This window comes from Halorubrum alkaliphilum, assembly GCF_017873815.1.
GTDB classification, from domain to species: Archaea; Halobacteriota; Halobacteria; order Halobacteriales; family Haloferacaceae; genus Halorubrum; species Halorubrum alkaliphilum.
Genome location: NZ_JAGGKQ010000020.1, coordinates 1 through 49,989, shown reverse-complemented (window position 1 = coordinate 49,989; position 49,989 = coordinate 1). Strand labels below are relative to the sequence as shown.

Annotated in this window: 52 protein-coding genes and 1 pseudogene; 26 read left to right on the top strand and 27 right to left on the bottom strand. The window is 68.5% G+C overall.

From position 1 onward, the window contains the following. Positions 1-152: 152 nt before the first annotated feature. From J2751_RS11890 to J2751_RS11840, 11 genes are all read right to left on the bottom strand, one after another. A complete protein-coding gene (locus tag J2751_RS11890; RefSeq protein ID WP_209486299.1) occupies positions 153-869 on the bottom strand; it encodes a DUF6498-containing protein in 717 nt (238 codons plus the stop codon). A gap of 13 nt (positions 870-882) precedes the next feature. After that, positions 883-2,640, bottom strand: a complete 1,758-nt coding sequence (locus J2751_RS11885) for a hydantoinase B/oxoprolinase family protein (RefSeq protein ID WP_209486297.1) — start codon at positions 2,638-2,640, stop codon at positions 883-885. Then, complete coding sequence (locus J2751_RS11880; protein WP_209486295.1) at positions 2,637-4,772, bottom strand: hydantoinase/oxoprolinase family protein; 2,136 nt, start codon at positions 4,770-4,772, stop codon at positions 2,637-2,639. Before J2751_RS11880 ends, J2751_RS11885 begins: the two co-directional genes overlap by 4 nt. Positions 4,773-4,778: 6 nt before the next feature. Further along, positions 4,779-5,438: an imidazole glycerol phosphate synthase subunit HisH gene (gene hisH / locus J2751_RS11875; protein ID WP_209486293.1), complete on the bottom strand. Its 660-nt coding sequence runs from the start codon at positions 5,436-5,438 to the stop codon at positions 4,779-4,781. A 105-nt stretch (positions 5,439-5,543) separates the two neighbouring features. Next, complete coding sequence (gene phnE, locus J2751_RS11870) at positions 5,544-6,629, bottom strand: phosphonate ABC transporter, permease protein PhnE (protein WP_209486291.1); 1,086 nt, start codon at positions 6,627-6,629, stop codon at positions 5,544-5,546. Positions 6,630-6,651: 22 nt separating this feature from the next. Next, a complete protein-coding gene (locus J2751_RS11865) occupies positions 6,652-7,437 on the bottom strand; it encodes a phosphonate ABC transporter ATP-binding protein (RefSeq protein ID WP_209486290.1) in 786 nt (261 codons plus the stop codon). A 27-nt stretch (positions 7,438-7,464) separates the two neighbouring features. Further along, positions 7,465-8,538, bottom strand: coding sequence for a substrate-binding domain-containing protein (locus tag J2751_RS11860; RefSeq protein WP_209486288.1), 1,074 nt, complete (start codon positions 8,536-8,538; stop codon positions 7,465-7,467). A gap of 108 nt (positions 8,539-8,646) precedes the next feature. Next, positions 8,647-9,258 carry a uracil-DNA glycosylase gene (locus tag J2751_RS11855; protein WP_209486286.1) on the bottom strand — a complete coding sequence of 204 codons (612 nt, stop codon included), beginning with the start codon at positions 9,256-9,258 and terminating at the stop codon, positions 8,647-8,649. 59 nt (positions 9,259-9,317) lie between these two features. Then, a complete protein-coding gene (locus J2751_RS11850) occupies positions 9,318-10,769 on the bottom strand; it encodes a glycerate kinase type-2 family protein (RefSeq protein WP_209486285.1) in 1,452 nt (483 codons plus the stop codon). 36 nt (positions 10,770-10,805) lie between these two features. Next, complete coding sequence (locus J2751_RS11845) at positions 10,806-11,420, bottom strand: endonuclease dU (protein ID WP_209486284.1); 615 nt, start codon at positions 11,418-11,420, stop codon at positions 10,806-10,808. Continuing rightward, complete coding sequence (locus J2751_RS11840) at positions 11,421-11,603, bottom strand: DUF5786 family protein (protein ID WP_122103902.1); 183 nt, start codon at positions 11,601-11,603, stop codon at positions 11,421-11,423. A gap of 133 nt (positions 11,604-11,736) precedes the next feature. Here J2751_RS11840 and J2751_RS11835 point away from each other — a divergent pair, with 133 nt between their 5' ends. The 4 genes from J2751_RS11835 (at position 11,737) to J2751_RS11820 (ending at position 15,242) form a co-directional block, all read left to right on the top strand. Continuing rightward, positions 11,737-12,378 carry an MBL fold metallo-hydrolase gene (locus J2751_RS11835; RefSeq protein ID WP_209486283.1) on the top strand — a complete coding sequence of 214 codons (642 nt, stop codon included), beginning with the start codon at positions 11,737-11,739 and terminating at the stop codon, positions 12,376-12,378. Between the two features lie 64 nt (positions 12,379-12,442). Further along, the gene (locus J2751_RS11830; RefSeq protein WP_209486282.1) at positions 12,443-13,951 is read left to right on the top strand and encodes a stage II sporulation protein M; all 1,509 of its coding nucleotides are present in this window, start codon (positions 12,443-12,445) and stop codon (positions 13,949-13,951) included. Between the two features lie 292 nt (positions 13,952-14,243). After that, on the top strand, positions 14,244-14,729 hold the full coding sequence (locus J2751_RS11825; RefSeq protein ID WP_209486281.1) for an Hsp20/alpha crystallin family protein: 486 nt from the start codon (positions 14,244-14,246) through the stop codon (positions 14,727-14,729). 84 nt (positions 14,730-14,813) lie between these two features. Further along, on the top strand, positions 14,814-15,242 hold the full coding sequence (locus J2751_RS11820; protein WP_209486280.1) for an Hsp20/alpha crystallin family protein: 429 nt from the start codon (positions 14,814-14,816) through the stop codon (positions 15,240-15,242). 49 nt (positions 15,243-15,291) lie between these two features. Here J2751_RS11820 and J2751_RS11815 read toward each other — a convergent pair whose 3' ends face one another. Continuing rightward, the gene (locus J2751_RS11815) at positions 15,292-16,569 is read right to left on the bottom strand and encodes an RNA-guided endonuclease InsQ/TnpB family protein (RefSeq protein WP_209486278.1); all 1,278 of its coding nucleotides are present in this window, start codon (positions 16,567-16,569) and stop codon (positions 15,292-15,294) included. A 53-nt stretch (positions 16,570-16,622) separates the two neighbouring features. On the opposite strand from J2751_RS11815, the gene J2751_RS11810 reads away from it, so the two are divergent. The 3 genes from J2751_RS11810 (at position 16,623) to J2751_RS11800 (ending at position 18,373) form a co-directional block, all read left to right on the top strand. Beyond that, a complete protein-coding gene (locus tag J2751_RS11810; RefSeq protein ID WP_013440500.1) occupies positions 16,623-16,760 on the top strand; it encodes a hypothetical protein in 138 nt (45 codons plus the stop codon). 222 nt (positions 16,761-16,982) lie between these two features. Further along, positions 16,983-17,636 carry a protein-L-isoaspartate O-methyltransferase gene (pcm, locus tag J2751_RS11805; protein WP_209486276.1) on the top strand — a complete coding sequence of 218 codons (654 nt, stop codon included), beginning with the start codon at positions 16,983-16,985 and terminating at the stop codon, positions 17,634-17,636. A gap of 59 nt (positions 17,637-17,695) precedes the next feature. Beyond that, positions 17,696-18,373 carry a hypothetical protein gene (locus J2751_RS11800; RefSeq protein ID WP_209486274.1) on the top strand — a complete coding sequence of 226 codons (678 nt, stop codon included), beginning with the start codon at positions 17,696-17,698 and terminating at the stop codon, positions 18,371-18,373. Positions 18,374-18,482: 109 nt separating this feature from the next. Here J2751_RS11800 and dpsA read toward each other — a convergent pair whose 3' ends face one another. Together dpsA and J2751_RS11790 are read right to left on the bottom strand one after the other, a co-directional pair. Then, on the bottom strand, positions 18,483-19,031 hold the full coding sequence (dpsA, locus tag J2751_RS11795) for a DNA starvation/stationary phase protection protein DpsA (protein ID WP_209486272.1): 549 nt from the start codon (positions 19,029-19,031) through the stop codon (positions 18,483-18,485). 79 nt (positions 19,032-19,110) lie between these two features. After that, positions 19,111-19,917 carry a nitrilase-related carbon-nitrogen hydrolase gene (locus tag J2751_RS11790; protein ID WP_209486270.1) on the bottom strand — a complete coding sequence of 269 codons (807 nt, stop codon included), beginning with the start codon at positions 19,915-19,917 and terminating at the stop codon, positions 19,111-19,113. A gap of 88 nt (positions 19,918-20,005) precedes the next feature. On the opposite strand from J2751_RS11790, the gene J2751_RS11785 reads away from it, so the two are divergent. Beyond that, entirely contained in the window at positions 20,006-20,221 is a 216-nt protein-coding gene (locus J2751_RS11785; protein ID WP_209486268.1) for a hypothetical protein, read from the top strand. A 99-nt stretch (positions 20,222-20,320) separates the two neighbouring features. Continuing rightward, on the top strand, positions 20,321-21,682 hold the full coding sequence (locus tag J2751_RS11780; protein WP_209486267.1) for a HEAT repeat domain-containing protein: 1,362 nt from the start codon (positions 20,321-20,323) through the stop codon (positions 21,680-21,682). A 55-nt stretch (positions 21,683-21,737) separates the two neighbouring features. On the opposite strand, the gene J2751_RS11775 is transcribed toward J2751_RS11780, so the two are convergent. After that, positions 21,738-22,187, bottom strand: coding sequence for a UPF0179 family protein (locus J2751_RS11775; RefSeq protein WP_209486265.1), 450 nt, complete (start codon positions 22,185-22,187; stop codon positions 21,738-21,740). 82 nt (positions 22,188-22,269) lie between these two features. Here J2751_RS11775 and tmcA point away from each other — a divergent pair, with 82 nt between their 5' ends. Beyond that, positions 22,270-24,678, top strand: a complete 2,409-nt coding sequence (tmcA, locus tag J2751_RS11770; protein ID WP_209486263.1) for a tRNA(Met) cytidine acetyltransferase TmcA — start codon at positions 22,270-22,272, stop codon at positions 24,676-24,678. A 13-nt stretch (positions 24,679-24,691) separates the two neighbouring features. Here the strand turns inward: tmcA and J2751_RS11765 are convergent, their stop codons facing one another. Next, entirely contained in the window at positions 24,692-25,018 is a 327-nt protein-coding gene (locus J2751_RS11765; RefSeq protein ID WP_394357393.1) for a hypothetical protein, read from the bottom strand. A gap of 83 nt (positions 25,019-25,101) precedes the next feature. Here J2751_RS11765 and J2751_RS11760 point away from each other — a divergent pair, with 83 nt between their 5' ends. From J2751_RS11760 to J2751_RS11740, 5 genes are read left to right on the top strand one after another with little or no spacing between them, the layout of a single operon-like run. Then, positions 25,102-26,301, top strand: coding sequence for a M48 family metallopeptidase (locus tag J2751_RS11760; protein WP_209486259.1), 1,200 nt, complete (start codon positions 25,102-25,104; stop codon positions 26,299-26,301). Next, positions 26,298-28,100 carry a DUF4129 domain-containing protein gene (locus J2751_RS15785; protein WP_209486257.1) on the top strand — a complete coding sequence of 601 codons (1,803 nt, stop codon included), beginning with the start codon at positions 26,298-26,300 and terminating at the stop codon, positions 28,098-28,100. The genes J2751_RS11760 and J2751_RS15785 overlap by 4 nt, the downstream gene beginning before the upstream one ends. Then, entirely contained in the window at positions 28,097-28,813 is a 717-nt protein-coding gene (locus J2751_RS11750; protein WP_209486255.1) for a DUF7269 family protein, read from the top strand. Before J2751_RS15785 ends, J2751_RS11750 begins: the two co-directional genes overlap by 4 nt. Then, positions 28,810-30,171: a DUF58 domain-containing protein gene (locus J2751_RS11745; RefSeq protein WP_209486253.1), complete on the top strand. Its 1,362-nt coding sequence runs from the start codon at positions 28,810-28,812 to the stop codon at positions 30,169-30,171. Before J2751_RS11750 ends, J2751_RS11745 begins: the two co-directional genes overlap by 4 nt. Beyond that, positions 30,168-31,601: a hypothetical protein gene (locus tag J2751_RS11740; RefSeq protein ID WP_209486251.1), complete on the top strand. Its 1,434-nt coding sequence runs from the start codon at positions 30,168-30,170 to the stop codon at positions 31,599-31,601. Before J2751_RS11745 ends, J2751_RS11740 begins: the two co-directional genes overlap by 4 nt. 26 nt (positions 31,602-31,627) lie before the next feature. On the opposite strand, the gene J2751_RS11735 is transcribed toward J2751_RS11740, so the two are convergent. Next, positions 31,628-32,590: an AAA family ATPase gene (locus tag J2751_RS11735; RefSeq protein ID WP_209486249.1), complete on the bottom strand. Its 963-nt coding sequence runs from the start codon at positions 32,588-32,590 to the stop codon at positions 31,628-31,630. A 675-nt stretch (positions 32,591-33,265) separates the two neighbouring features. Next, positions 33,266-33,490, bottom strand: coding sequence for a hypothetical protein (locus J2751_RS11730; protein WP_209486247.1), 225 nt, complete (start codon positions 33,488-33,490; stop codon positions 33,266-33,268). Between the two features lie 297 nt (positions 33,491-33,787). On the opposite strand from J2751_RS11730, the gene trxA reads away from it, so the two are divergent. From trxA to J2751_RS11700, 6 genes are all read left to right on the top strand, one after another. Further along, positions 33,788-34,132, top strand: coding sequence for a thioredoxin (trxA, locus tag J2751_RS11725; protein ID WP_209486245.1), 345 nt, complete (start codon positions 33,788-33,790; stop codon positions 34,130-34,132). A 41-nt stretch (positions 34,133-34,173) separates the two neighbouring features. Next, positions 34,174-35,286 carry an aminotransferase class V-fold PLP-dependent enzyme gene (locus J2751_RS11720; RefSeq protein ID WP_209486243.1) on the top strand — a complete coding sequence of 371 codons (1,113 nt, stop codon included), beginning with the start codon at positions 34,174-34,176 and terminating at the stop codon, positions 35,284-35,286. A 49-nt stretch (positions 35,287-35,335) separates the two neighbouring features. Further along, positions 35,336-35,893 (top strand): class I SAM-dependent methyltransferase, encoded by a 558-nt coding sequence (locus J2751_RS11715; protein ID WP_209486241.1) that lies wholly within the window; start codon positions 35,336-35,338, stop codon positions 35,891-35,893. Between the two features lie 105 nt (positions 35,894-35,998). Beyond that, positions 35,999-36,430, top strand: coding sequence for a universal stress protein (locus tag J2751_RS11710; RefSeq protein ID WP_209486239.1), 432 nt, complete (start codon positions 35,999-36,001; stop codon positions 36,428-36,430). Positions 36,431-36,562: 132 nt separating this feature from the next. Then, on the top strand, positions 36,563-38,170 hold the full coding sequence (locus J2751_RS11705; protein ID WP_209486237.1) for an FAD-binding domain-containing protein: 1,608 nt from the start codon (positions 36,563-36,565) through the stop codon (positions 38,168-38,170). Positions 38,171-38,251: 81 nt separating this feature from the next. Next, positions 38,252-38,485, top strand: coding sequence for a YgaP family membrane protein (locus J2751_RS11700; RefSeq protein WP_209486235.1), 234 nt, complete (start codon positions 38,252-38,254; stop codon positions 38,483-38,485). A gap of 6 nt (positions 38,486-38,491) precedes the next feature. On the opposite strand, the gene J2751_RS11695 is transcribed toward J2751_RS11700, so the two are convergent. After that, on the bottom strand, positions 38,492-39,394 hold the full coding sequence (locus tag J2751_RS11695; RefSeq protein ID WP_209486233.1) for a hypothetical protein: 903 nt from the start codon (positions 39,392-39,394) through the stop codon (positions 38,492-38,494). A 120-nt stretch (positions 39,395-39,514) separates the two neighbouring features. Between J2751_RS11695 and J2751_RS11690 the strand changes: the two genes are divergently transcribed. Further along, positions 39,515-40,357: a PIG-L deacetylase family protein gene (locus J2751_RS11690; protein WP_209486231.1), complete on the top strand. Its 843-nt coding sequence runs from the start codon at positions 39,515-39,517 to the stop codon at positions 40,355-40,357. A 127-nt stretch (positions 40,358-40,484) separates the two neighbouring features. Here J2751_RS11690 and J2751_RS11685 read toward each other — a convergent pair whose 3' ends face one another. After that, positions 40,485-41,468 carry a nucleoside recognition protein gene (locus tag J2751_RS11685; RefSeq protein WP_209486230.1) on the bottom strand — a complete coding sequence of 328 codons (984 nt, stop codon included), beginning with the start codon at positions 41,466-41,468 and terminating at the stop codon, positions 40,485-40,487. An 84-nt stretch (positions 41,469-41,552) separates the two neighbouring features. On the opposite strand from J2751_RS11685, the gene J2751_RS11680 reads away from it, so the two are divergent. Beyond that, on the top strand, positions 41,553-42,452 hold the full coding sequence (locus J2751_RS11680; protein ID WP_209486229.1) for an HVO_0234 family beta-propeller protein: 900 nt from the start codon (positions 41,553-41,555) through the stop codon (positions 42,450-42,452). Between the two features lie 317 nt (positions 42,453-42,769). On the opposite strand, the gene J2751_RS11675 is transcribed toward J2751_RS11680, so the two are convergent. After that, on the bottom strand, positions 42,770-43,720 hold the full coding sequence (locus tag J2751_RS11675; RefSeq protein ID WP_209486228.1) for an aminopeptidase: 951 nt from the start codon (positions 43,718-43,720) through the stop codon (positions 42,770-42,772). A gap of 221 nt (positions 43,721-43,941) precedes the next feature. Here J2751_RS11675 and J2751_RS11670 point away from each other — a divergent pair, with 221 nt between their 5' ends. Further along, complete coding sequence (locus J2751_RS11670) at positions 43,942-45,009, top strand: type II glyceraldehyde-3-phosphate dehydrogenase (protein ID WP_209486227.1); 1,068 nt, start codon at positions 43,942-43,944, stop codon at positions 45,007-45,009. 34 nt (positions 45,010-45,043) lie between these two features. Here the strand turns inward: J2751_RS11670 and J2751_RS11665 are convergent, their stop codons facing one another. The 3 genes from J2751_RS11665 to J2751_RS11655 all read right to left on the bottom strand — a co-directional run bounded on the left by J2751_RS11665 (position 45,044) and on the right by J2751_RS11655 (position 46,832). Beyond that, a complete protein-coding gene (locus J2751_RS11665) occupies positions 45,044-45,223 on the bottom strand; it encodes a hypothetical protein (RefSeq protein WP_209486226.1) in 180 nt (59 codons plus the stop codon). 189 nt (positions 45,224-45,412) lie between these two features. Next, positions 45,413-45,712: a hypothetical protein gene (locus J2751_RS11660; protein WP_209486225.1), complete on the bottom strand. Its 300-nt coding sequence runs from the start codon at positions 45,710-45,712 to the stop codon at positions 45,413-45,415. Between the two features lie 100 nt (positions 45,713-45,812). After that, a complete protein-coding gene (locus tag J2751_RS11655) occupies positions 45,813-46,832 on the bottom strand; it encodes a hypothetical protein (RefSeq protein ID WP_209486224.1) in 1,020 nt (339 codons plus the stop codon). A 94-nt stretch (positions 46,833-46,926) separates the two neighbouring features. Here J2751_RS11655 and J2751_RS11650 point away from each other — a divergent pair, with 94 nt between their 5' ends. After that, complete coding sequence (locus tag J2751_RS11650) at positions 46,927-47,289, top strand: DUF5518 domain-containing protein (RefSeq protein WP_209486223.1); 363 nt, start codon at positions 46,927-46,929, stop codon at positions 47,287-47,289. Between the two features lie 32 nt (positions 47,290-47,321). Here the strand turns inward: J2751_RS11650 and J2751_RS11645 are convergent, their stop codons facing one another. Together J2751_RS11645 and J2751_RS11640 are read right to left on the bottom strand one after the other, a co-directional pair. Then, complete coding sequence (locus J2751_RS11645; RefSeq protein ID WP_209486222.1) at positions 47,322-47,795, bottom strand: redoxin domain-containing protein; 474 nt, start codon at positions 47,793-47,795, stop codon at positions 47,322-47,324. 102 nt (positions 47,796-47,897) lie between these two features. Further along, positions 47,898-48,401 carry a DUF367 family protein gene (locus J2751_RS11640; protein ID WP_209486221.1) on the bottom strand — a complete coding sequence of 168 codons (504 nt, stop codon included), beginning with the start codon at positions 48,399-48,401 and terminating at the stop codon, positions 47,898-47,900. A gap of 180 nt (positions 48,402-48,581) precedes the next feature. On the opposite strand from J2751_RS11640, the gene J2751_RS11635 reads away from it, so the two are divergent. Continuing rightward, the gene (locus J2751_RS11635; protein WP_209486220.1) at positions 48,582-49,463 is read left to right on the top strand and encodes a DUF3267 domain-containing protein; all 882 of its coding nucleotides are present in this window, start codon (positions 48,582-48,584) and stop codon (positions 49,461-49,463) included. A gap of 310 nt (positions 49,464-49,773) precedes the next feature. Here the strand turns inward: J2751_RS11635 and J2751_RS15560 are convergent. After that, positions 49,774-49,989, bottom strand: a pseudogene (locus tag J2751_RS15560) (IS110 family transposase); the annotation flags it as partial.

The window sequence follows — 49,989 nt, the reverse complement described above, 5'->3', positions numbered from 1 at the left end:
CCTGAACAGCTCCAGTCAATTCTGGGTGGGAGAGAACTTCGGTAAGGACGAGAGGCATCACTGTGCGGTGTATCTTTGTCTTGCTATCCAACTACCTCCCGAGATCACTCGACACGGCGGTAGTACCACCGCTGGTGGACCGGACGTGCGGCTCACCCCTCGTGTCGAAGGGTGACGGTCAATCCACCGTTCTGCAGCCACGTTCTTGCGATCCCGATCGGAACCACGTACGCGATCAACACGAGGGTCAGTGACTCAATGTCACCCACCGCGAACGCGGCGGCAACGAGGATGAACGTGACGGGGACGACCACGAACAACAGGACAATAATGAGTTCATACACCGGGCGGAGGCCGATCCTAATCGCGTCTGCCGGCGACTGTGACCGATACGACTGTCCGACGAAGATCCGCCGCCGGGCCCGTGCCAACTGCGCGAGACAGACGGCGAGTATCGCGAGCAGAACCGTCGGCGAGAGCAGCGATCGGAGGCCGCCCTCCGCGAACTGCGCGACCGCATAGAACAGCGGGAGCAGATACATACCACCGAGAATGAGATAATGGCGGACCGGCTGAACGTTTCGGCGGTACACCGGTGGGAGCAGCGACCCGATCCGAATGGTCTCCGGTTCGCGCTGCCGCTCGTCCAGGTTATCGCTGTCCATCGGCTGTGCCGCAAACAGCGCGACGGTCACGAAAACTAGGTGAACGACCGCGACCTCGACCAAGTAGAGAAACAGCAACTCCGCGACGCTCCACCCGAAAAACACGACCCCGACGAGGAGGAGGGTGTGGGTTGCGATCGGTGGGAGATACTCCTGAACGGCGTCTCCTTGTTCGGACCGTCTCCCCCCAATTTCGGCTGGCATATATCCATACCGCTCACTCGTCGCCTGTCACATCTGCCGGGGATTCGTCGTCGCGCTCCCCGGACCCGTCGCCGCTCTCTCCGGACCCGTCGCCGCGCTCCCCGGACCCGTCGCCGCTCTCTCCGGACCCGTCGCCGCGCTCCCCGGACCCGTCGCCGCTCTCTCCGGACCCGTCGGTCTTCCCGTCCGCTCGGTCCGCCCGGATCCGGTCCGGATCCCTGTCGGCCGGGTCGCCGTAGCCGCCCCCGCCCGGCGTCCGAACCGTCACGCGCGTTCCAGCCGATACATCTACTGTCGTTTTCGCCGGCACCGGCTCGCCGTCGATCAGATTTTCGCCGGTTGCCCCGGGTTCACCGCCTGCCAGCCCGTTCGGCGCGTATCGCCGGCGCTCCGTCAGGAGCGAGACGGTCGCGTCGATATCGGTTCGAATCACCCGTTCGAGTCCGAGCCCACCCCGGTAACGGCCGTCACCGCCGCTCCCCGGTCGGAACGCGTATCGCTCGACTTCGAGCGGGTACGCCGCCTCCAGCGTTTCGACCGGCGTGTTGAGCGTGTTTGTCATCCCGACCTGTACCCCGTCCATTCCGTCGGCGTCCGGGCGACCGCCGAACCCGCCGCCGATCGTCTCGTAGTAGGTGAACGGCTCCGTGCCCCCGCGGCTCCCGATCGTGAGGTTGTTCATCGTGCCCTGACTTCCGGCGGGGACGCGGTCCGGAGCTGCCGTCGCAAATGCGGCGAGCACAACGTCTGTGACGCGCTGGCTCGTCTCGACGTTCCCCCCGACGACCGCGGCGGGCGGGTTGGGGTTCAACAGCGACCCCTCGGGAGCCCGGATCGACACCGGTTCGTAACACCCGTGATTCGGCGGTATCTCGGGATCGGTCACGCAGCGAACGACGAAGTACACCGCGCTCTTCGCCACCGCCAACGGCGCGTTGAGGTTGCCGTCGACGTGGTCCGCCGTCCCGGAAAAGTCGACGTCGATCGATCCGCCGTTGACGGTCACGCTCGCACGGATCGGCACGTCCTCGTCGGTCACGCCGTCCCCTTCGAGCGCGTCCTCTGCCTCGTAGGTCCCGTCGGGGAGGTCGTCGATGGCCACGGCCATCCGCTCGCGGGAGTAGTCGATCACCGCCTCGAATCCCCGCTCGATGTGGTCGCGACCGTGATCGTCGATCAGTTCGGCAATGCGGCGCTCCGCGCACTCGGTGGCGGCGAGCTGGGCCGCGAGATCCGCGCGGCGCTCGGCGGGGTTACGCACGTTCGCGAACAGCAGCTCAAAGACGTCCGTCTGCCGCTCGCCGCCCGCGACGAGCCGCATCGGCGGGATCCGGAGTCCTTCCTGATATATCTCGCGTGCCCCGGCGGGCATGCTGCCCGGCGTCATCCCGCCGATGTCGGCGTGGTGCGCGCGGGAGACCGCGTAGCCGATGGTGTTCCCGTCCGGCGCGATCGGCGAGACCAGCGTGACGTCCGGGAGGTGGGTGCCGCCGGTGAACGGGTCGTTGAGGACGAACACGTCGCCCGGGTCCGGATCGCGCTCGCGGACCGCCGCCACCGCCGCGGGCATCGCCCCGAGGTGGACCGGGATGTGCTCCGCCTGCGCGACCATCCGCCCGTCGGCGTCGAAGATCGCGGTCGAGCAGTCCTGCCGCTCCGTGACGTTCGGCGAGTACGCGCCGCGGATCAGGACGCTACCCATCTCCTCGGCGACGCCCTCGAAGGCGTGGCGCAACACCTCCAACGTGACCGGATCGAGGGCGTCGGTCACGATCCACTCACCTCCGTCGTGAGCACGACCGTCCCGTCTGCCCGCACGCGACCCGCCCACTCCGGCGGAACGACCGTCGTGCTCTCCGCGCCCGCGAGCACCGCCGGCCCGGCCAGTTCCCGCCCGACGGCCAGCGCGTCGCGGTCGAGGACTCCCGCCTCCACGGTTCCCGTCTCCGGGAACGTCACCGCTCTCGTCTCTCGGTCCGTCGCTCCCGCGTCCGTCGCTCCCGCGTGAGCGATCGGCGGCGGGTCGTTCCCGACCGTCGCCGAGACGCGAAGCGTCACGGCCTCCACGTCGGCGTTGAGCCGGTAGCCGTAGGCCCGCTCGTGTGCGTCCACGAACCGCTCCGTGACCGCCTCGGGGTCGAACTCGGGGTCCGTCCCCTCGCCGGCCGGAACCGTCAGCTCGAAGCGTTGTCCGGCGTACCGACAGTCTACGCTCCGCTCGACGGTCGCGGCGGCGGGATCGGAGACGTCCGCGAGAACCCGCTCCGTCAGGTCCCTAAAGCTCTCCTCGGCCGTGCTCACCGCATCCACCGCGTCGCCGTTCGAGCCGTCCACGCCGTCGTCGGTGAGTGGGACTCGGACGGTTCGGACCGCGTCGTGGGTCTCGTCGGCCGCGAGCAGCCCGTACGCCGAGAGCACGCCCGCGGGACCGGGGACGAGCACCCGCGAGATCCCGAGTCGGTCCGCGAGCGCGGCCGCGTGCATCGGTCCCGCACCGCCGAAGGCGACGAGCGCGAACCCGCGCGGGTCGTGGCCGCGCTCGACCGTTACCGACCGGATCGCCCGCGCCATCGTCGCGTTGGCGACGCGGTACACTCCCTTCGCGGCAGCCGTCGCGTCCGCGAGTCCGGCCGCGTCGGAGAGCGCCGCGAGCGACTCCCTCGCGGCCTCGACGTCGAGTGAGAGGTCTCCCCCGAGCGCCGCGTCGGGCCCGATGTAGCCGAGCACGACCGCCGCGTCGGTGACCGTCGGCTCCGTTCCGCCGCGGCCGTAACAGGCCGGTCCCGGATCCGCCCCGGCCGACTCGGGCCCGACGCGGAGCGCGCCCCCGGCGTCGGTCCACGCGATCGATCCCCCGCCCGCGCCGACCGTCTCGATGTCGACCGCGGGCGTCCGGACCGGAACGCCGCCGATCTCGAGGCTGTCGGTTCGCTCGGCGGTCCCGTCCCGAACGAGGCTCACGTCACTCGACGTGCCGCCCATGTCGAACGTGACGACGCCATCGGCGGCCCCCGCCTCGCGTTCGTCCGATCCGGGCGGGCAGTTTCCGGGCCCGCCCAGCGTCCCGCCGCTCGCGACCGCCGCCGCGCCGACGACGCCCGCGGCCGGCCCGGAGAGGACCGTTGTGACCGCGCTCGATCGAACGGTCTCCACGTCGGCAACTCCGCCGTTCGACCGCATCACGCGGGGGTCGGGAAGTCCGGCCTCGCGAGCCTCCGCGAGCAGACGGCTGAGATACCCGTCGATCCCCGGCGTCACGTACGCGTCGGCGACGGTCGTGGCGGTGCGCTCGAACTCCCGGAACTCTTGGCGCACCTCGTGGGAGGCGGAGACGGGAACGTCGAGCGCATCGCGGAGCCCCTCGGCGACCCGCGCCTCGTTTCCGGGATGGGCGTAGGCGTGGAGCAGCGAGACGGCGACGCTCTCGACGTCGTCTCCCGCATCGATCCGCTCCGCGAGCTCGCGGATCTCTTCCTCGTCGACCGGATCGCGGATCCCGTCGACGGTCGCCCGCTCGTCGACCTCGAAGCGCCGTCGACGCGGAACCAGCGGCTCCGGCTTCTCCGCACCGAGATCGTACAGCGACGGCCGGTCCTGTCGTCCGATCTCGAGTACGTCACGGAAACCGGCCGTCGTCACGAGCGCGGTCCGCGCGCCGTCGCGTTCGAGCAGCGCGTTCACGGAGACGGTCATCGCGTGTGCGAAGGCGTCGACGTCGGCGGGCGCGATCCCGGCGTCCGCACACGCCTCCCGGATCCCCTCGATAACGCCGTCGCTCTGCGGCTCCGTGGTGGGAACCTTCGCCGTGGTGAGCGCGTCGTCGACGAGCAGCGCCACGTCGGTGAACGTCCCCCCGACGTCGACGCCGAGGCGGACCGCGGGTGTCGTCGCGTCTCCGTTCATCGTTGCCTATCGCTCCGCGCAGTACTCGACGAAGTTCCGGAGGATCCGGAGTCCCGTCTCCCCGCTCTTCTCGGGGTGGAACTGCGTGCCGAACACGTTGCCCGCGTCGTTGGCGACGACCGCCGGGAAGTCGACGCCGTAGTCCGCGGTGGCGACGACCGCGTCCGAGTCGTTTGGCTCGGCGTAGTACGAGTGGACGAAATACGCGTACTCCCCTTCCACCCCGTCGACGAGCGGGTGGTCGCGTGCGACTTCCAACTCGTTCCAGCCCATGTGTGGGACCTTACGGTCGACCTCGAACCGGACGTTGGTCCCCGGGATCAGGTCGAGTCCCGTCACCTCGCCTTCCCCCTCGTGGTCCGCCTCCTCGCTCGTGGTGAGAAGCATCTGCATGCCGAGACAGATCCCGAAGAGGGGGCGGCCGGCGTCGGCGTGGTCGGTCAACGCCTCGCGAAGCGGGCCGGCGTTCTCCATCCCCTCCCGGAACGCGCCGACGCCCGGAAGGACGACGCCGTCCGCGGCGGCGAACGCCTCGGGATCGTCGGTGATCTCGACTGCCGCGCCCGCTCGTTCGAGGCCGCGAGTCGCGGATCTGAGATTTCCGAGCCCGTAGTCGACGAGAACGACGTCCGCCAGCGTCTCCGCGGGCGGTTTGAAGGTGCTCATACTATCATTCGGTGGCCGACCGAAAAGTCGGTTTCCCTTGTGGCAGGTCGATCGAGGACCGTCCAGTGAGCGAGTAGTGAAAAAGCGGCGACGCCAGGCGACCCGTTACTTCAGCGCGGAGTCAGCCATCCGCCGCGGGAAACCGGTGATCAGCTCCCAGATCCCCATCTCGACGTCGTCGGAGCGTAGTCGCGCCCGAAGGCGCTGACTGAACAGCTCGACGGAGATGATGAGGAGGAAGATGGAGATGAGCGTCGCCATCATGTTCGTGAACTGGAGCAGGTTCTGCTGAGAGGTCACGACGAATCCGAGTCCGCCCGCGCCGATGACTCCGACCGTGACGGCGATCCGGACGTTGATCTCGAGCACGTACAACGTCCACGCGATGAACGCGGTCCGAACCTGACTCAACATCCCGAAGAACACGATCTGCGGCTTGTTGGCTCCAGTCGTCCGCATCGCCTCGACCGGCCCCTCCTCGATCTCCTCGAGTTCGTCGACGAACAGCCGACCGAGGTTTCCGATCGTATCGAACGCGATCGCCAGCGCCGCGGAGGCGGGACCGAGTCCGAGGAACGGGATGAAGATGAGCGTCCAGACGATCGCCGGAACCGCCCGGATAAACGACATCGTCCCGCGGAAGATGAAGTTGAACGGGAACGGCGTGACGCGTCCGGAACCGAGCGTCCCGAACATCAGCGCGAAGGGGAACCCGACGACCGTCCCGACGAACCCCATCGCGAGCGTGATCCCGGCCTCACCGAAGATCTGGAAGATCCCGAGCTCTTGGAAGAAGAAGACGTACGCGTCGGTCGCGCTGGGCGGCCACTGGAACAGCAGTCCACCGATCTCGGGGTCGTACAGCAGGTTCGCGTCGCGGATGAACGAGACGTACTGTCCGAAATCGAGGAACGGGATCACGTCGAAGTAGTAGGTGATCGGGAAGAACTCGTTCAGCGAGTCGACGAACGTCCCGAGCCGGGCGTCGGGATTGAGAAGTTCGGTTGCGGCGAACGCCTGAATGGTTGCGAACACGATGAACGCGAGGAGGCCGAACCAGCCGATAGCCCGCCGTCGCCGCGTTCGCTTGATGCTCTCGAACTGTTCGATGATCCGATCCGGGGCGTCCGTCTCCGCTGCGGCCGACTCGGGACCGTGTGTTTCGTCGGAGTCAGTCGTATCAGTTGTCACGTGTAGATCAGCTCTGTTCGTATCACGTCGTCGCCACGTCGTCCGCCACGTTCTCGGCGTCGTTCTCACGGCTCACGAACATCCCTTCGGTGTCGATGTCGCCGTAGAGGTCGTCGATCACGTCGATCGTCAGATCGTCCCGGTAGCCGTCGAACACCTTCTTTCCGTCTCTGAGGCCGATGAACCGGTGGCCGAACTTCCGTGCGATGTTCACCTGATGGAGGCTACAGAACGTCGTCAGATCCCGCTCTTCGGAGGCGCTTCGAAGATATCCCATCACGTCTTGGGCGCTTCCCGGGTCCAGGCTCGCGACGGGCTCGTCGGCGAGAAGCACGTTCGGACGCTGGACCAGCGCTCGGGCGATCCCCACGCGCTGTTGTTGGCCGCCGCTCATCCGCCGAGCCTTCTGTTCGGACTCGCCGAGGAGGCCGACCGTGTCCAGCGCGTCGAGCGCGCGGTGTTTCTCCGACTCGTCCTGTAGCTGGAGGACGCTGGAAAAGAACCCGAACTGGTTGATACCGCCGGAGAGCGCGTTCGCGTAGGCGGACATGTCACCGATGATGTTGTGCTGCTGGAAGATCATCGCGACTTCGGGTCGAGGTGCCAGCATCGGCTCTCCGTCGATGCGGATCTCTCCGTCCGTCGGCGAGAGCAGCCCGCTCATCGTCCGAAGGAGGGTCGATTTTCCGGAGCCAGACACGCCGAGGACGATGACGAACTCGCCGGCAGGGACCTCGAACGACACGTCGTCGAGCGCCACGACGTCGCCGAATCGTTTCGTAACTCCGTCTACTTCGATATAGGTCATAAAGGGAAAGGAGGTGATCCGGACCGCTTAGAGTTCGCCCCAGTCGAGCCCGAGCGACTGGCCGAGCTCGACGACGGGGTCGTAGTCCTCGTGGGTCGCCTCGACGATGCCGCTGAACCAGAGTTCGTGGTCCTCGACGAGGTTGACGTCGTCCTGCTCGCTCTCGGAGAGCTCGTCTTCGTCCATGTCGAGCAGTTCGGGGTCGATGTTGAGCGCCTCCGCGATGTCCGCGTCGGACTCGTGTGCGAACGCGTCGTCCGGCGCGTTGAGCATTGCTTCCCGAATGTCGGTTTTGAGCGACTCGTCCCACGCCGCGTTGCTCACGATCGGGGCGCGCGGGATCGGGTCGGAAACGGCGAGCAGCTGGAGCTCGGGGTCGCGTGAGCCGGCTCCGTCGTATTCGGCGGAGATGTCGACGTACTCCTGTGACATCTCATCGAACTGTTCGGCCGGAACGTGCGGTCCGGTCGAGAACGCGCCGGTCGCCGCCGCGGCGATCGAGTCGTCCGCGATCATCTGTTCGCGCGCAGTCGTGTGATCCGACGTCCGGAGTTCGAAGTCCTCCGGGCTGGTGCCGGGCGCGCCGCCGATGTCGAGTCCCGCGTTGCTGAGCATCAGGAGCGGGAACAGCGTCCCCGAGACGGAGGTCGGCGCGCCGGACGCGACGATCTCGTCCTCGAGGTCCGCAAGCTCGTCTATCTCGCTATCTGTCGTCGTCGTGATGAGCGAAAAGTACTGTTCGGCACCGAACGCGACCCGCATCCCCGTGACATCGATCTCGTCACCGATCTGTGCGACCGCACCGGGCGAGGTGTCCGCGAAGACACGATCGCCCTCCTCGGCGCGTTGGAGCTCCGCGACGGTCGCGGAGTAGTCCGCCGTCGGCTGTCCGTCGATCTCCACGTCGACCTCGGACTCGATGTACTCGAAGAGGGGCCCGTACTGTACCTGAATGTCGATCTCCTCTTCGGCCGGGTTCATCACCCAGGTGACGGACCCGTCGTCCTCGCCCGCACACCCTGCGAGCCCAACCGCTGCCGCGCTCGCACCCGCTGTTTTTAGAAACGTTCTCCGGTTCGCCGACCACCTGTTGTCGGACATACACAGGGTAACTTTGCTCGGGTGACTAATGGTTTTCTATGTTTTCTATAGAGATCTCCCCTGATGGCGACTCACACGTGCCAATGTGTCCAAAACGTCGGCTGGGCGTCAGAAATCGCCGAGTCGAGACTGTCCGTCACCACCCTCCGCGGCCCCGGCGAGGTCGGCGCTTCGGGCGATCGTCTCGAAAAACCCCTCGCGCTGGCTCCGGTCGTACAGCGTCGCCGCCGGGTGGACCGACAGCAACACGCGCCGCCCCGAGCCGGCGATCCGAGCGTCGACGACGTCGCCCGACTCGGACGTGATCGCGACCGACCGGTCGAGCAGGTGTTCGCTCGGCACCTTCCCGAGCGTGACGATCAGTTTCGGGTCGAGCCGGTCGATCTCCGTTTCGAGGTGGCCGCGGCAGTTCGCCAACTCCTCGCTTCGCGGGTCGCGGTTGTCCGGCGGGCGACACCGGACACAGTTGGTGATTCGCACGTCCGCGCGGGCGAGCCCCGCGTCCCGTAACGCCTCGTCGAGCACGTCGCCGGACCGTCCGACGAACGGCTCCCCCTGCTCGTCCTCGTTCGCGCCCGGGCCCTCGCCCACGAACAGCAGGTCGGCGTCGGTCGGGCCGACGCCGTCGACGATCCGGCTCCGCGACTCCACTAGCGCCGGGCACCGCTCGCACGACGAGAGCCGAAGGTCGTCGTCGAGGGTCGCCGCGTCCTCGCTCATGCGATCGGATCCGGGCGGGGGAACCATAAGCCCGTCCGGTCTCGTCGCCTCCCGCCGTCTCATTCCCGTTCGGCTCGCTCCCCGTCGACGACCAGCACCCGAAGGTCGTTCACGTTCGTGCCGGTCGAGCCAGTCCGCAGGAGCGCGTCGGCCTCGTCGAGGAGCGGAGCGATGTCGTGGCGGTCGAGCGCGTCGCGGGCGGCGTCGGTGTCGAGCGTCGCCGAGCCGTTCGGCGTCGTCGCGCCGTCGAACGTCGTCGCGTCGACGATCCCGCCGGCGGCACCGCTCGCCCCGTCGACGCCGTCCGTGTCGACGCTCGCGACGACGACGCGCGCGGACGGGTCGGCGTCTCCTTCCGCGAGCGCGACCCCGGCGCTCGCCGCGAACTCGGTGTTCGGACCGCCTCGACCCGGGTCGTCACCGAGCGTCACCGTCGTCTCACCGCCCGAGAGCAGGACGCAGGGGGGTGACGCTGGCGACCCCGACTCTCCGCACTCCTCGGCGATAGCGACGTGCGTCAGCGCGGCCTCCCGGGCCTCTCCGCGGACGCCCGCGGCGAGAACGGTCGGGTCGTACCCGCGGTCGGCCGCCGCCGATGCCGCCGCGTCGAGGGCGGTCCGGCCGTTGCCGACGACGAGCGTTCGGGTCCGGTCGAAGGCGGGCTCCGACGCGGTCGGGGTCTCCGGACGGTCGCCGGCGACGCCCGCACGGAGATGCTCGCGAACCGCCGTCGGGAGGTCGAGATCGTAGCGCTCACACACGCCGAGCGCGTCGGCGTACGTCGACGGGTCGGGCGCGGTCGGGCCGCTGGCGATCACGCCGAGGTCGTCGCCGACCACGTCGCTGACGGCGAGAGTGACCACCGTCGCCGGGGCGGCGATCCGGGCGAGCCGGCCGCCCTTGACCGCGGAGCAGTGTTTCCTGACCGCGTTGATCTCGTCGATCGACGCGCCGGAGGCAAGCAGCTCGTCGGTGAGCGTGCGGAGATTCTCGACCGAGAGCGGGTCGGCCGGCGCGGCGAGGAGGGCGCTCCCGCCGCCCGTGATGACGGCGACGACGAGGTCGTCTGTGCTCGCGCTCTCGGCGACCTCGATGACCCGTCGCGTCGAGGCGACCCTGCGGTCGCTCGGGAGCGGGTGGTCGCCGGGCAGCGTTTCGAACGGACGCGACGCGTCGGTCCGTGCCGCGCCGTCACCGCCGTCGGGATCGGTCGTGACGACCGTCCCGCCGTCCAACCGGTCCCCGAGGGCGTCCGCGACGGCACGACCGGCACCGCCCGCCGCCTTCCCCGCGCCGACGAGGCGTACCGTGTCGTACGCGCCGAGGTCGTGTTCGGTCTCTCCCCCGTCGACGGCAGTAACCCGAACGGTTCCGTCGTCGACCGACAGCCGTTCCTCGACTATCCGTTCGGGGAGCGCGGCGGCGACGCCCGCGGCGAGACAGTCGAGCGCGACGTCGTGTGTGGTGGTGCGAGCGATCCGTTCCCTCCGCTCGACGGTGATCTCGGCCATACACGGATGTCGGCGTGGACGGGTATATATCCGGCTTCAGTCGGCGTCCGGGAGCGCCTCGCGATGGGCGTTCGCCGCGATCGAGGCGATCCGGAGCGGCTCCGGACGGCGGAACCCGTCGCGGACGAGCGCGCTCGTGGCGGCCGCAGCCTCGGCGACGTCGAGACCGACCGCACGGACGAACAAGGGGGTACCGTCGCCGGCATCGGACGACTCCTCGGCGGCCCTCTCGACGGTCTCTCCAGCTACCTCCGTGACTCGATGACGCCGCGGGAGCGACTGATACGTCGCCAGCCGTTCCTCGAGCGGGTCGCCGTCGAACGCCTCGCGGAGCGCGGGCTCCAGTCCGGGACTCGCCTCGTAGCTCACCGAGTACACCGGTCGCTCGACGGCGGCGTGGAGTCGATCGAGATCGAGAAGATTGAACCAGGCGGGGGCGATGCCGGCCAGACAGACGTGTCGGACGTCCTCCCGGTCGAGGTCGGCGACGAGGTCGCCGACTGCGGCAGTCGCATCGGTTCCGCCGACCGAACACGACCCGAAGCGTAGGCCGTCGAGAGCCGAGTCGCGGCGGACGACCGCGCCAGCGACGCGGCTCACGCGGTCGCCGTCGGAAAAGGCGACGCCGAGCGTCCGACCCGGCGGCTCCACTTACGTCTCCTCTGATTTGATCTCCTTGAGGCGGTCGAGCAGCTCGTCGTTCGACGCGCCGGGCTCGTACTCGACGGACCCGTCGTGGGTCTCCTGGGCGGCTTGGACGCCGTCGTCGTCGTCGAAGTCCGCATCCAGGTCCTGGTTCTCCTGTTCGGATTCGTCGTAGCTTCCGAAGCCCATATGTATCTAAGCATAGTAGATCGCGAGGTATAAACCCCGGGGCGAATAACATGTGTGGCCGCATGATCGGACTACCAACGCCGCGGCAGTCTGACCCGCGTACGTTTTGTTCGTGCCGGGGCATGTCTCGGACATGGACCCGATCAACGTCACTGCCGACGCGACGGAGTTCACCTGTAACGCGTACTTCGTGCCGGGGGACACGCCCACGCTCGTCGATGCCGGGACGATGCCGGGCGTCGACGACGCCATCGCCGACGCGATCGCGGAGGCCGGGGTCGACGGGCTCGACCGGCTCGTCCTTACACATCAACACGGCGACCACGTGGGCGAACTCGACGCCGTGCTCGACCGGTTCGACGCGGACCTGTTCGCGTACGGCGACCACCCGCGACGGGACGTCGCGCTCGCCGATGGCGACGAGATCCTGGTCGGCGACGAGGCCTGCGAGGTCGTCTACACGCCCGGCCATGCCGACGATCACGTCTCGCTCGTCGGCGAGACACGGCTGTACTCCGGCGACGTCGTCGTGTACAACGACGGCGCGTTCGACGACGGCTCGTTCGGTCGCACGGACATGACGGGCCAGTCGCGGGAGACACTGATCGAGAGCCTCCACACCCTCTTAGATCGGATTCCGGAGACGACGGCGTCGATGTACCCGGGCCACGGGAACGTTTATAAGGAGGGAGCCGGGTCCGATACGGTCCGCGACGTTATCGAGCGCGCCACCGAACGCGCGGAGCGTCGCGAGCCGAAGTACCCCGAGACGTAGGGCTCCGTCGCGCCACCCGTCGGTGGACTCGGGGTTCTTAAGTTCCGCACGACGAATGGGGGGTATGGACCTGTCAACCGCCGTCACCGCCACGGTTTCGACCCTCCGGCGGCGACCCGCGGACCTGCTGCCGTTCTACCTGCTCGGAACGGCGGTCCCCGTCATCGCACGGCTCGGCCTCCTCGTCGCGCTTGGCGGGGTGTACCTCCACTTCGAGCTGTCCGGTCGCCTCGGCGAGGTTCGCGACACGCTCGCGGGCGTCGACCTGACGCCGCCCGACGCCGAGAATCCCGAGGCGATCGAGCAGTGGGCTGAGGGACTGCTCCCGGCCTTCGAACCGCTCTTCTCGCTCACTGCCGGACTCCTGCTCGTCACCGGCGTGATCGCGACCGTGTTGTTGGCGATACTCGCGTACGCGGCCATCTCCGCCGGACAAATGAGTGCCGTGGTCGCCCGACTCCGTGACGAGCGCGGGCTGACGGCGGGCATCGCCGGAACCCGCGACCGCTGGCTCACGTTCCTCGGGTTGTATCTCGCCGAGTTCCTGTTGTGGGTCGGCGTGCTGCTGCTCGCGAGTCTCGTCGTCGGCGTCGCGTTCGTGGTCAACCCGTTCCTCGGCGCGATCGTCGCGCTCGGCGCGTTCCTCCTCGGCGCGGTCGTTCTGGTAGCGGTCCGGATCGTCTTCGCGTTCGCGCCGGCCGCGATCGTCGTCGACGATGCCGGCGTGCTCGGCGCGGTGGACGGCGCGGGCGGCTTCATCAGGTCGAACCCGGCCGACGCCGCCGCGTACCTCGTCGTCGCCGTCGGCGTCGTCGTCGCGATCGCCTCGGCGGCCTCCGCCCTCGCGTTCCTCGGCGGCGGCGCGGTCGTCGCGCTCGTCAGTGCGGTCGTCGTCGCGCCCGCGCTCGACCTCCTAAAGACCGTCCTCTACGGCGACTACCGCGGGACGGTCGACCCGGTCGGCCCGCCCGAGGCCTCCCTCCGAGGCCAGTTCACCGGTGGGATCCGTCGCGGATGGCGGGCGATGGTCGGCTTCGTGTTCCGGACGCCGGGCACGCACCTGTTCGTCGTCGCGCTCGGTGTCGGTTCGGGTGCCCTCGGCTGGATGCTCGCGGAACCGTTCGTCGGCGCGGTGCCGACGTCGATCGAGGCGCGTCTGGCGGACCACATCGCTCCCGTTGCGACGCTGGAGTTCTTCGGCAACAACTGGAGCGTCGCCATCTCCACCGCGTTCGGCGGCGTCGCGCTCGTGATCCCGGCGCTGTCCGCGATCGTGTTCAACGGGGTCGTGCTCGGCGGGGTCGCTGCCCTCGAGGTGAACCTCCCCGCGCTCGTCGCGTTCGTGGTACCCCACGGTATCTTCGAGATCCCTGCGATCTTCATCGCCGGCGCGCTCGGCGTCCACCTCGGGCGCGTCTCGTGGCGAACGTTCCGGGGACGACTGAGTCGCGAGGGGTTCGCCGACGTCCTCGAGAACGCGTTCTGGGTGGCGATGGGTCTCGGAATCCTGCTCGCGATCGCCGCGGTCATCGAGGGGTTCATCAGCCCGTACTACTGGCAACCGTTCCTCTGAGGCTCTCCGGACCCGTTCGGTGCTCTCGGTGGCCGATACCGGCAGTAGATCGCTCGGATCGAGAACGACGAGACAGTACGTAAAAAGACCGTGAGCGACGGTAACGACCTCTTATAAACTGCCGGCAGCGACACTACTCGTTCACTGATAAACTTCCACGCCAGCCTACTGCGGGACGTACTCTCGACGTCACTCATCGAACACCCGCCGTCGTCGACCCGTCACTCCACGTCATGCTTGCGATCTGATGGTTCAACAGAGCCAAGTCGCTCCGGAACGAATCCTGACCCGTATGACCCGACGCGATCCCTTCAGCGAGATAGAGGACCTGTTTGAGCGGATGGACCGCGAACTCGAGAAGATCGGCCCGGCGTTCGACGGCTCCCGATCCCCCGGCGTCGCCGTCGACGTCGTCGAGACCGACGACGAGGTGGTCGTCACCGCGGACCTCCCCGGGTTCGATGCCGACAGCATCGATGTCGAACTCCACGAGGACGCCCTGACCATCGCGGCGACTCGGGAGAACGAGCACGACGGAGCGGCGGACACCGACACGGAGGCGAGCCCGGACGCGGACGACGGACCCGGGGCCACGGAACCCGCCGAGCCGCGATACCACCGTCACGAGCGTCGACACGGCTCCGCGTCCCGCCGGATCCCGATCCCCGTCGCCGTTGACCCCGACGGGACGAGCGCCACGTACGACGACGGCGTGTTGACCGTCACCCTCCCGAAGCGATCGTCGGACTCGGACGGCCACCGGATCGACGTCCAGTAGCCCGACGACGGTCTCACACACCGCGAGACAGCACGTGTCAAGCGGTGTTTAATACCTCGGCGGCCTTTTATAAGGACGATACCCATGAACCGATCGAACCCCTTCGACGAGATAGAGCAGTTCTTCGGGCGAACCCCCTTCGCCGGTGCCGGACGCGACCTCCGAAGCGCGGATGTCGACGTCGCGGAGTACGACGACGAGGTCGTCGTGATGGCCGACCTCCCCGGCTTCGACCGCGAGGACATCGACGTCCGAGCCGACGACGGCCGGATCACGATCCGCGCCGAGCGCGACGCCGAGCGTGCCGACGACTCCACTCCGGATACGGTCGAGAACGGGCGATACCTCCGGCGCGAACGCCGGCACGAGTCCGTCACCCGGTCCGTCGACCTCCGACACGACCTCGTGGAGGCGGACGCGACGGCGACCTACCACAACGGCGTCCTCACGGTCACGCTCCCGAAGCGAACCCCGGAGGACGGCGACGACTCCCACCGTATCGACGTCGAATGACATCCTCCCCGCCGTGAACGGCGGGGTTTCCTCGCGCTGGGGGTATCGACTACCGGCCCACGGAGGCAACTTGCGGGTTCGTATGCTCCTCGTTGGGACGGGGAGAGCGTGATGACTCCAACCATTCGTGGTTGTCCCACTTGAGGCATACAGGCCGTGCCATCGACCGTGTTACCGTTGTCTGCCGCCGAAGGAACGTCTCTGACGCCACGAGGTCGGCGTGCCCCTCGAAGCCACACGGACACGTCAGGGTGTCTCTGTGACGTGTCGTGTCCTCTGTCGAACCGCAGTTCGGACACCCCTGACTCGTCCACGCCTCAGACCGTACTTCCACCGAGATACCGTATTCTTCAGCGGTACACGCCAGTCGCTTGACGAACGCTCTAAACGCCCAGAAGTTGTGCGTCTTGGCGTTCGTCTCAACTGACCAGTGTGTGTCGAGTACGTCAGTTAACGCCCCGACGTACACTGTTGAAACACCTTCGTCGTACAGACGTTTGATGAGGTCACGCGCGAGTGCGTCTTGAGCGTGGTCACGTCGCTTGGTGCGCCGGTCGTACAGGCGTCGGATTCGGTGACTGCTGTATCGACCGTCCTCCAAGAGTGATTGGAGGCGGGCGATTTCTCGCGTCGTCTCGCGGAATCGTTTGAACAGGTCACGTCCTTCGTACAGGTATTGCTGGCCGGTTGTGGTTGTGCAGGCGACGAGGTTGTTCGCACCAATATCCAGAGCGGCTTCTTCCGAAGCCAGTGGTTGTGCCAGTCGAGAATCGTCGACAGTGACTGGCTGAAAGGCCCTGAATGTCTGTGCTTGCTCGTCGTAGAACAACTCCAACCGACCTTGCTTCTCGTACTCCTTCCAATTGGGGTCGCCTCGAACTTCAAGGCGGAGACGTTCGCGGTGTCCCAACCCGTATTCGTCTTTCAGGTCTTGACCGACGAGAATTTCGAGGCGGGAGTATTCGCCCCACTCGACGGAGTACGACGTGTTCCGGATGTACGTGCGGAGTTCTCGACCTTCGTCTGCGTTACCCCAGAATCCGGGTTTGCCGTTGGCTTCGCCTTTCTTCTTGAGGCTGAAGAACGACTTCCACGCTTCGCGGTTCTTGCGTTCGATTTGCTGAACCGTGGACGCGCCGAGAACACCGCCATAGCGACCGCGATACTCGGTGATGTCCCACACGTCTCCGTCTGGGTCAGCATAGTTCTCGCGGCGCTCATAGTTGATTTCGTTCCAGAGGGCGGCAGAAGCGTCCAACAAGCGTCGAAGCAACTCCTCGTCCTCGTCGGACTGCGGAATCACCTCGAACGTGTTGGCTCGCTTCATCGACTACTGTTTGTACCGGAACGCACATAAAGATGTGGTTTGTGTGCTACTGTATGGTCGAAGTCCGTATCGAGTTCGATGACGATGAACAGTATGAGCGGTTGAAGGAACTGAAGAAGCACCGTGGGTTAACGTGGAAGGGATTGCTCCTTGAGGGTGAAAAGAAAGTCCGAGAGGATACCCCGGAGTAATCGTCGAGCGTGGATTGTAAAGTGGAGTGTCGGATTCACGCCCGCCCTAAAGGGCGGGACTCTCTCCTTGAGTCAGGTAGCTCCGTTCTCCCTTTTAAAGCCCGCTTCCCCGTTTGAATCCCGCGTCCTCCTTTTGATGCCCGCTTTACCCTTCGAACCACTATTCCGTCCGCACGATCGGCCGCCAGTTTCTCAATCGTGGTCGTGGTATCATATCACACGATGAATGACGACGGCACCGCCGCCGACACCGACGACTACGCGGCCGCACGACGCGACCTCGTCGACCGGCTTCGGGAGCGCCTCGACCTCACGGAGCGAACGCTGTCGGCGCTCGAAGCCGTTCCGCGCCACGAGTTCGTTCCGGACCGCCTTCGGCCGCGGGCCTACGACGATCGGCCCCTCCCGATCGGCCACGATCAGACCATCAGCGCGCCGCACATGGTCGCGGTAATGGTCGATCTGCTCGACCTCCACGAGGGTGATCGGGTGTTCGAGGTCGGCACGGGCTGTGGCTACCACGCCGCCGTCGTCGCCGAGATCGTCGGCTCGGGAACCGTCTACAGCGTCGAGTACGTTCCGGCGCTTGCCGAGTCCGCCCGTGAGCGGCTGGACCGGCTCGGCTACCCGGTGACGGTCCGGTCCGGGGACGGCCGGGACGCCTTCGCGGACGAGGCTCCGTTCGACGCCGCGTATCTCACCTGTGCGGCTCCGGACGGCGTTCCGGACGCGATCGTCGATCGGGTCGCCGCCGGCGGGTACGTGATCGCCCCCGTCGCCGACGGCGGCAGTCAACGACTCGTTCGTCTGATCGTTCGGGACGACACCGTCGACCGCGAGGACCACGGCGCGGTCCGGTTCGTGCCGATGCAGTGACCCGGCCGACCCCGGGATCGCCGAAACGGTTATTCCGAACGCGTCGAGTTGAGTGAGCGATGCCCTCCGCCGACAGCTCCGCCGGCAGTGCCACCGAGCCCGCCGAACCCGCCGACACGACCGATCCCGGTCCGCCGGCTACCGATCGGGGACGGCTCCGCGCCGTCCTCCGAACCAGTCTCGTTCCCTTCTTCGCCGTGCTCTTCACGGCCGTCCACTATCTCGGTCGGAACCTTTCGAGCGGGACGCTGTACCCGCCCGTGGACCCGACGCCGACCGCGTACGCGCTCGGAGGGCTTGCGGCGCTCGGCGTCTCGCTGGCCGTCGGGCTCGCGTGCGGACTGCTCCTCCATCGCGTCGTCGTCGAGCCGTTGGACGAGGATCGGGGGGTGACCGCCCATCCGGACGACTCGCTGCTCTGGCGTGTGTTGCTGTCGGACGCCCGGACGGTTCGCGTCTACCTCGCGTTCATCGGCGTCATCGGCGCTTGGGCGGTCGTGAGCGTTGCCGGCCTCGGTCCCGAGTCGCTTGCCACGGTCCTCTCCGTTGCCGTCGTTCCCTTCGCCCTGCCGCTCCTCCTTCTCGCGCCCGTGGCGATCGTCTCCCACGTCGGCGTCGTCGTCGGATACGGCGCATGTGCGCTCTGGACCGCGCTGTTGGCGCGGCTGTTCGTCGAACGGGTGGCCGACCGTGACGGGACGGGAACCGCTTCCGGTCGAGCGACTGACGGTGCTTGAGACGGGGAGAACGGCGGACCGACGCGGTCGCTGGCGACGGTAGCGTTCGAAAAATCGAGATCGTCGGACCGGCTACCGGACCCGTGGGGTGGACCCCTCGGTCACCGAACTACGCGAGCGTTTCCTGGGTGACGAGGGTGTCGTCCTCCAGGTAGTGCTCGAGGTGGTGGCCGTGTTCCTCGACATCTTCGAGGATATCCCGGAGTAGCTCCTCGGTAGCGTAGTCACCGAGGTTGTTGGCGAGCTGGATGTGCTCACGAAGCATCTCCGTGATGTCGCCGAACATCTCGAGGTCGTGTTCCAGGGAGGTCCGGATGTCGTAGGCGTCGGCGTCTTCCGGGCTCACGGGAGCGTGCTCCTCGTAGTTCGCGCCGCCCGACAGGGGGACGCCGCCGAGTGCTTGCGCGCGCTCCGCCAGCTTGTCGGCACCCTCTTCGAGGTCGCCGGCGACCTCGCCGAGATACTCGTGAATGCCGAGGAACTCCGCGCCCTCGACGAGCCAGTGGTGCTTTTTCACCTGGTGATACAGCACGTACGTCGCCGCGAGGTCGGTGTTGAGGGCGTCGACGAGCTGTTCGGCTTTGTCCTCGGGGATCCGGAGCGCCTCGCTCTCGTGGACGTCGCCGTACCGCTGACGGGCCTGCTTTTGCGTGCTCATAACGATCCAATATAGACTCGCCACCCACTTAACTGCTTCCACTAACAAAACGAGAGTTTCAATATCGGAAAGATATATTTCAGAATTTCGTATCCGTGGACACCGATCCGACGAGTTCACGCTGGCGTTCGAGCAGCGATCGATCGAGCGTGGCGACCAGATCACGCTCCTCGTGGCCGAGCGCGGCGGCGACCCGGCCGTCGGGACGGACGACGAGGGAGGTACCGGCGTACTCGGTCTCCCCGCCGTCGCGGCCCGGATCAGCTTCGTCTCCCGAACGTCCCGTCCGCCCCGCACCGACCACCCACCGCACCCCGTCGAGCGCTCGCGCCCGGAGAAGGAGCCGCCAGTTCGCCGCGTGTGCCGCGGGCCACGCGCCGGGGACGAACAGTGCGTCAACCGCGCGCTCCGTGAACCACGCGCTCTCCGCGACGAAGTTCAGGTCGTAGCAGGTCAACAGTCCGGCCGGTCCCGCGGGCGTCTCGACCACGACCCGCTCGTTTCCCGGCGTCAACCGCTCCCGCTCACCGCCCCAGAGGTGCTGCTTGCGGTAGACGGCGGTATCGTCCGCGTTCGACGGTACGTACGCGGTCGCGTTGTACAGGCCCCCGTCGCCGCCGTCCTCGACGTACCCGGCGACGAGGTCGGCGTTCGCCTCGCTCGCGATCGCCGCCAGCCGGTCGAGCGCGTCGGATCGCGGGAGCGCGATGTCCCCGAGACGGTCGTCGTCGAGGAATCCCGTCAACGCGTGTTCCGGACACACCGCGACGTCGACACGGTCCGGGAGGCCGACCACGCGCTCCCGAAGCCGGTCGACGTTGCGCTCGACCGCGAGGTCGTCGATCGCCATCTGGACGGCAGCGACGGTCGGGTGGGAGTCGGCCATACGTCCCGGTCGTCGCGGCGACCCGAAAACGCACCGGCGGATTCAACCGGATCGCTCCCCTTCACCGACGTATGTCCAAGGTGACGCCGTGACCGTCGATCCGCCGTCCACGGACGGCCTGTTCTCCGACCCGGCGAGCGCCGACGACCTCGACGTCGATCCGGCCGAGATCGACCGAGAGTGGCTCGTCGGGGAGGCCGCCGCCGTCTTCGGGCTCACCCGCGAGGAGGCGGACGAGTGGGTCGTCGAGGACGGGATACTTGCCGTGTACGCCCGGATACAGGAGCACTGGGGCACGATCTGAGTCGACCGACCGGAACGATGCCGTCGAACCGGTGGATGGCGACTGCTAGCGCCAACGAAGGGAAACGTCTTAATGGACTACGCGCCCAGTCTCGGGTGTATGAGCAACGGCGACGACCCGGCGGACGCCTCCGAGGGGGCCGACGCCGACGACCCGGAGGCCGACGGCGAGTCCGCGGCGACCGCCCCGACCCTCCCGGACGAGGCGACCGAGGAATCCCTGACCGAGTATCTCGACGAGATCGAAGCGGCGCTCGAAGACGCCGAGACCGAGGCCGATCTCGACGACGTCGAGGCGCTACTGGACGACGCCGAGGACGGCCTCGCGGACGCGGATCTCCCCGAACCGGACGAGGACGACGAGGACGCCGACGACCCACGTGACGACCTCGAAGCCCGGATCGAGACGCTCCGTGAGGATGTCGCGGACGCCCGCGGTCCCTACGCGTCCGACGTCGTCGACGCGATCGAGTCGGCCGCCGGCACCCTGACCGACACCGAGTGGACCGCCGCGGGACGCGAGGATGCGGCCGACGCGGTCGAGGTCTTCGTCGACGACGCGACCGTCGCGGTCGATGCCGACGTTGCGGTCGAGATCGACGATGAGGGTGACGGCGACGAGATCGAGCCGCTGACGGACGCGCTCGACGCCGTCGCCGACGCGGTGGCTGACGCCGGTCTCGACGCCGACGACGACGCGGAGGTGATCGCCGAGTTGATCGACGCCACTGACGCGCTCGCGGACGCGCTGGAGGCCGCCGAGGAGTGGGACGACCTGGAGACGCACGAACAGCTCCGCGCACAGGGCTACTACGACGTGCTCGGTCACTACAAGGACTTCCCCGTCGAGTGGGCGGCGCTGAAGGAACACGAGTCGCGCGGCAACGTCGACATGGTGCTTCTCGCCCTCGACTCGCTCCAGTCGGATTTCATGGAGCGGCACTGCTTGGAGGCGCTCGAACGCATGGGCAAACGCGGGAAGACCGAGGAGTCGGTCGAGGAGATGCTCGGCCGAGCGGGCAAGCGGGATCGGTTTGCGATCCGGATACTCGGCAAGATGGCGGCCGAGGAGGCCGTCGAAACGCTCGTCGAGTACGTCGACGAGGACTCCAATCCGCAGCTCCAGAAGACGACGTTCAAGGCGCTCGGCGAGATCGGAGCCGGCGAGGCGGTCGGCCCGCTCGCGGAGAAGCTGGCGATGGAGAACGACCACGTCCGCGTTCACGCCGCTCGCGCGCTCGGGCTGATCGGGGACGCTCGCGCGGTCGATCCCCTCGCCGATACTCTCGCCGAGGACGACTCCGACGACGTCCGCGCCGCCGCCGGCTGGGCACTCCGCCAGATCGGGACGCGCGAGGCGCTGGAGACGGTCGCCGAGTACGCCGACGAGCGCTCGTTCGTCGTCGGCACCGAAGGCGAAAAGGCCCGCGAGGCGCTCGACGCGGCGGCGACGCCGGCCTGAGGTCGGGCGAGGACGCCCCGGCCGCCGTGCCGTACTCGGGAGATCGAACGCGCCGTCACTCCTCTTCGGCTTTGAACTCCACGAGCGTCAGGTCGCGGTCGAGCGCACAGTGGTCGTGCGGGGGCTCACCGAGGACCTGATCGATCCGGCGTTCCTCGTCGAAGGACGCGCCGTCGGGAACGCAGTAGCCGTGGCTCGGACACTCGGTGTGCGGACACGGGCCGGCGAGCGACGCCATGCTCCCCGCGTACGCGCCCTTCGAGGGGACGTTCGCGGGGACCGGTGCGGGCTCGACCTCGACCGCCCGGACCCCGGAGTCGTGGACCGCACAGTCGAGCGTCTGGGCGTTCTCCCGTATCCCGGTGACGCGGTACCGGGTTCCAACCGAGAGGTTGAGACACTGGCTCCGATACGGGCAGCCCTCACAGTCCGGCGATTCCCCCTGATAGACGAACTCCCGTCCCGCGTCCGCGAGTCGGGAACCGATGAGCGTGACCGTGGGCATATCGGCGACGACGGGCCCCGGCGTCGTAAGACTCCCGGCTCGGAGGACAAGACACATCCGGCGTGCCACGGAAGTGCGACCGATGATACGGGCGCTGGCGGCCGATCTGAAACGCGAGGCCGAGCGGACGAACGAGCGTCGGCTCCTCGTGCTCGCCGGCGACCGCGACCGCGGCGTCAACGCTGCCCACGACGTGATCGAAGCGGTGGACGCCGCCGACGAGTCGGTCTCGATCGTCTCCACGGGTGAGGGGTTCCGGTTCGATCGCGTCGGGCCGCGCGGCTCCGGAGACGTTCTGGGAAGCACGCGGGAGGTCGTCGTTCTCGACTGTCATGACCGATTCGTCCCCAACGCGCTCGGCCGGACGGTCGGCGCGGTCGACGGCGGCGGGCTCCTCGTGTTGCTGACGCCGTCGCTCGACGAGTGGCCCGACCGACGCGACCGGTTCGACGAGTCGCTCGCGGTCCCTCCGTTCACGCTGGGAGACGTGACGGGTCGGTTTCGCCGTCGACTCGTCGACACCCTCCGGACGCATCCCGGAGTCGCGATTGCGTCGCTGGCCGCCGAGGGGGTCTCCGAGCACGGGGCCAGCGGGACAGGAAGCGAGACGAACGGTGAACCGTCGACGGCGACGATCGAACGCGACGGTCACGTGGAGCCGATATCGCGGAACGCTCGTCCGACGACGACCCCGTCCCGCCCCGCGACGGCAACGTTTCCGCCGGCCGTCTACAGCGCGTGTCTCACTGCGGACCAGGTCCGGGCGGTCCACGCCCTCGAATCGCTCGCGACCCCGGGGTCGGCCGTGGTCCTCGAATCGGATCGTGGACGGGGGAAGTCCAGCGCCGCCGGACTCGCGGCGGCCGCGCTCGCCGCTGACGGTGCCGACGTGCTCGTCACGGCTCCAACGTACCGGAACGCGGCCGAGGTGTTTGCCCGCGCCCGCGAGTGCCTCGGTACGGTCGATGCTGTCGACGCCGGAGACGAGGACCACGATCACGCCGCCAGCGACGACGCGGACGCCGCCAGCGACGACGCCGCCAGCGACGACTCCCACCTCCTCCACGTGCCCGGCAGCGGACGCGTCAGGTTCGCGCCGCCGGCCGTCGCGACCGACCTCCCCGACGATCCCGACGCGGTCATCGTCGACGAGGCCGCGGCGCTCCCGGTCCGACTGCTCGACGGCTTCCTCGCTGCGCCGGCGGTCGCGTTCTGTACGACGGTCCACGGCTACGAGGGGGCCGGCCGGGGGTTTTCCGTCCGGTTCCGCGACCACCTCCTGAACGGCGAGTTCTCGGTCCGGGACGTTCGGCTCGACGAGCCGATCCGGTACGCGCCGGACGATCCGGTTGAGTCGTGGGCGGCGCGCACGCTCGCGCTCGACGCCCGGCCGGCCGTTCCGGAGGCGGTGGCAGGAACGACGGTCGATGACGTTCGATATCGGACGCTCGATCCCGACGAGCTGCTCGCCGACGAGACGCTGCTCGGGGAGGCCTTCGGGCTGCTCGTCGCGGCCCACTACCGGACGGAGCCGAACGACCTCGCGCGACTGCTCGACGCGCCGAATCTCTCCGCGAGGGCGCTCGTCACTGGCGACCGCGTCGTCGCCGTCGCGCTGCTCGCTCGTGAGGGCGGGCTTCCGGCGGAGACCCGGTCGGCGATGTACGAGGGCCAGCGCGTGCGCGGAAACATGGTGCCGGACCTGCTCACGAGCCAGCTCCGGGACGAGCACGCCGCGGAGCCGCGGGGGATCCGAACCGTCCGGATCGCGACCCATCACGCGCTTCGGGGTCGCGGACTTGGCTCACGCCTGCTGGCGGAAGTCCACGACGAGTTTGCCGACGTGGTCGAGTACTTCTCGGTCGGGTTCGGCGCGACCCCGCGGCTCCTCCGTTTCTGGCGGCGCGCGGGCTACCGTACGGTCCACCTCTCGACGACGCGCAACGACGCCTCCGGCGAGCACTCCGCGGTCATGCTTCGACCGGAGGAGCCCGCCGGAGTCGACCTGCTCGACCGGCACGCGGCCGCGTTCCGTGACCGCGAGCGCGACGCGCTCTCCGACGCCCACCGCGACGTCGACGCCGACGTCGTTCGCGGCGCGCTGGCGGCGTGTCCGGCGTCCGTTTCGACCGACCTCACGGCCGCGGCGTGGCGGTCGGTCGTCGCGGCGTCGTTCGGACCGGGCACGTACGAGGTGGCTCCCGGCGGGTTCCGCGACCTCGCGCTGGCGACGATGGTCGGCGACACGGGGCCAAACGACGAGGAAGGGGTATCCGTCGATCGGGCGACTCCCGACCTCGCCCCGCAAGCGGAGCGCTTGCTCGTCCGGAAGGTGTTACAGGGACGCCCGTGGGAGTCGGTCGCCGAGGAGCTGGGATACGTCTCGACGACGGCCTGTAAGCGCGCGCTCGGCGACGCGTTCCGGCCGATAGTCGACTGTTACGGGACTGACGCCGCGCTCGCGGAGCGTGACCGGTTCGCCGAGCAGTAGCGGAGACGGGGGATCAGTCGTCGGCGGACTCGGGCTCGGCGTCCGGTAGCGGGAGGTCCGCCACGTGGTCGGCCGCCTCGGCGAAGTTCGGACCGGGGGTTATCTCGCCGGTTTCGGGGCCCCACTCGATGTATCCCGCCTCGGCGAGCGCGGGGAGGTGCGTCTCCCGAAGCGCGGCCTCGATCTCGTCGGCGCGACCCCGGGGACGGAGGTCGCCGAAAGTCGAGACGGCGTCGTCGACGAGCCCGGCGACGATCCGACGGCGTTCCTCGCTCGCGAGCGTCGGCGCGTGGGGAGACGTGCTTTTGGACATGGTCGATTTCGGTGTATCTATGGTCAGGTACTGGTAGAAAATAAAGGTACGGACGGATCGACGCCGAACGTTTTTTGGTGCGAGGCGCTGGATCCCGAACGACGCCCTCCATGTCCCTCCGCGTGCGTATCGCTGCGGTGCTCGTAGCGCTCGTCGGCCTGAACGCGCTCCTCGTCGTGACCCTCGTGTGGGCGTACGGCGTGTTAGTCCCGGGCGTCGTCGCCGGGACCGTCGTCTTCCTCGGGCAGGGGACCGTCGGGTTCGACTTCCTCCGGCTTCCGGTGTCGCTTCCGGCGGTCGCGGTCGTCGTCCTCGGCGTCCTCGCCGCTCAGGCACACTACGGCTACCGACGCGTACTGTCGGGTCCCGGCGGCGACGACCACGATGACGGTCCGGTAGCGGCGACGGTTCGACGGCTGGCGATGGGTGCCGACGTGCCGCCGCCGAGCGTCCGCGTGATCGACGACTCGACGCCAAGCTGTTACACCGTCGGGCGGTTCACCGACGCGACGATCGTCGTCACGGTCGGGCTCGTCGAGACGCTCGACGACGAGGAACTGGAGGCGGTGCTCGCCCACGAGGTGGCTCACGTCGCGAACCGTGACGTGACGCTGATGACGCTCACGACGCTGTTTCTGGAGTTCGCTGACCGTGGGTATCACGCCGCACGACTCGTCAGGCGGGCGGTCCACGACCCCGAGGCCCGCTCCGGGCAGGGGAGGATCGTTCTCCAGTGGCTGCTCCCGCTCGCGCTGTTGACGTACGTCTTCGTCTCGCCGCTCCTGTGGCTGTTCGCGACGGGGGCCGACCGGGCGACCCGGACGCTCTCACACGCCCGGGAGCTGGCCGCCGACGCCGCCGGCGCCCGGCTCTCCGGCGACCCGCTCGCGCTGGCGACCGCGCTCGTGACGCTCTCGGAGGCGACCCCGGCACCGGAGCGGGACCTCCGGACGACCCGGACGCGGGCGCTGTGCGTGGTGCCGGGACCGATCGTGACCGAGCCGAGCGGACCGGAAACCGAGGACGGCTCGGGCGGGAGCGCCGGTCGCCCCGCGAGCGACGACACGAACCGAAACGGCCGCACGAACCGGAGCGAGTGGATCCGTGCGTGGCGGGACCGGACGCCGGGATCGGTCGTCTCGACGGGTGGGACTGGCTCGACGGGTGGGACTGGCTCGACGGGTGGGACTGGCTCGACGGGAGGGGCTGGCTCGACGGGAGTGGCCGACTCGACCGGAACCCATCCCGCGGTCGACGACCGCGTTCGGCGGCTCCAGCGGCTCGCGGCCGAGACGGAGGTGAGATCGTGAACCGGCGGCGTCGGCTGGTGGTCGTGCTCGCCTGTGTTGGCTGTCTGCTCGCGGTCGCGAGCGCACTTCCGGCCGCGGACCCTCGACTCGACGCCCCGGGCGGGGAGTCGGCGGGCGAGTGGGACGCGGTCGTCGGGGAGCCGACTCCCGCCGAGGAGGTCACGGCGGACGACGGGGCGTCCGGCGACGGGATGACCGACGGGGACGGCGGAGCCGATGGCGACGACGCCCGGGACGGGACCAACCGGATCGAGGTGGTCGGTGCGCTCGAACCGGGTCGCGAGGTGACCGTCGAGATCGAGTCGTCGTCAGGGATCTCCCACTTCGATCCGCCGACGATCGAAGTGAACGGGGCGGCCGCCGGCGAACCCACCCCCTTCGGTCGGCTCGACGGCGTCACCGTCCCTCATGCCGGGACGATGACCGTCGAGGTTCCGGACCGGGATCTCTCCGAGACGTTCCACGTCGAGACCGACGCGACGGTCCGGGTCCACGGTCCCGCCGCGCCCGGTACCGAGCGGGAACTCTCCGCTGCGGTGGGGTCGACGCCGCTCCGGGACGCGACCGTGTCCGTCGACGGCGAGGCCGTCGCGACGACCGGCTCCGACGGCAGGGCGACGGTGGTGCTCCCGCGGGAAGCGGGCGAGACCGAGGTGACCGTCGAGCGCGACCCGGTCAGAGGGGTCGAGACGGTCGACGTCGCGGCCCCGGAGGTGTCGTTCGCCTCGCCGCTGCTCGTCCCGGGATCACTCGCGCCGGTCCGGGTCACCGCCGACGGCGGCGGCGTCCCGAACGCGACCGTCGCGGTGGTCGGCGGCGACGAGGCGGCCGCGCTGGAGGCGATGGACGGGAACGACGCCGCCACGATCGACGAGGGGAGCGCCGCGACCACCGACGACGCCGGCACCGCACGACTGTGGCTCCCCGTCGACGACGAGGCGACGCTGGTCGCCACCGCCGGCGGCGAGACGACGACCGCGACCGTCGGGGACCTCTATTTCCGGCTGACCGCGGTTCTCGTGATCGTCCCCGGGCTCGTGATCGGCGGGGTCGTCGGATACCTCCGGCTCGCCCGCCGATACGACCACGAACCGGGCAACGAGTTCGCCGCGCTCTTCGTCGCGCTCGCGACGCTGTTCGACTCCCTCGCCGACCGCGTTCGAGTTCCGTCCATCTCCGTCCCCGAGTTCTCGTGGCCGACGGTCCGGATCCCATCGTTCGCCCGATCGATCGGGGCGGCGCTCGGCGGTCTCCTCGCCGGACTCGCCTCGATCCCCTCGCTCGGGTCGGCGACGCGCTCGACGGGCGGGAGCGTCGGCTCGATCGTTCGCTCCGGGATCGATACCCTCCGCCGTGACCCCGGCGAATCGGACGATGAGGACGACGACGTCGACGGGTCGGCCGGAGTCGACATCGCCGACGAGCCACTGGGTCCGGCATCCCCGCGGCGAACCGTCCGGGAGGCTTGGCACGCGTTCTGTGACCGGGTCGGGATCCGGCGACGGGAGACGCACACGCCGGGCGAGGTCGCCCGACGCGCGGTCGATATCGGATACCCCTCGGCTGCCGTCGACGACCTCCTGTCGACGCTCCGTGACGCCGAGTACGGCGGTCGAGATCCGACGCCCGATCGGGCCGCGCAGGCACGGGACACCGCGGCCGGCCTTCTCGATCACGATCCGGACTCCGATCACGACCCGGACTCCGATCACGGGACCACCATGGGGCATACCGACGGCGACGACGGAACCGACGGGAAGCAAACCGACGCCGCCGACGACACCGGAGGAAGCCTATGAGCCTCCGACTCCGTCTCCTCGAACTGATCGGCGGCCGGCTGTTGGATCTCGGTCGGTGGGCGGTCGAGTGGCTCGGAGTGCTCTGGTCCCGGCTACGAGCGCTCGATGTTCGACGCCTCTCGCTCGGCGTCGTCGCCGTCGGCTCCGCATTAGCGGTCCTCTCCGTCCTCTTCGGCGGGTTTCTCCGGACCTCGGGCGGCGCGCTCACGTCCCTGTTGTACGGGTTCGCGGTCTTCCTGCCGCTGGTCGGCGTCGTCCTGGCGCTGTACGCGGCCTGGATGGCGGCCCGTTTTCGGTCGCAGGGTTCCGAGTCGCCGCTGGAGGCGGCCGTCGACGACGGACCGGCGACCGGTAACCCGGTCGGACCGGGCACGGAACGCCGGCTCTCCACCGCGATCGACGCCCGGTATCAGTGTCGGCCGACGAGCGCGGCTCGCACGATCCGGACGGAACTCACCGAGGGAGCGGTTCGCGCCGTCCGAACCCGGCACGGGCGCTCTCCGTCGGCCGCGCGCGAGGCAGTCAGAACCGGAACGTGGACGGACGATCCGGTCGCCGCGGCGTTCCTCGCCGAGGAGTCGAGGCTCCCCCTCACCGAGCGCGTCCGGACCGCGATCGACCCCGGAAGCGCGTATCGTCGGCGCGTCCGCCGTACGGTCGCGGCGATCGAGTCGCTCGATCCCGCGACCTCGACCGAGGAGGTGACGCCGTGACGAGCGCCGATCCGGCGGCGATCGGTCGGGAGGACGGCGCCGGTCGCGACGAGGTCGAGCGGTTCGGAGCGCGCGAGCTGTACGGCGCGCTCGCGCTCGCATTGGTCGGTGCCGGAGTGGTGGTCGGGAGCCCGACGCTCGTCGTGGCCGCGCTGGTGCCGCTCGCGTTCGTCGCGGCCGGCGGCAGCGACGTGACTCCTGACCGATCCGTCCGGTTCACCCGCCGTGTCGGCGGCGAGAACGACGACGTGTCCGCCGACGGATCGACCGTCTCGGGCGACCCCGGCGACGCAGTGACGGTCCGCACGACGGTCCACAACGTCGGGGACGGTCCGCTCGTCGACCTCCGCGTCGCCGACGGCGTCCCGGCTGACCTCCCGGTGGTCGCCGGCACCCCCCGGACGGCGACCCGTCTCGATCCCGGCGAGTCGGCGACCGTCGAGTACGAACTGGAACTGCGTCGCGGGACCCACGGGTTCGCCGACCCCGTCCTTCGGGTCCGGAGCCTCGACGGGAGCGCGCGCCGGACGTGGACGCCGGCGGTCGACGACGACGTGACGATCCGGTGTGCGCCGGCGGTCGACGACGTCCCGCTCGGCGACGGTACGAACGATCGTGCGGGCGACGTCCCGGCGGACGAGGACGGAAGCGGGGTCGAGTTCCACTCCGTACGGGAGTACGAATCCGGCGACCCGGTACGGTCCATCGACTGGCGTCGCTACGCGCGGACCCGCGAGCTCTCGACGGTCGAGTACCGTGCGGAGCGGTCGACCACCGTCGTCTGTGTCGTCGACGTTCGGGAGAGCGAGCGACGGACGCCAGCCGGGTCCTCGCTCCCGGCCGCCGCCCTGTCAGTCGACGCCGCCGAGCGGACCGCGCTGACGCTCATGGATGCGGGTCACCCGTCCGGGGTCGTCTGTCTGTACGAGCGTGGGGCGTTGTCGGTCGACCCCGGAACGGACGCGACGACCCGGGAGCGGACTCGAACCCTCCTGTCGGCCGCCGGGGAAGGGGACCGGCCCGAGGGGTCGATCGCTCGGTCGCGTCACGGCTCCCCCGCGGAGGTCCTCGCCGCCGCGCTGCCGGGCGAGGCGCACGTCTACCTGTTCTCGTCGTTCGTCGACGACGGACTCGATACCCTCCCGGAGCGACTGCGGGCGGGGAACCACGCCGTCCGCGTCGTCTCCCCCGACGTGCTCTCGGGAGGGACTGACGACGCCGCGCGGATCGGGTCGATCGCCCGGGACAACCGGCTCGCTCGTGCCCGGGAGTCGGGCGCACGCGTCGTCGACTGGGATCCCGATCGGTCCCTCGAACTGGTGGTACGCGAGGCGGTCGGGGAGGGTCGAACGCGATGAGCGGACCCGATCGGTCCCGACTACCGAGCGCAACCGTGTGGGCGATCGTGACGGCCGGACTCGCCGGTACTGCCGCCCTCTCGACGGCCGAACCAGCGATCGGGATGGCCGCCCTTGCGGGCGTCATCGCCGGGGTCGCGTGTCGGTTCTTCGCCGGCGGTCACGGTCGCGTTGCGGTCGGCGCGGCGTTGCTTCCGATCGCGTTCGCCGGGATCGTTGTCGGCGTGGGAGTCACGGCCGACGTGGGCGGGTGGGCCGCGGCGTTAGCGCCTGCGGCGGCCCTCGTCGGCGTCGGGCTGGCGAGCGCGTTCACCGGCGGTCTATCCCCGACCGCCTTTCGACGGACGGGCAACGCGGGGATCGTCTCCGGGGTCGCGCTCGGCATCGTCGCCGTGCTCTTTCCCGTCGTTTCGGCCGCTGGCGGCGTCCGCGTCGCGGTTCCGGCGGCGCTCGATCCGGCGTGGTCCGTCGAGACGACCGGACTTACCGGTCCAGTCGTCGGGATCGTCGTCGCCGCCTCGGCGGTCGCGCTCGCGCTCCGCGCGGTTCCGATCGCGGCGTTCACGCTCCCGCACCGTCGGGAGGGGGCAGTCGCACTGCGAACGGGACTGGTCCGCCTGATCGCGGTGGTCGCCGCCGCCGCCGTCGCCGGCCTCGTGGTCGCCACACTCGTTGGGTCGCTGGTCCCGCGGATCGGGTGGATCGTCGACGCAGTCTCGACGAGCGGACTCCTTCGGGGCACCCTCGCGACGACGACCGCCCTCGCAACGGTCGCGCTCGCCTGTTGGCTCTTCGTTCGGCTCGTCTGGCTCGGGTCACGGGGCGGCGGCCCGAACGGGTCCGACGGAAACGTCGCGGTGCCGACGCTCGTCGGCGTCGGCGTCGGCACGACGGTCCTCGCGGTCGTCGGTTCGCGGCTCGTCCCCGGAACGGTGGCGGCCGACCTCGTTACTGCGGGGCTGCTCGTGACCGCCCTCCTCTCCGTTACGGTCGGCCTCGTGGCCCGCCCGTACGCGGGCGTCATCGGCGAGGAGGCCGGTCGGACCGCCGGAACCGCCGTCGGCCTCGGGTCCGGTCTCGGCGGCGTCGTCCTCGGGGCCACCGTCGATCTCGGGGGCGAGACCGGAGCGGTCGTCTCCGGCGGTGCGCTCGCGGCCTTCTGTGCGATCGGTGCCGGGCTGTTCGCGTATCGAGCCGGCGTCTATGGGAGCGACGTCGCCGGCGACGTGGGTCGCGAGGCGGTCGCCCGCGACGTCCAACTCGTCCGGTTCACGTGGACGGCGGCGGTCGCGGGCGTCGGCGTCGTCCTCGCGACGGTCGGACTCGCGCTCGCCACCGCCCTCTCGCCGACGCTGTCCGTCCCCTCGACGGTCGGCGTCGTCGGCGGACTCGTCGCGACCGGAGCCGCGGCGTGGCTGCTGTTCGAGTGACCTGCGGCTCTGTGTCGCCGCGAGCGCTACCCCGCCGGCGGCTCCATCGCGGGCACCTCGACGGCATCGAGGGTATCGCGGATCACGTCGCGGCGGGAGACGCCGCGCACGCCCGCTTCCGGGGTGAGCACGAGCCGATGAGCGAGCGCGGGGACGGCGATCCGCTTTACGTCGTCGGGAACGACGTACTCGCGACCGTCGAGCACCGCCTCCGCGCGGGCGACCTCGAACAGCCGCTGGACGCCCCGTGGGGAGACGCCGACGTCGACGCGGCCGTCCTCGCGGGTCGTGCGGCAGACGGCCCCGATATACTCGCGAACCGGTCCCTCCACGGTCACCGACTCGGGGACGCGCTGAAGCTCGCGGACGGCCCCCCGGTCCACGACCGGTTCGACGGTCGGAGCGGGCGTGTCGCGGTCGGCGCGCCGGTCGATGAGCTCTCGGGTGCCCGCCTCGTCGGGGTAGCCGAGCGAGGTCTTGACCATGAACCGGTCGCGTTGGGCCTCCGGTAGCTCGAAGGTGCCCTCCTGTTCGACCGGGTTCTGCGTGGCTATCACGCAGAACGGCTCCGGCAGCTCGTGGGTCTCGCCGTCGACGGTGACCTGTCCCTCCTCCATCGCTTCGAGGAGGGCAGACTGGGTCTTCGGCGGGGCACGGTTGATCTCGTCGGCGAGCACGACGTTCGCGAAGATCGGCCCGGGCGTGAACCGGAAGTCGCCGGCGTCCTCGTCGAAGACGTACGAGCCGGTGACGTCGGCGGGCATGAGATCCGGGGTGAACTGGACCCGCGAGAACTCCAAGCCGAGCGCGACCGCGAACGACCGCGCGGTCAGCGTCTTCCCGGTTCCGGGGACGTCCTCCAACAGGACGTGACCACGGGAGAGCAGCCCGGCGGTGACCTCTTCGAGCACGCGGCGATCGGCGACGACGGCGGAGAGCACCTCGTCGACGACGGAACCCGCCGTCGCCGATGCGTCGGGGATCGACATACCCGATCTGACGGGCGCGGAGGCTTATAAACGCACGTGACTGTCCTGCGCGTTTTCGTTTCCGACCCGCTGACTGCTCCGTGCGACACGAACCGCCTCCCGATCGACCTCGGGAGTGGGTCTCGCAATACGTTAGAGTGAGTGTTTATAAGTGGACAAGTGAGGTTGCTGGCGGCGGTTTATAAGTAGGTAGTGCTGTGGTGACCGCTTCCACATCTCCAGCTGCTCGTTTATAAACGGTTGGCGACGAATCGACGGTCGAGGCCTCTAAAGCCCCGGCCTGCTCCGGTCGAGGGGCTCGCTGCGCGCTCAAAAGGGCTCACTATGCTCGCCGTTTTGAGTGCTTGCGTCGTCATCAGAACGCGCCGCGTTCTGATCGGCTCACGAGAGCGCCGCTCTCGTGAACGCCCGTCGTCCCGGAGCAGGCTGCCCTTTGAGTCCCACCCCGTACCGCAACCGCACCTCACGCCTCCCCAGCCTCGCCGGAACGGCACTTAAAGCGCCGTTCCGGGCTTCCAGAGGGACCTTCGGTCCCTCGCGGTTCGCGGCTCTCCGAGCCGCTCACCGGGGCGCGCCACCGCATTGTCCATTTATATATGGTCGTCGCAGCTGCTCACAGTCCATTTAAATACGATCACGTCGCTGCCGATGTGAGCGACTTACTCTCGATATCGCTCACTCTCGACGGAGCGTGTACGCCGCGTAGCCGACCGCGACGAGGAGTCCGCCGAACACGAGGGTCCCGGCAGCCGCCGGGGTCGACGTCACGTACCCGCCGAGCGGATCGGTAAGCGCGATCACGGCGACCGAAAGCAGAACGGCGATGAGGATCGCGACCGCGCCGAACGCCTTGAACGTCGCGTCGAGACGCTTCCGTGAGGGGTCGGACTGATGGCTCATACGCGTCCGATAGGGGTGGCACCTACTAATGAATACACCACGATTCTCACACACGTGGAACGATACCGGACGGATAGTGTGGCGGTTTCACTGGTTTGCTGATCCGTGTTCGACACCGAGATCGCCCGACCTACCGATCGGTATCGTCCCCTATCACGGCGCGCTCGCGGTGTATCGGGCCCGCGGTGTCCCGGCGTAAGGGGAGCGGCACCGTCTCTCGGTACCATCCGAGCTGCGAGTTAGTATTGTGTAGAATATCCAAAACCGTTATCACGGTCGGGGGCGTACGTACGGGTGATGACGCAGACAACCGAACCCGTTCCGACCGACCCGATCGCCCTCGACGACGCCGCGGCGTTCGACGACCACGTCGCCGACTACGACGTTGTGCTCGTCGACTTCTATGCGGACTGGTGTGGACCGTGTCAGATGATGGAGCCCGCGATTGCGGCCGTCGCGGACGAGACCGGTGCGGCCGTCCTGAAAGTCGACGTCGACCGCTTCCAGGCGCTGGCCTCGGAGTACGGCGTTCAGGGGATCCCGACCTTGCTCGTGTTCGCGGGTGGCGAGCTCGCGAACCGCATGGTCGGCGCACAGACCGAGGAGACGCTCCGGACCGCCGTCGAGGAACACGTCAACTGAATGGTGTCGATCGTTCGACGCCAGGGGCGCGGGGAACGCGAATGACGCCGCGCGAGTTGCGCGCGGACGTCCCCGCACTCGACGGAGAGACGGCGTACCTGAACTACGGCGCGCACGGGCCGAGCCCCGAGTACGTCGTCGACGCCGCGGGCGGGTTCATCGCCGACCACGAGTACGGCGCGGCCGAGACCGACCCCTACGAGCACGCCTTCGACACCTACGATGCGGTCCGCGAGCGGATCGCGGCGTTTCTCGGAGGGGAGCCCGAGGAGATCGCGCTCACCGAGAGCACGACCGACGGGATCGGTCGGATAGCGGCCGCGATCGACTGGGAGCCCGGCGACGTCGTCGTCCGAACGGACCTCGAACACCCTGCGGGCGTGTTGCCGTGGAAGCAGCTCGAATCCGCGGGTGTTGCGGTCCGTGTCGTGGAGACCGGGGACGGGCGGGTCGATGTGGACGCGTTCACGGACGCGGTCGCGGACGCCCGGCTCGTCTGTTTCAGCGCGATCACGTGGACGCACGGGACGCGGCTCCCGGTCGAGGAGCTCGTCGGGATCGCCAACGACGCGGGCGCGTTCACCCTCGTCGACGCGGTCCAGTCGCCCGGACAGGTCGACCTCGACGTGACTCGCTGGGGCGCGGACGCGGTCGCGGCCGCCGGCCACAAGTGGCTGCTCGGCCCGTGGGGAGCCGGCTTCCTCCACGTCGACCGCGCGGTCGCGGACGGGTTGACTCCCGGAACCGCCGGCTATCGTGGGGTACGGACCCCGACCGCCGAGGAGATCGAGTACGAGCCCGGCGCGAAGCGGTTCGAGGTCGGGACGGCGACCGCGGCCGCCCACGTCGGCCTGCTCGAAGGGATCGACGCGATCGAGTCGGTTGGCATCGAACGGATCGAGGATCGGATCGAGCGTCTCACCGACCGGTTCAAGAGTGGAATCGACGACGATCGACTCCTGAGCCCCCACACGTTCGAGTCCGGGCTCGTCACGGTCGCCGACGACGACCCGGAGGCGACGGTGGACCGGCTGGCCGACCGCGGGATCGTCGTGCGGGCGATCCCCGACCCGCACGCGGTTCGCGTCTCGATCCACGCCGTCTCGACGGAACGCGAGGTCGACGCCGCCGTCGACGCCCTGAACGACTCGTGATCACGCCGTCGACCGATTCGTTTTTGTGGATTAAGTACAATACTATCGCATGGGATTCCACACGTTCGACGTCGACCGCGCGGAGCGGCTGGAGGACCCCGACCGCTACCGCTGGGTGTCCGCCGAGGAGCTGATCGGCGCGGTCGACCCCGCCGCCGCCGACGTCGTTGCCGACCTCGGGAGCGGCACCGGGTTTTATACTGACGATGTCGCACCACACGTCGGGTCCGTGTACGCGGTCGACCTCCAGGCGGAGATGCACGAGTTCTACCGGGAGAAGGGTGTACCCGCGAACGTCGAACTCGTCGAGAGCGACGTGGGGGACCTGCCGCTTGCGGACGACGCGCTCGACGCCGCGTTCTCGACGATGACCTACCACGAGTTCGCGAGCGACGACGCGGTCGCCGAGTTGGCGCGCGTTCTCCGCTCGGGCGGACGACTCGTGGTCTTCGACTGGTCGGCCGACGGCGACGGCGAGGCCGGGCCGCCGACCGACGAACGGTTCGGCGCCGACGACGCGGCCGTGGTGCTGGAGACTGCCGGATTCGATATCGTTCGTGCGGACACGCGCACGGAGACGTTCGCACTCGTCGCACTCGCGCCCTGAGCGGAACCGGTCGTTAGCTCGCCGACCGGTCACGGACCCGGTCGGAGAGTCAGGGGATGAGAACGCCGTCGAGGAGTTATGTACGCGCCACACTCATCTTCGACCATGCGATACCTCGTTGCCACGGACGGCTCGACGCTGGGGGACGAAGCGGTCCGGCATGCCGCGAGAGGGGCCGTCGCGTTCGACGCGACGCTCGTGATCGTCCACGTGTTGACGCCGGATTCAGAACTGATCGACGGAACGTTGATCCTCCCGGGCGAGGAGGCAGCAGTCGAGGAGGGCGAGCGCGTACTGGAGGGAGCGCGGGCGGTCGCCGAGGAGGTCGCCGAGGCGGAGGACGCCGGGATCGCGATCGAGACGGAGCTACTCACCGGCCGTCCGGCGGACGCGATCACGTCCTTTGCGGACGAGACGGGGGTCGACGCGATCCACGTGGGTCACCGCGGACTGAGCGAGGAGCGCGAGCAGGTCGTCGGGAGCGTCGCCAAGAGCGTCGTCGACAAGGCGACGGTTCCGGTGACTGTGATCCGATAGCGAACCGGACGCGGCAGAGGGGCCCCAGACGCGACACGGAACGGCTCAGAGACGATACGGAGCTCCTCTGACCGCTGCCGCGGACTCGACTGCCGACACGCCCTTGGTTCGACACCTCGAACGGGTATACGAATGCAGCAGCCGCCGCTCCCGACCCGACCGACTCGCGACGCTGTCCCGTCGATCGACGAGGGGTCAGCGGGTGCCGTCGTGTGGCACCGGACGGACCTGCGGATCGCCGACAACCCGGTTCTCGCGGCTGCCGCGGGAGGAAGGGGGGACGCCGACCGCCGCCTCCTCCCGCTTTTCGTCTTCGATCCGGCGTTCTACGGGGACGGCGGGACCGCCTGCGACGCGCGGATCGAGTTCCTTCACGACTGTCTCCGGGACCTCGACCGACAGTACCGCGACGTCGGCGGCGTGGGGCTGACCTACGCCCACGGGGACCCGATCGCGGTTCTGGAGCGTCTCGTCGACGCCGGCTGGGACGTGTACGCGCAGGGGGCTCCGAGTGGCCGATACGGCACCAACCGCGACGGGCGCGCCCGGGAGTCACTCGACGTGAACTTCGTCGGCGGCGACGGGCTCGTCCGAGACGAGCCGTATCCGAGACGCGAGTGGAGCGACCGCGTCGAGGCGTGGCTCACGGATGACCCGGTCGACTGGGATCCTCGGCAGGTTCGTCTCGACCGGATCGACACGGGGGTCGACCCCGGTCGGATCGCGGACGCGTACGCCGTGGCTTCGGAGAAGACGGACGTGCCGGCCGGCGGCCGGTCGGTCGCCCGGGACCGACTGGAATCGTTCGTCTCGCGGCTCGGCGCGTACCCCGGAAACATCTCCTCTCCGGTCGACGCTCGGGAGGGGACGAGCGGGCTGTCGCCGTATCTCCGGTTCGGCTGTCTGTCGGTCCGGGAAGTGTACCAACGCGTCGAGGAAGGCGCGCCGGACGGCCGCGGGAAGTCGATGTTCATCTCCCGGCTCTACTGGAACCGGCACTACCGGCAGAAGCTGCTCGACTGGCCGGGGTGGGTCGACCGCGCGGTCAACCCCGTGATGCGGGGGTTCAACCGAGACCGCCACGATCCGGAGTTGGTCGCGGCTTGGAAGGCGGGCGAGACGGGGTTCCCGATGGTCGACGCGAGCATGCGGTGTCTTCGCGAGACCGGGTGGCTCAACTTCCGAACCCGGGCGATGTGTGCGAGTCTGTACTTCCACGTCCTCCAGCAGCCGTGGCGGATCGGGGCGGACCACTTTTATGAACACCTGATCGACGGTGATGCCGCGATCAACTACACGCAGTGGCAGTCACAGTGTGGACTCGTCGGTCGACCGGGCCTCCGTCTCTACAACCCCGCGAAAGGGGTCCGCGACCTCGACCCCGACGGGGAGTTCGTCACTCGCTGGGTTCCGGAACTCGCCGACCTCCCCGCGCGGCATCTCCCCCGACCGGAGAAGACGCCGCTCGCGGTGCAGGACGACTGCGGGGTCCGGATCGGCGAGGAGTACCCCTATCCCGTCGTTGACTACGAGGGGGCCCGTCAGGAGTTCCGCGACCGGTACGGCGAGGTGGGAGGGGACGCGGCCGACCGCCTCGCCGACGAAACGGTCGCGAGGCGTGCGTCCCTGTCCGGGGGCGTCTCCGGCGCGAAGGCCATCGCGGCCGAACACGGGAACGAACCGGACCGCACGACGACGAGCGAGTCGGGCGGGAGCCAGACCGGCCTCGACGAGTTCTAGACGGATGCGATACCGGGCCCGGTCTGTCGGTACCACGACACCCGCCGACAGCTTTAGTTGTCGCGAGCGATAGTGTATGGTATGGACAAGAACGTAGGATCCACGGACGGGCGAGTTCGGACGGCAGTCGGCGCGGTCGCGGGAGCGCTCTCGATCGCGACGCTCGCGGGAGTCGTCCCGCTTCCGGAGCTGGCCGCGCCCCTGCTCGGCGTCGTCGCGCTCGCCGCGCTCGGAACCGCCGCGACCGGGGTCTGTGGCCTGTACTCCGTGCTCGGCGTCAACACCTGTCGCGTCTCACCCGACGAGTCACGATAACCCCCATCAGGACCGGAGGTACCGATCGACGCGTCCCGCGAGTGTGGACCGAACCTCGTTCTCCGACGGTCCGCCGAGGTCGCTCGCGAGCGCGGGGGTCTCGCGTGCTACCCGTTCGAGCGCGCGGTCGACGACCGCTTCGACCGTGGTGGCGTCGGGATCGATGCCGGCGTCGACGCTGGACCCCTCCACCAGTCGGTCGAGCCACGCGTCGGTGACGCGGTCGTCGAGGTCGATCTCCTTCGTTTCGGATGTCTCGTGCGTCTCGGACGTCTCACCCGTCCCCGATCCGTTGTTCCCGACCGGGAGGCTTCGTCGGACGGCACGCCTCCCACCCTTGTTGTGGAAGACGACGCCGGCCGCGGGTCCGTCGTACCACTGAGACTCGGGAACCGGATACTCTCGGGGGTCGACGTGTGCGGCTCGAAGCTCCTTGTCGATCGGGTCAATCGTGGGGAGTCCCACGCGCTCGAACGCGCTCCGGACCGTATCCGGCGGCAGATATCGCTCGCCGTCGACGTCGTGGAGAGCGGTGCCGAGAAACGGCGGGATCCGGTCGAGGTCGTACGGGAGCCGGCGGGCGTGCGTCGCCACGCCGAAGAAGGTGACCGAGCCGGGATCCTCGACGGCGGTCACGAACGCGTCGCGGGCGAACTCCTCACGGACGGCTCGGACCGCGGCCCGGTACCGGAGCGGCACCGCGTCGTGGTCGAAGACGCGCTCGTCGTCGCCGAACTCCAGGAACCCCGCGTCCGTCACCCGGAACCGGAGCGGGTCGCCGTCGACCAGTTCCTCGGTCCAGAGGTGACCCTCGCGGAACGCGTCCGCGGCCGCGGCGTGTCCGACGGCGTCGGAACCGTTCTCCTCTGCGGGGGCCTCGACGGACGGAAGCGGCGGGAACTCCTTCATGATGGGCGTTCGTCCGACCGTGGGCGAGCCGCGGTGAAAAGCTGTCGTCGCGATCGGAGGTCCGGCGGCGGACGGGTCCACGAGACCAAACTACTTGTTGGTCCGTCGCGGTGCGTCGACATGGACGACTCGCTCTCGCTCCTCGTGATCGGCCCGCATCCGGACGACTGCTCGATAAAGGCCGGCGGCATCGCGGCCCGCTACGTCGAGGCCGGACACGACGTGACGTTCCTCTCGGTCACCGACGGCAGTGCGGGCCACCACGAGATGGACCGCCCCTCGCTCGCCGCCCGACGGAAACGCGAGACGGAGGCGGTCGCGGAGACGCTCGGCGTCGACTACGAGTGGTTCGGCGTCCGCGACGGCGAGTTGGAGCCGACGCTGGCGCTGCGCGAGCGACTGATCCGCTTTATTCGACGGCTCGACCCCGACCTAGTGTTGGGGCCGCGACCGAACGACTACCATCCCGACCACCGGTACTGCGCGCAGGTCGTCCGCGACGCCGCGTACATGCTCATCGTCCCGAACGTCTGCCCGGACGTTCCCCCGATCGATTCGATGCCCGTGATCGGCTACGTGGCCGACGGGTTCACGAAGCCGACCCCGTTCGATCCGGATGTCGTCGTCGACGTCTCGTCGGTCGAGGCGGCCAAGCTCGACGCGCTCCACTGCCACGAGTCACAGATGTACGAGTGGCTGCCGTACACGTACGGCGCGCTCGATGCCGTTCCCGAAGGCGACGCGGAACGGCGGGCGTGGCTGGCCGACGACGGCGTCGAACACCTCGTCAGCGTCACGGAGATGAACGTGGCCGATCGGTTCCGGGACCTGCTCCGCGAGCGATACGGCGACGACGCGGACGGGATAACCCACGCGGAGGCGGTCGAGATATCCGAGTACGGCGCGCCGCTCGACGCGGCCACACGGGAGCGACTGTTTTTCATGTCAGTGACCCACGACTGACGTCGTGGACGTTCACCTCGTACTACTGTGACTCTCTCACAGGAAATCCGTTCGAACGGGTTGTGAGCGACGGCGACAGCCGCGTATCACTGAACGACGCGAGAGAGCCGCCGGCGACCCGGTCCGCTCACCACACCGGTGCGAGCAACAGCGCGACGGTTATCGAGATGAACACGAGCTTCAGCGCCGTGTTGACGAGTATCACCTTCGTCCCGAACTCCGCGCCCCAGATCCCGTACTGGAAGGGGATCGACCGGCGGAACGTGGAGACGGCAAACGAGAGGATCCCGCCGATGAGCAAGGTCGCGACCGCGGTCCGTGGCGTGAACGTGCCGTCCAGCAGCGGCGCGATCGTCACCGCGCCCGCGGTCGTATCGAGCGTGTACACCGCGATCACGGGGACGGCCGCTCCGGGCAGCCCGAGCAGCGTGGTGACCGGCTCCGCGACTCCCGTCAGCGACTCCACGTCGTAGTAGGTGATCAGCCCGATCACGAGCGTGTAGACGACGGCGAGCCGGGGGACGATCCGCCGGAGCGTCTTCCACGACTTCCCGGCCGCGTCACGGACCCGTTTTCGACCGCCCCGGTCGTCCGCGTCGGGGCCCGAGGCCTCGACGTCGGCGAGCGCCTCCCGGTTCACGTTGCGCTCGGAGAGGAGCAGGCCGCCGAGCGCGACCCCGCAAAGCGTGATAGCCAGCGCGATCCCGGCGCGCGCGGAGACGTAGAGGGTGCCGGTCGTCGTGCCGAGGATCGGGATCAACACCGGGACGTAGTAGGTGAACACGTGCTGGACGAACCCGAAGAACGTGTTGATGACGACGGCGACGAGCGTCGCGCGGTCGTCAAGCAGCCCCGACTCGCGGTACTCGGCGAGCGTGGCGTAGCCCGCGGTCGTCGACGCCGCCGTGGTGAGGATGGCGGTCCCGACCTCGTCGGGGAGGTTCGCGGGCCGGGTGAGCCAGCCCGACAGTCCCGCGACGTACCGGATCAGGCCGAACGCGACGGCGACGTTGGCGGCGAAGACGCCGATCGAGATGAACGCCGTGATCCGGGCGAGCCGGGGGGCCACGTCGGCGAGCAGGGCGACGAGTTCGACGGCGACCGATTGCACTACCGGCTGTACGTGAGGGGCGCTCAAATGGCCGTCGGAACGCTCGCGCGGGGCTTATGTCTCGCGGCGGTGAACGGTCGCCCGATGGCTCCCGCCGAGGACGACATCTCGATCGACGAAAAGCGCGTGTACGCGGGTAGCGCCGGCCGCACCGACGCGTACGTCGCCACCGAGAGCGGCGTCGTCCGCGTCTCGATGTCGGCCGACAAGGTCGGCGCGTTCGACATGGTCGACACGAGTTCCGCCCGCGACGCAGCGGTTCTCGCGCGCGACGGCGATCCGGACCTCGTCGGGATCGCGACCGCGGAGGGACTGCGCGTCGCGCCCGTCGGCGACGACCCCGAGTTCGACTCTGTGACGGAGAGCCCCTTGGTCGCCGTCGGCGTCCACGACGACGCGTTCCTCGTTGCCGGCGAGGACGGCGAGATCGCCCGCGTCGAGATCGGTACTGGAAGTGGCGTGGACTCCGATCCGGCCGCGGCCTCGATCGGGACGGTCTCGGAGCCGCGCGCGATCGACGGCCCCCTCGTCGCGGCCGCGGGCGGGGTTCACCGAGTCGTCGGGGGTGACGGCCCGGACGCGTCCCACGCGCTCGCCGCGGTCGGGCTCGACGACGCCCGCGATGTCGCGGGCTCCGGAACTCCCCTCGCAGCGACCGGTGCGGGCGTCTACCGGCTGGGCAACGGCTGGATGACGGCGCTGGAGGGCTCGGCGACTACGGTCGCCGCCGACGGCGACGGCCACGCGATGGCGGTCGTCGACGGCGATCTGTTCGTCCACGGCAGCGGGGAGTGGGACGCCGAGACGTGGACGGTCGCGGAACTCCCGGTCGACGAGGAGCCGGTCGCGCTCGGCTACGGTCCCGGCGTGTCGGTGGTCGTGACCGATGCGGGGACGCTCTGCGTCGACGCCGGCGACGGCTGGCGGCATCAAGTCGTCGGGGTTCGGGAGGTCGCGGGCGTCGCGCTCGCGGTCGTGGAGTGACGACACGAATCACATCTCGACTTGTACTTATAAATCGCCGATACTGGATCGGCAGTGAACTCCTCCAAAGCCCCAGCCGCGAGGCGCTACGCGCCTCTGGCAGCCGGACGTGGTCCGGCGACTGCCCCTTTGCGTCCCACCCGAACCGCAACCGCACAGCACCTCACACCTCCCCAGCCTCGGCGGGCGGGCGCTTATAAGCGCCCGCCCGGCCTCCCTCGCGCGGTGCTCTTCGCGCCCGATGGGCGCTCAGAGGTGCGCGCCACCGCAACGTTCACTTATAAATACTCGGCCCGTCTCCGAGCCGCGCACCCTCGCTACGCGCTTGGGAGTTCGATCTCCTCGCCGTCGGCGTAGACGGTCGGATTCCGGAGGATCCCGTCGAGATGGACGGGCGCGTCAGTCTCGCCGCCGATCCCGGCGTCGTCGCCGATCGCGATGTGGACCGTGCCGCCCGCCTTCTCGTCGAGGAGGACGGAGCCGACGAGTTCGTTGACGCCGACGTTGGTACCGATGCCGAGTTCCGCGAGGTTGTAGGCGGCGTCGCCGACCGACTCCGCGGCGGTCTCCAGCTCTCCGCGGACCGCGTCGTCGCTGACGGACGTGACGAGTCCGTCCTCGACCTCGAAGGTCAGCTCTTGTCCCTCCGCGAGCAGCCCGTGGGGCATCATCGTCCCGTCGACGACGTAGGTGCCGGTCGCGGTCTCGGGCGCGACGAACACCTCGCCGGCCGGCAGGTTCGAGAACTCGCCGGGCGCGTGGACGGACCCGGTGTCGGCGAGCCACTCGCGGTCGCCGATCCCGAACGTGACGTCGGTGCCCGCGGGCGAGGTCACTCGGATCTCGTCGGCATCGCCGACCGCGTCGAGCACGGCCGAACACGCCTCGTCGATCGCGGCGTAGTCGGCGTCGAGACCGGTGACGAACACGTCCTCCGTGATTCCCGGAAGCGTCGCGCCCCGTGCGCCGGCGTCGCAGGCGGCACCCCGTGCGCGAGTGTGGCTCAGGCTTTTGGTCGTCGGAGCGAGGAAGACATCGCTCTCGGCCATCGCGGCGGCGACGGGCGCGGGTGGCTCCGTCCCGTGCTGCTCGCTCGGGGGGTACCGGAGGAGCGTGGCGTCGTCGGTGACGGCGGCGGCGGCCGCGTACAGCGCCTCGCCGACCGGTTCGCGCTCGTCATCGGTAACGACGACGACTGACTCGTCGGACCGAACGCGGAGACACTGGTCGACTGCGGTTCGAGCCGCCTCCGTGAGGTGATCGCTCATGTCCGTGTCTCGGTTTCGGCGGGCGTTAGTCCTTGTCATCGACCGGTCGCACTCGTTTCAGTCGTCGATAATAGGTGTGCCCAACCGTTTACGATACTTTATGTAATAACCCGCTTACACGCTTTTATCTCCCGAATTAACCGATGCGTTACTCACACCGTAGTTAATTCCCATCTAATTTCACCGAAAACATTATCGGTGGCGACGGTGGGCGTAAAGATATGATCCAAGTGGGCGTGAACGGCTACGGGACGATCGGGAAACGGGTCGCGGACGCGGTCGCGGCCCAACCCGACATGGTGCTCCGTGGCGTCGCAAAGCGGAGTCCGAACCACGAGGCGGAGTCGGCAGTCAAACGGGAGTACGACCTCTACGCGGCCGACCCCGACCGAACGGACGAGTTCGAGGCCGTCGGACTCCCGCCGGCCGGCACCCTCTCGGATCTTCTCGCTGATGTCGATGTCGTCGTCGACTGCTGCCCCGCCGGCGTGGGTGCCCAAAACCGCGATATCTACGACGCTCACGACGTCCGCGTCGTGTTCCAGGGCGGCGAGGACGCCACCGTTGCCGACGCCTCGTTCACCGCTCGCACCGCCTTCGAGACCGCCCGCGACGCCGACGCCGTTCGAGTCGTCTCCTGTAACTCCACGGGACTCGCCAGACTCCTCGCACCCGTCGCGGAGTCCTTCGGCGTCGAAACGGCGCGAGTCACGCTCATACGACGGGGCGGGGACCCCGCCCAGACCGACCGGGGGCCGATCAACGACATCGTCCCGGACCCCGTGGGTCTCCCCTCCCACCACGGTCCGGACGTGAACACGGTGCTCCCCGGCGTCGACGTCGACACCGCCGCGCTGAAAGCGCCCGTCACTGCGATGCACACCCACAGCGTCAACGTCACGCTCGAAACGACGCCGACGGCCGACGAGGTTCGCCGGCTGCTCGCGGACGAGTCCCGGCTGTTCCTCATCCCCGAAGGCGCGGGCATCGACGGCGCTGGCGCGCTCAAGGAGTACGCGATGGATCTCGGCCGTCCCCGTGGCGACCTCTGGGAGAACTGTCTGTGGGGGGAGTCCGTCCACGTCTCCGGCCGCGACCTCTACCTGTTCCAGAACGTCCATCAGGAGGCGGACGTGGTCCCCGAGAACGTCGACGCGATCCGCGCGATGGCGACCGACACGGCGGCGGCCGAGTCGATGGCGACGACGGACCAAGCGCTCGGCGTCGGACTAGAGAGCCGTCTTGATACGGATACGGAACTGCCGGACTCGATCACGGCAGACGACTGACCGCCAGCGACGCGCGAGACGACGACGCTCCGACTCAGCGCTCGGACGGGGCGGTCACGAGGAACGTCCGGCCACCCCGACGTTCGAGATACACTTCGCTGTTGTCAACCCGGTTCGATCGAGCACGGTCCGTGATCCGGTCGGTTCGGCACTTGGTGACGTCCACGCGCGTCGGCACACCGTATCGCGGCTGGTCGCTCGTTGACACGCTCATGACTACCGATCGAGCCGCTACCAACGTATAAGCGAGCCATGCCCGGAGTGAAACTGAAAGTGAACGGCTCGGTACGCCTGCCAGTGGATCCGGCGGGCCGGATCCGGGTCACGCTCCGCCCGGTGTGACTCCCATCCCCGACTATCTTGATACAGCGAGAGAATCCCGCCGTTCACGGCGCGGAGGATGTCATCGGCGGAGCCCGGCTTCCTCGTCGTCCTCGACGAACCGAACCGTGAAGTAGTCGTAGCCGCCGTAGGCCGCCTCCAACGCACCCATCCACCAGTTCCATCGGTCGACGAGCGAGGAGCCGTCGGGAGCGTCGGAGAGGTGTCGGACCACCGCCGGAACGGTCAGGCCGTGGCCACGGTCGCGTGACGGTTTCCCCGAGTCAGACAGGTCGCGTGCCGCCCTCGCCACTGCACGCCGTTGTGCGGCGGTCCCACCGAACTCGTCGGCAAGTGCCCGCTCCAGGCGTTTTCGGTCCATACTCGAAAGGAGGGCACATGCGTATTTGAGTCGTCCGGTGGCGGCGGTCGCGAGCCGGGGGTCACATCAGGGGCGGGGCCGAATCAGAGCCGGAGTCGTATCAGAGCCGGGCGGCGAGCGCGAGGAAGATCAGGGTGAACGGTGCGGACAACAGCCCGAGCGCGAGTCCCGCACCACCTTCGCCGGCGGCCGACAGCGCGAGCCCGAACACGAGCGTCGTGCTCCCCACCAGCGCGAGGAGGGCGCGCTCCGGGACGCTCGCGCGGTCCGGACCGTCGGAACCGGTGAGAACGTCGTCGAGGGCGTCCTCGACCGCGTCGGCCCGGTCCCGCGGGACCGTCAGCCACGGCGTCGAGCGGTACCACTCGTTGCCGCGGTACGCAAGCAGGAACACCGTGTCCGCGCGGGGAAGGTCGATCCGGCGGGTGCGGACGACCGCGTTCAGGTCGTCGGTCCGGCTCCGACCCCGTACGGGATACGTCCGCTTGACCGTGTGTGCCCGCGGATCCAACGTGACCTCGGCTCCCTCCCACAGCAGCACCAGCGGAACGAGCAGGAGTATCGCGAACGGCAGTCGCAGGCCGAATGCCGTCCACTCAACGCCGGTCGCCCACAGCGAGAGCGGGACCGCCGCGCCGAGGAGGAGCCAGCCGGGACGGAGCGAGGAGAGGCCGGGGAGTCGCTCGCGGATCGAACCGTCCTCTCGACCCCACTCGCCGTAGGAGAGGTAGAGGTAGGGGACGGTCAGGATGGCGATGACGAGGACGAAGACGAGGGTGACGAACGCCTCTCCGGGGCTCGCTCCCGTCAGAAACGAGGGCGCTGCGCTTGGCGAGAGGTCGGTGAGCGCCGAGACGACCGTCGACGCGAGCGCGGCACCGACCACCGCCACGCCGAGGACGATTGCCAGCCCGAACCCGACGACCATCGACCGGAGTCGGTCGTGGCGAACTGGTCCCCACGCGATCGCGTCGATGGCGGCGGTGTCGCGATCGCTCGTCTCGGGCCGGGCGTCACCGTCGGCGTCCGTGGCCGTAACGTGATCGGTCACCGAGGTGTCCCCGGCGGTCGACGCGTCGGACACGGTCGCCGTACCGCGGCTCCCGCGTTCGGAGGGCATACATCCCCGGTTACGGTGGTTCGATATAAAAAACGTCGTCCGAGACCACGTCGCCGACGGCGGACTTATGACCGTTCCCGGTGAAAGTCCCGGTATGACCGATCTCCGTGCGGTCGGCTACGGATTCGTGGTGATGTTCATCGCCGGACTGATCGCGTCGGCCGCGCCCGTGATCGGCCACATCGGCGCGGGGCTGATCGGCGGGTTCGTCGCCGGATACGTTGCCGGCGGCGGGCTGCTCTCGGGCGGCTGGCACGGACTCCTCGCAGGGTCGGTGACGGGTATCGCGATCACGCTCGTCCTCGCCGCGTTCGGCAGCCTCGTCGGGCTCGTCGGCGGACCGGTCGGAAGCCTGCTCGGCGGGGCCGGCGTCCTCGTAATCGGGCTGTTCCTGACGTTCCTGTTCGCGATCGACTCCGCGCTCGCGGGGATGATCGGCGGCGTACTCGGAGACTGAAACGAGCGTGAACGAACGCGAGAGCTCGGCTCTCAGACGGACTGCGCGGCGTCGAGCACGGCCTCGTACGCCGGCTCGTTCGTCGGGTCGTCGGCGATCCAACTGTAGACGACCTCGCCCTTGTCGTCGAGCACGAAGACCGCACGGTTGGCGATGCCGTGGAGTCCGAGGTCGGGGATGTCCATCTCCAGCCCGTACGCCCGGATCGCGTCGCCGTCCATGTCGCTCACGAGGTCGAACTCGATCCCGTGCTCCTCGCGGAACGCGCCCTGCGAGAACGGCGAGTCGGCACTGACGCCGAACAGGGTCGCGCCCGCGTCGTCGAAGGCGTCGGCGTGCTCCTGAAACGCGATCATCTCGTTGGTACACGGCGGCGTGAACGCTCCGGGGAAGAAGGCGAGCACGACCGGCCCGTCACCGAGGTAGTCGTCGAGATCGAACGGCTCATGATCGCTCGTTCCGATCGTCGCAGTGAACGTGGGCGCGATGTCACCTGTTGTAACCATCGATCGACCGTACGGTCGGTTCGATGAAAAAGGCTCGTTTCACCCCTCCTCGCACGGATCGGTGCGCACCGACGACCGCGATCAACGGAGTCGTCGAGCCGGTCACTCCCGGTCGAGGTACTCCTGTTGGATCGCGACGATCTCGGCGGAGTCCTCGCAGTCGGCGTAGCGCCGAAGGGGCTCCTCGTTGAGTTCGAGGAACGTCTCACCCCAGGTGAACTTCGCCATGATCCGCTCGGCGTGGTCCGACTCGCCGAGGATGGCCAGTGCGGCCGCGAACGCCTCGACCGTCGTGAGCTGCATGGGCCGACCGAAGTTCACCGGGTTGCCGGCGACGAGATAGGGGAGGGCACGATGCTCGCCGGGGAGGGTAAACTGCTTCTCGCCGGCTGACTCCCACGAACAGTCGAGTGCGACCAGCGTGTTCTCGCGGGCGAGGTCGGCGTCGGCGGGCGAGAGGGCACGCTCGGCGTGCGGATTGAGGACGACCCCGTACGGGGTGGCACGGTCGGAGCGGTGGAGCGTTGTGAGGTCGAACCGCGCGAGCTTCCGTGCCGTACACTTATCAGGGTCGTCGTCGCCCTCGTACCGAACGTGGAGGTCCACGAGTGAGGATCGACGGTAGCGAATAAAAGGGATGCGGAGCGACCCATGGTGTCTACAGCGACTCATTCGTTGTCCTCGAAATCGAACTCGGCCAGATGACACACCTGTTTACCTACTTTCCCTATATCAATCGCCATTAGGACGAACGTTATCACTTGGCTATCTTCTAGTAATAGAACAATGGATCGAGGGACCAACGACGAATTGCTGGCGGAGTTCGGCGTATCGCGTGATCTGGTCCTACAGTGGACGGTCGTGAGCACGGTCGGAATGCTCGTCTCGCTCGTCGGCTTTCTCTTCGTGTACTATCTTGTGACGGGTGACGCTACAGTCACCGAGTTCGGATTCGACGAGACCGCCGGCTGGTGGAATCTCGGCCTTACGTTCCTGTTCGTGATGGGATCGATGGCGTTGGTGATCGTTGTCCACGAGCTCTGTCACGGGGCGGCGATCCGTGCGTTCGGCGGGACGCCGCGGTACGGCCTCGGCGTCGTCTACGCCGTCTTCCCGTACGCGTTCGCGACGACGGACACGCGATTCACCCGCAACCAGTTTCTCGTCGTCGCGCTCGCGCCGTTGGTTCTGTTGACTGGTATTGGCGTTCCAGTGATGATCGCTTTCGAGTGGCCGTGGCTCGCCGTCCCGCTGGCGTTGAACGCCGGCGGCGCGGTCGGCGACGTCTGGATGGCGCTCACGTTACTGAGCTATCCGGCCGACGTCTCCGTTGTCGACAGCGAAACTGGCCTCGAAGTGTACGGACTGCCCGGGATCGAACGTTGGGAGACCGCTCCGGCGACCGTCGTCTGGGACCTCGTCGTCGGAACCGCAGGCGGCGTGTTGATGCTCGCAGTCGTGATCGGTGTCCTGACCCCGATCGCGTTGGCTGCCCTCGGTGTCGACTCGCTGACAATCGGCGTCCCCGACACGCTATTGTTCGTGTTCGGCTTTCTCAGGACGCCGGACGGTGGCGTCGAGTTCTCGATGGGGTCCGGCGTGTTTCTCGTTGGGGGCGCAGTCGGCATCGTCTACGCGTACGTCCGCGCCCGGCGACGGACCGCGTAGACTATCGGTAGGTGGCCGTCAGAATCACTGTAGTACGAGATCTCATACAGCAGTGTTGATCTCGAATCCGCAAGAATGCTCTCCATCAACAATGTGCTACACACCTATGAAAGCCTGCTAGCTCAACAAACCACGTCTGCGATACTATATTTTTCGCCGGGATCGATCCGATCTTGATCACGAGAGAGAAACTGCAAGCAGGCACCGTGATGGTTCAGGAACCAACCGGCAGGCGGTCAGAACGTGAAGGCGACAGCTGTAGCTCACGACCGCTGCGACCGGCCGATGAGGGCCGCCGGCCCGGCGGCCCTCAGGCACTCACCTCTGGTGGATCATACACCTCCTCACGCTCCAGCATGTGGAAGATCGACACGAGCAGTTTTCGCGCCGTTGCGACGATCGCTATCTGATGATTCTTCCGCTGTTTCAATCGAGCGTAAAACCGTCCAAGATACGGATCGTTACACCGGTGAACCGCTGTTTGAACACACTGAACGAGGATCCAGCGTAATTCTCCACTTCCGCG

Bases quoted from the DNA above. Each gene is read 5' to 3' on its own strand.
- J2751_RS11820 (WP_209486280.1), top strand. From the start codon at position 14,814: ATGAACCGATCGAACCCCTTCGACGAGATAGAGCAGTTCTTCGGGCGA.
- J2751_RS11660 (WP_209486225.1), bottom strand. From the start codon at position 45,712: ATGGACCGAAAACGCCTGGAGCGGGCACTTGCCGACGAGTTCGGTGGG.
- J2751_RS11655 (WP_209486224.1), bottom strand. From the start codon at position 46,832: ATGCCCTCCGAACGCGGGAGCCGCGGTACGGCGACCGTGTCCGACGCG.
- J2751_RS11790 (WP_209486270.1), bottom strand. From the start codon at position 19,917: ATGGCCGACTCCCACCCGACCGTCGCTGCCGTCCAGATGGCGATCGAC.
- J2751_RS11865 (WP_209486290.1), bottom strand. From the start codon at position 7,437: ATGACCTATATCGAAGTAGACGGAGTTACGAAACGATTCGGCGACGTC.
- J2751_RS11650 (WP_209486223.1), top strand. From the start codon at position 46,927: ATGACCGATCTCCGTGCGGTCGGCTACGGATTCGTGGTGATGTTCATC.
- J2751_RS11825 (WP_209486281.1), top strand. From the start codon at position 14,244: ATGACCCGACGCGATCCCTTCAGCGAGATAGAGGACCTGTTTGAGCGG.
- J2751_RS11880 (WP_209486295.1), bottom strand. From the start codon at position 4,772: ATGAACGGAGACGCGACGACACCCGCGGTCCGCCTCGGCGTCGACGTC.
- J2751_RS11760 (WP_209486259.1), top strand. From the start codon at position 25,102: ATGTCCCTCCGCGTGCGTATCGCTGCGGTGCTCGTAGCGCTCGTCGGC.
- J2751_RS11710 (WP_209486239.1), top strand. From the start codon at position 35,999: ATGCGATACCTCGTTGCCACGGACGGCTCGACGCTGGGGGACGAAGCG.
- J2751_RS11735 (WP_209486249.1), bottom strand. From the start codon at position 32,590: ATGTCGATCCCCGACGCATCGGCGACGGCGGGTTCCGTCGTCGACGAG.
- dpsA (WP_209486272.1), bottom strand. From the start codon at position 19,031: ATGAGCACGCAAAAGCAGGCCCGTCAGCGGTACGGCGACGTCCACGAG.
- J2751_RS11890 (WP_209486299.1), bottom strand. From the start codon at position 869: ATGCCAGCCGAAATTGGGGGGAGACGGTCCGAACAAGGAGACGCCGTT.
- trxA (WP_209486245.1), top strand. From the start codon at position 33,788: ATGACGCAGACAACCGAACCCGTTCCGACCGACCCGATCGCCCTCGAC.
- J2751_RS11690 (WP_209486231.1), top strand. From the start codon at position 39,515: ATGGACGACTCGCTCTCGCTCCTCGTGATCGGCCCGCATCCGGACGAC.
- J2751_RS11800 (WP_209486274.1), top strand. From the start codon at position 17,696: ATGCCCTCCGCCGACAGCTCCGCCGGCAGTGCCACCGAGCCCGCCGAA.
- J2751_RS11720 (WP_209486243.1), top strand. From the start codon at position 34,174: ATGACGCCGCGCGAGTTGCGCGCGGACGTCCCCGCACTCGACGGAGAG.
- pcm (WP_209486276.1), top strand. From the start codon at position 16,983: ATGAATGACGACGGCACCGCCGCCGACACCGACGACTACGCGGCCGCA.
- J2751_RS11635 (WP_209486220.1), top strand. From the start codon at position 48,582: ATGGATCGAGGGACCAACGACGAATTGCTGGCGGAGTTCGGCGTATCG.
- hisH (WP_209486293.1), bottom strand. From the start codon at position 5,438: ATGAGCACCTTCAAACCGCCCGCGGAGACGCTGGCGGACGTCGTTCTC.
- J2751_RS11665 (WP_209486226.1), bottom strand. From the start codon at position 45,223: ATGAGCGTGTCAACGAGCGACCAGCCGCGATACGGTGTGCCGACGCGC.
- J2751_RS11645 (WP_209486222.1), bottom strand. From the start codon at position 47,795: ATGGTTACAACAGGTGACATCGCGCCCACGTTCACTGCGACGATCGGA.
- J2751_RS11850 (WP_209486285.1), bottom strand. From the start codon at position 10,769: ATGGCCGAGATCACCGTCGAGCGGAGGGAACGGATCGCTCGCACCACC.
- J2751_RS11700 (WP_209486235.1), top strand. From the start codon at position 38,252: ATGGACAAGAACGTAGGATCCACGGACGGGCGAGTTCGGACGGCAGTC.
- J2751_RS11705 (WP_209486237.1), top strand. From the start codon at position 36,563: ATGCAGCAGCCGCCGCTCCCGACCCGACCGACTCGCGACGCTGTCCCG.
- J2751_RS11670 (WP_209486227.1), top strand. From the start codon at position 43,942: ATGATCCAAGTGGGCGTGAACGGCTACGGGACGATCGGGAAACGGGTC.
- J2751_RS11750 (WP_209486255.1), top strand. From the start codon at position 28,097: ATGAGCCTCCGACTCCGTCTCCTCGAACTGATCGGCGGCCGGCTGTTG.
- J2751_RS11740 (WP_209486251.1), top strand. From the start codon at position 30,168: ATGAGCGGACCCGATCGGTCCCGACTACCGAGCGCAACCGTGTGGGCG.
- J2751_RS11860 (WP_209486288.1), bottom strand. From the start codon at position 8,538: ATGTCCGACAACAGGTGGTCGGCGAACCGGAGAACGTTTCTAAAAACA.
- J2751_RS11840 (WP_122103902.1), bottom strand. From the start codon at position 11,603: ATGGGCTTCGGAAGCTACGACGAATCCGAACAGGAGAACCAGGACCTG.
- J2751_RS11830 (WP_209486282.1), top strand. From the start codon at position 12,443: ATGGACCTGTCAACCGCCGTCACCGCCACGGTTTCGACCCTCCGGCGG.
- J2751_RS11775 (WP_209486265.1), bottom strand. From the start codon at position 22,187: ATGCCCACGGTCACGCTCATCGGTTCCCGACTCGCGGACGCGGGACGG.
- J2751_RS11810 (WP_013440500.1), top strand. From the start codon at position 16,623: ATGGTCGAAGTCCGTATCGAGTTCGATGACGATGAACAGTATGAGCGG.
- J2751_RS11855 (WP_209486286.1), bottom strand. From the start codon at position 9,258: ATGAGCGAGGACGCGGCGACCCTCGACGACGACCTTCGGCTCTCGTCG.
- J2751_RS11680 (WP_209486229.1), top strand. From the start codon at position 41,553: ATGGCTCCCGCCGAGGACGACATCTCGATCGACGAAAAGCGCGTGTAC.
- J2751_RS11715 (WP_209486241.1), top strand. From the start codon at position 35,336: ATGGGATTCCACACGTTCGACGTCGACCGCGCGGAGCGGCTGGAGGAC.
- J2751_RS11695 (WP_209486233.1), bottom strand. From the start codon at position 39,394: ATGAAGGAGTTCCCGCCGCTTCCGTCCGTCGAGGCCCCCGCAGAGGAG.
- J2751_RS11780 (WP_209486267.1), top strand. From the start codon at position 20,321: ATGAGCAACGGCGACGACCCGGCGGACGCCTCCGAGGGGGCCGACGCC.
- J2751_RS11730 (WP_209486247.1), bottom strand. From the start codon at position 33,490: ATGAGCCATCAGTCCGACCCCTCACGGAAGCGTCTCGACGCGACGTTC.
- tmcA (WP_209486263.1), top strand. From the start codon at position 22,270: ATGATACGGGCGCTGGCGGCCGATCTGAAACGCGAGGCCGAGCGGACG.
- J2751_RS11675 (WP_209486228.1), bottom strand. From the start codon at position 43,720: ATGAGCGATCACCTCACGGAGGCGGCTCGAACCGCAGTCGACCAGTGT.
- J2751_RS11815 (WP_209486278.1), bottom strand. From the start codon at position 16,569: ATGAAGCGAGCCAACACGTTCGAGGTGATTCCGCAGTCCGACGAGGAC.
- J2751_RS11835 (WP_209486283.1), top strand. From the start codon at position 11,737: ATGGACCCGATCAACGTCACTGCCGACGCGACGGAGTTCACCTGTAAC.